Below are 56,294 nucleotides of genomic sequence, written 5' to 3'. Positions count from 1 at the left end.
GGATTTTCCAGGCGCACTTCATCAACCACCACCTGCCCTTGCAGCAGAGGCCAGAACTGGTAGCGCAAAACCGCCTGGTCGGCCCGGATCAGCGGCTCGTCGCCAGCCTTCTCAAAAATCACCAGGTCGTCGAGACGAATGCCGCTGAACAGTCCGATTTTCACATCACCCAGCGTCACCTCGCGAGCGAGCGCCTCTTTCGCCAAGGGCAGCAGATGGGCCTTGATCCTTTCCGGGGTGATCAGGGTTTTGGCCAACAGCGTCAAGCCGACGGCTAGAAGCACCAGAACAATAACGAATATCCCCCACCATTTACCGCGACGAGTCATCCTCTCCTCCAGTAGATATGAGCAATTCATTGATCCGGGCGGGTGAAATTCCACCCAGTTCAAAAAGTACGGGCCAGTGACGGGGGTCGACGGGAAGAACCGAGAGGCGGTTACCCCGCTTGAGGACAGCCATGTCGGATAAGAGCGGGTGCGCCTTCATCGTCTCTCGGGAGACCGGCTGAGGAAAAGCCATAAGGGCCTGCACATCGACCATGTACCAGATGGGATTATCGACGGTGGCGCGAGGGTCGAAATGATCGCTGTCGGGATCGCGGGCGGTATGATCGGGATAGCCCGCGCGAACCACTTTCGCCACTCCGACGATGGCCGGCGCGGGAACATTGCTGTGGTAGAAGAGCACGCCATCGCCGACATGGATCTCGTCGCGCAGAAAATTGCGGGCCTGATAGTTGCGGACGCCATCCCAGGGGCTCGTCCGCTCAGGAGAGCGCAGCAGATCATCGAAAGAAAAGCAGTTGGGTTCCGATTTCATCAACCAGAATTGGGGCATGAAAAATCCTTGAATAAAAAAATGCTTTTTGACTTCAGTCAAGGGGGTTGCGCAAGGTCTTTGTTAATGTACACTTCATCACGGCTAACGCGAAGATTATACACGCAACAACGCCATATTCGCGAATTTTAATCTTATTTTCAACCCTCGACACCAAGGAGCGAACACCATGGGTATTCTCGACTGGCTCGGCTTATCGAACAAGAACACAACCTCAACCACCACCGAAAGGAACATCCCCATGTTTTGTTACCAATGCGAGCAGGCCGCCAACGGCGGCTGCACCAAAATCGGCGTCTGTGGCAAGAAGCCGGATGTCGCGGCCTTGCAGGACCTGCTGATTTTCGGCCTCAAGGGCGTCGCCTTCTGGGCCAATGAAGCGCGCAAGGCCGGCAAGAAAGACGCGGAAGTCGACCGCTTCATGATCGAAGGGCTCTTCACCACCGTCACCAACGTCGATTTCGATCCCGAAGCCATCGCCAAGATTTTGCGCAAGTGTGGCACCATGCTGACCAAGGCCAAGAATCTGGCCGGTTCCGTAACCGGCGCCATCCCCGAGGCGGCGCAGTGGCAGCCTGCTTCCACCACGGATGAACTGATCCAACAGGGCGAAGCGCATGGCGTCAAGAGCGTGGAAATCGATCCCGACGTCAAGTCGATGCAGGAAACCCTCATTTACGGCATGAAGGGCTATGCGGCCTACGCCGACCATGCCCTGATTCTCGGCGCCGAGAACGACGAGATCTACGCCTTCACCCACAAGGCCCTCGCCGCCACCCTCGACAACAATCTCGGGCTGATGGACTTCGTTACTCTCGCCATGGAGTGCGGCCGCATCAACCTGGTCACCATGGAGCTGCTGAACAAGGCTCACACCGACGCCTACGGACATCCGGTTCCGACTCCGGTTCAACTCGGCACCAAAGCCGGAAAGGCGATCCTGGTCACCGGCCACGATCTGAAAATGCTTGAAACACTGCTCAAGCAGACCGAGGGCAAAGGGATCAATATCTACACCCATGGCGAGATGCTCCCCGCCCACGGCTATCCCGGGCTGAAGAAATATCCGCACCTGGTCGGCAACTTCGGCGGCGCCTGGCAGGATCAGGCCAAGGAATTCGTCGACTTCCCCGGCGCGATCATCTTCAATACCAACTGCATCCAGCGTCCGGCGGACAGCTATAAAGACCGCCTCTTCACCTGGGGACTGGTTCAGTGGCCCGACGTCAAGCACGTCGAAGGCTGGGATTTCTCGGCGGTCATCAACAAGGCTCTGGAATGCGACGGCTTCCCCGAGGCTCCGGGTAAGGAGATTCTCACCGGTTTCGGCCATAACGCCGTGCTCGGCGTCGCCGACAAGGTCATCGACGCGGTCAAGGCCGGACAGATCAAACACTTCTTCCTGATCGGCGGCTGCGACGGCGCCAAATCGGGCCGCAACTACTATACCGAGTTCGCCGAAAAAGCGCCCAAGGATACGGTCATCCTGACCCTGGCCTGCGGTAAATACCGCTTCAACAAGCTCGACTTCGGCGATATCGGCGGCATCCCCCGCCTGCTCGATGTCGGTCAGTGCAACGACGCCTACAGCGCCATCCAGATCGCCGTCGCTCTGTCGAAAGCCTTCAACTGCGGGGTCAACGATCTGCCCCTGTCGATGATCCTCTCCTGGTACGAGCAGAAAGCGGTCGCCATCCTCCTGACCCTGCTCCACCTCGGAATCAAGAACATCAAACTGGGACCGTCGCTACCGGCCTTCATTACCCCGAACGTGCTCAACTTCCTGGTCGAAAACTTCAACATCGGCCCCATCACCACGGCCGAGGAAGATCTCAAACAGATTCTTGGCTGATTGAAAAAGTAACAACGCAAAAACGCCCGGTGGAAATCCACCGGGCGTTTTTGCGTTCGAGACCGATTTTCCGACGAATTACTTGAATTCGGCGCGGCGGTTCTGGGACCAGGCGGCTTCGTTCGAGCCAAAGGCCACCGGCTTTTCCTCGCCGTAGCTGACGATACGCAGGCTTTCCGGAGCAACGCCAAGAGAGACCAGGTAGTTGCTGGCGGCACGGGCACGGTTCTCGCCCAGGGCCATATTGTACTCGTCGGAACCACGCTCATCGCAGTGACCTTCGATAACGATGTTGGCGCTGGGGTTGGCCTTCATCCATTGAGCGTTCTGCTGAAGAATGGCCTTGGAACCTTCGGAGAGGACATAGCTGTCAAACTCGAAGTTAATGGTTTTCATCCCCATCTGGTCATTGCCGACACGCAGGTCGCTCGCCGAGGATTGACGGCCCGAATTGTCCACCGGAGCCGAAGCAACGGGAGCAGCGACGGCAGTGGGAGCTTCGAGGTTTTCGGCGACCTGGGTTTTCTTGGCGCAACCGAAGGAGACAGCACAACAAACGATCATCATGGCCCAGCAGAAGACATTCTTTTGCATTGCTTTGTTACCTTTCCAGTGTAGGTTGATTGAACCGCCGCACACGCGGACGGAGTGAAAAAACAAGCGCAATATTAAACAGAAAAGCCCGTGACAAGGGCGTCTGTCATGAAAGAGAGATATTTTGAGGATAGGGGCCCGGAGCCGGACCAAAAGGGCTAGGCAGGAGGTATGAAGATGGTCGTGTGACCTTCAGGCAAGATAAGTTTCGGCATGGAAGGATAAGACAGGCGCGACACCTGAAGTCTTTCCGTCAGGACAAAATTGGCACAAGGAACGGGGAGATCCATCCCCTGCCCCTTGACTTTACAATGGGCGGCTTGCGGCTTGGTGTCGCCATCGAGCATGACCGCAACCTTGGCTATAACATCCTGCACGGGGACGACAAAACCATCGTAGCTCACGCTACTCAGGCGCATGCCAACGATGGTGAATAAGAGTGCTATCGCGAAAAATTTTCGCAGGAGTCCGTTGTTGATCATCGTCCGATAAAAAAGTCAAAAATGGTAGGTAATTTGCGAAAGCGGATGGAAATTACCACTTCTAATGACATTGTCAATAGAATTTTTTTTGACCTTTTCCAGGGGCCGGTCATGCACAAAAAATACACTTAAAAACGAGATGTTGCATAAATCAGAGTGAAATCGCGAACAGCCATTTGCAGCGGCTGTTCGCGACCGTCAGTCGATCAATTCAGCAGTTCGAGGGCGCGGCGCAATCGCACCAGAGTACGTGTCTGACCCAGCACTTCGACGACTTCGTGGATTCCGGGACTGGTTGTGCAGCCGACCAATGCGACGCGCACCGAGGGGCCAAATTTACCGAGCTTGAGCCCGGTTTCGTCCATGACGTTTTGAAAAGCAGCGACAATACCGTCATGGGACCAGTCGGTACAGGCCTCTAAATGGCGAATCAACGCCTCGAACGGTATTCTCTTGTCGGCGGTAAGGAACTTGGCCGCCGCTTCGGCGTCGAACTCCACCTCCGACCGATAATAAAAGGCCGCACCTTCGGCCATCTCCACCAGGGTTCGCGCCCGTTCCTGCAAGGTTTTCACCACCGCCGGCAAATCCGGACCTGCCTCGGTGGAAAGCCCCTGTTTGGCGAGAAATTCGGTGAGCAGTGTCGCCAACCGGACGGGGTCGCCGGTTTTGATGTAGTGGGCGTTGAGCCAAAGCAGCTTTTCGGGATTAAAGACCCCAGCTGCCCGTCCGACCTGTTCGAGGGCGAACTTTTCGATCAATTCATCCATGGAGAAGATCTCCTGATCCCCGTGGGACCAGCCCAGGCGCGCCAGATAGTTGACCAGCGCTTCGGGGAGATAGCCCTGCTCCTGGTAGGCCATCACCGAGGTCGCGCCGTGGCGCTTGGAGAGGCGGCTTTTGTCGGCACCGAGAATCATCGGCACATGGGCAAACTCGGGAATCGGATAGCCAAGGGCAGTATACATGGGAATCTGCCTGGGGGTATTGTTCACATGGTCGTCGCCGCGAATGATCAGGTTGACCCCCATTTCCGCATCATCGACCACCACCACGAAATTGTAGGTCGGGGTGCCGTCGCTGCGCTGGATGATGATGTCGTCGAGCTCTTCGTTGCGGAAGGTGATCGGCCCCTTGATGCGATCGACGAAGGTAATCTCCCCCTCCTGCGGGGATTTGAAACGGACCACAAAGGGGGCATCCGCTGCTGGCGGCTGCTTCCGCTCACGACAGGTCCCGTCATACTTGGGCTTGCCGCCGCTCTTCATGGCCGCTTCGCGCTTGGCATCGAGCTCTTCCTGGGTGCAATAACAGCGGTAGGCCAAGCCTTTATCGAGCAGTTCTTGCACCTTCGCTTTATAAAGATCGAAGCGATCGGACTGGTAATAGGGCCCTTTGTCGTAACTCAAGCCCAGCCAGGTCATGGCCTGAAGGATGGCATCGACCGACTCCTGGGTGGAACGAGCCACGTCCGTATCCTCGATCCTGAGGATGAAGGTGCCCTGCTCTTTTTTCGCCAGCAGGTAATTAAAAAGCGCCGTGCGGGCGCCGCCGATATGCAGATAGCCGGTAGGGCTGGGGGCGAAACGAAGACGTAAATCCGACATCAAACTCTCCTGTGGTTTCGGCGCGTAAAAAGGGTGAAAAATTCGAGCCCGCCGTAAGCGAGCCCGATTTATACTGCATCCCCTGGGGATTGACAAGGGGCATGGGGGATTGCCGGGTCAGGACAGGACCACGCCGGCGTAGCCGACAACCGCGGACTGATCACCGGTAATGTCGCCCGAATTGCCGTAGCGGACCATGTCCGCCCGGCTCGCTCCGGCAAGGCGGGCCGCTTCCAGCATCGCCACCGTCGGCAACACCCCACACATGCTGATGCGCCCATCCCGAACCGTACGATAGAGACCTTCGGGATCGAGAGCGAGAATCCGCTGCAAGGCACGTTCGTCCTTTTCCCGGGCAACGGTCCCCGGTTCGTAATGGGTCATGTCGGAACTGGCGACCATCAGCACCTCGCCGGAATGCGCCGCCATAACCCGGGCCAGGGCGGCGCCGAGTTCAAGCAGTTTTTCAAGGGAAAGGTGCCCCAGACATAAGGGGACGATCCGGCACTCGGGCGCCAGCACCTGCAGAAAGGGAAGTTGTACCTCCAGCGAATGCTCCGCCAGGTGCGCCCGGGGATCCGCCGCCAGGAACGAACAGTCCGCCAAAAGCTCCCTGGCAAGATCCTCGTCGATGGCGACGGAGCCCAAGGGCGTCTGCCAGTTGCCTGCGGGAAACAGGGCCGCGCGCGCTCCCAGGCCATGATGGTTGGGACCGAGGAGGATGACCTTCGAGGGAATCTGTACCCGAGCGAAAGCGGCACCGGCAATCGCCCCCGAATAGACATACCCGGCATGGGGCACCATGACCCCCAGCGCCGCGATTTTCGCATCAACAACGGGGCAGTAGCTTTGAATCAGGTGTCGCAGGGAATGGGCGTCAGCGGGATAAAACTGGCCGGCCACGGCAGGACGTCGATTCATGGATGCACCTCTCCAGGTCAGAAGCCAAGGGTCGCGATGATCATACGCGTGCCGATCACCAGCAGCATCAGCGCGAATATCCTAACGAGTTTAGCGTGGCTGAAACGTCCGGCAAAGCGAACGCCGAGGCGGGCGAAGATCATGGTGAATGGGATAACCAGTCCGGCGGCAAGAAGATTTACATAGCCGAAGGAATGCGGAGGCAACAGCGGGTGGTTCCAGCCGTGATAGATGTAGGAGAGCACCCCGAAAATCGCTGAAATGACGATCAGGGCGCTGGAATTCCCCACCGCCAGATGCATCGGCATGCGCAGCCACATGAGCATTAGCGGCACCACGATAAAGCCGCCGCCAGCCCCGAAAAAGGCGGAAAAGAGCCCGCCGATCAGGCCGATCAGGAGCAGGCGCCCCCAGGGACGGAAGTCCGATTCCTCGGGGGGAAGTCGGGGATCGGAAAAGAACATCTTTCCCGCCGCGAGAATCTGCATCCCCCCAAAGAGTCCCTTCAGCCAGTCCCCGGACAAAGAGGCAGCAAAAGCGGCGCCAAGGAGGGCCCCGCAAATGCCGCCGACGGCCATGCGCATGACCTGCCGCCACTGGACGTTGCCCCGTCGGCGATGGCCCAGGGTGCTGCTGATAGCGGACGGGATGATGACGCAAAGACTGGTGGCGAAAGCGGCATGAACAACAATCTCGGAGGGGAGGTTTACCGCTTCAAAGGCCCAGAGGAACAGGGGAACCAGGATGATGCCGCCGCCGATGCCGAGCAGACCGGCGAGCAGACCGGCCAGCGAACCGGTTAAGGCGAAGAGAAGAAGGACCTGAGGAGCGAGCAGCGACATGGGCACCGTCCGAAACGAAAAAAGCCGACCCATAAGGACCGGCTCTTTTACTGATGATGGAGGCCCCGACCCGATTTGAACGGGTGATGGAGGTTTTGCAGACCTCTGCCTTACCACTTGGCGACGGGGCCGAAATTTTAAACAGGTGCCTGCTTAAGGCCCGGCATTAATATCAAAAACGCCCGCTTGCTGTCAAGGGGAAAAGAGAACTAATTCATCCGACAACGGTGACTTTCCCGGGAAGATGAGTGGCCGGTTAATCCCCCTTCAACTTGCCGGTCACCGATCGCATCTTTTTGGCCATGGAGTGTTCTTCCCGATCCCGGCGATCATCGATTTTGATCAAGGTCGATACCCGGCCGGCACCGGCAGCGAAAGGAGATTCATGCATTTGCCGCAGCAACAAAAAAATCTTGTCCAGATCCCCCTCGATGATCGTTCCCATGGGGGTCAACTGATAATTGAGACCGCTCTTCTCGACCAGACGCAGACAGCCGGCGACAAATTCCGAAACGCCGGCTCCGGCCGTACCCAGGGGCGTGACACTGACTTCGACAACTGCCATGACAATCTCCTTAACGACTGATTTTGATCCACAGATGACGCTGATCGCCGCCTGCCCGCAGGACGTTGTCGCCGTTGTCGCCGACGGAATGCCCTTCAAGATGACCGCCGAGATCGATCCACTCATCGAAGGGGGCTTCCACCCGCGTAGTCAGCTGCGAGAAATCGATGGCGCCGCTGTCGGTCGGCGTCGACTGATAGGGGGAAATATCGAGAACGACCCCCTCCCCTTGCAGATTCGGCCGCACCAGAAAACCCTCGGCCAGATCCTGGAAGTCCGTCACTTCGACCAGCCCGCGCCGGTGCCCGCCGACATAGGCGCGGATACGGGCATAGGGCCGCCGTTGCCCGACCTCGATCAACGCCGTTTCGCCATCCAGCACCTGTACGAACTGCTCCGTACTCTGGTTGCGGTTACCGAGGATCCGACTCCCCACTTCGATCCCGACTCTGCCGGGGGAGGTCGAAAGGAGGGAGCCGCCCCCTCGCCCAATGGCGGCACTCGACTGCTCCTGACGCACGGCGATGCGCAGCATCACGCGGGGGTTATCCAATTGTACGACGAGTTTTTCCACCGCGGTCATATCCTTGGTCGGTGCCCGTACAATCAGCCGGTTATCCAGGGCGCTCACCGCTCCGCCACTCCCCAGCATGGATTCAAGGACAGGCAGCAACTCCTCGGCCTGACGATGCTTGAGTTCAATGACCCGCACCTCGCCAGTCACCGCCCAGACCCCTTGAGCGAGAACAAAAAGCAGAAAAATCGAACCTATAAACCTGAGGAGAGACATGATTACTCCCAAAGATCGACAATTTTTTTGAAAAGTATACCCGAATGTTACCCCAAGCAAAAACAGGCCACGGATTAGAATCCGTAACCTGTTGATTTTATGGCGGCCCCGGCGCGATTCGAACGCACGACCTACCGCTTAGGAGGCGGTTGCTCTATCCAGCTGAGCTACGGGGCCGAAAAGGGGCTTATTTATAACCCAGTGAATAGCGATTTGCAACCCCCAGGCCGCCCATCAGAACTTGAGCAGGCTGAAGACCTTTTCTTGCGGTAGCCGTTTGCGCCCTTCAAGAAATTCCAGTTCGGCCATAAAGGCGCATTCCACCACCTCGGCCCCCAGTTCCTGTATCAGTTCGACAACGGCGGCCATGGTACCGCCCGTCGCCAGCAGATCATCGGCGACCACCACCCGATCACCGGGTTTGAAAGCATCCTGGTGGATTTCCAGGGTGTCGGCGCCGTATTCGAGTTGATAGGTTTTCTGCAGGGTTTTATAGGGGAGTTTGCCCGGCTTGCGCACGAGGGTGATACCGGTGCCGAGCTTGTACGCCAGGGCCGCTCCAAGCAGAAAGCCGCGCGCCTCGACCCCGACGATCTGGTCGATTTTGGCGCCGATGTAGCGATGGGCGATCAGGTCGATCATCCGGTTAAAACTCTTCGGGTCTGCCAGCAGGGTCGTTATATCTTTGAAAATAATCCCCTTTTTAGGAAAGTCAGGGATATCGCGAATGATTTTTTTCAGATCTTCCACGGGGTCGAGTCCTTCGTGCGAGGGTGGGATAATGGTCATGCAACCTCAGGCCTCCGGTGGCGAAAATCGTCCCGCAGCCTGGTGCTCCAGGCGAATTTTCTTGAGCTTTTCGAGACATTTCGCCTCGATCTGACGGATTCGTTCGCGGGTGACGCCAAAGCTGCGACCGATAGTATCGAGTGTTTGCGGATCGCGGTCGTCAAGTCCGAAACGCAGGGTCAGGATTTCCCGCTCATTTTCACTCAAACCTTCGAGCCAGCTGCTGACCAGAGCGTACTTGTTCAAATCTTCGATCAATCCCGAAGGATCGACCGCCGTCGGATCCTCGATGGTATCCATGAGGCTGTAATCGTTGTTCTCGCCCATGGGATGTTCGATGGAATAGGTCTTTTTGACCAGAACCATCAGCCGACGGACATAGGCGTTTTCCACCCCCATCGCTTCGGCGACTTCATTCACGTGGGGTTCGCGATTGTATTTATGAACCAGTTCCCGGCTGATTTTGATGAGCTTGTTGATGTCGTCGGAGACATGCACCGGCAGACGAATGGTGCGGCTTTGATTGACCAGGGCACGCTCGATCGATTGTCGAATCCACCAGGTCGCGTAGGTAGAAAAACGACATTCCTTGCTGAGTTTGAAACGTTCGACCGCTTTGATCAAGCCGAGATTACCCTCTTCGATCAGGTCGAGAAAAGGCAGTCCGCGATTCATGTAGCGCTTGGCGATTTTAACAACCAGGCGCAGGTTGCTTTCGATCATGCGGTTGCGAGCCTGCTCATCCCCCTGACTGATCCGGGCGGCCAGCGCCCTTTCGTCCTCGGCGGTGAGTAGCGTGGTTTTCTGGATTTCCTTCAGATAGAGCTTGATGGCATCGTCCGAATGTTCTTCCTCCGGCTTCTCGGGGATTTCCTCCTCCACCTCTTCATCTTCGTCGACCTCAGCTTCGATCAGATCGCCTTCGGACTCCTCGGACAAGTCAGCTTCCGGTTCCTCCTCGAATTTGTACTGGTCATTCATTTTAGACGTGCCTCCACCAGGAAAAAGCCATTAAATTCATGAAAGTCTATGAAAGAGAGTCTATTAAGGCAAGTAAAAAATAGGGTTTACCGCTTCCTTGCCGATACGGATCTCAAAATGCAGTCGCGCCTGACCGCCGCTGGGCGGCACGCCACTGAGAGCGATGCGCTGGCCCCGAACCACGTCAACACCGTTGGCGACGAGATTTTGTTCGTTATAGCCATAGACGGTGTAATAAGAGTCGCGATGTTTGATGATGATGAGATGGCCATAGCCTTTGATGCCGTTGCCGCTGTAAATTACCCGCCCCTTCGCCGCAGCCATCACGGTCGTCCCGCGCGGGACGGCAAATTCCACCCCACGGTTGATGTTTCCCGCCCGCTCGCCGAAATGCTTGACGATCTTCCCCTTGACGGGATAGGCGAAGAGCCCCTTGGTGGGAGATTTGGGCGGTGGCGCCGGTTTAGATTTAGCCGGGGAGGAGGTTTTGACCGGGGAAACGGATCGTGGCGGGACTTTAGGCTGCAGCTTCGCGACAGCTGATTCCGACTTGGCAGCCTTGATCGTCTTCGGGACGGTCTGCACACGGGAAGCTTGAGGAATGTAGAGACGCTGTCCCACCCGCAATCGGGTCGGGTCGGAAACGCCGTTGACCCGTGCCAGTTGGGTAGGATCGACGCCGTAGGTCTGACTGATGCGATAGAGGGTCTGCCCCTGTTTGACCGTGTGATAAACCCCCTTGCGGGAAGCACAGCCGGCCAAAAGAGAAAAAATCAGAACGAGAATGAACGCGCGAATCGGCATGATGCTCCAGAAAAACAGGGACTACCGTCAAGGTAGCGGAATCTGGTGCCGATCGTCAACCTGAGGCGGGAGAAAGAGAAGCACGGCGGATCTCAGAAAACGTATTTGATGACGAGAAAACCACCGATGAGCAGGACCATGAAGATCAGGGTGAGCAGGTTGAAATATTTTTCGATGAAATTACGCACCGCCGGACCAAAACGGTAAATCAGAGCGGCGACGAGAAAAAAACGCAAGCTGCGGCCGATGACCGACGCTAACACAAAGACAGGGAAGTTGATTTCAAAAACCCCGGCGCCGATGGTGAAGACCTTGTAGGGGATAGGGGTAAAGCCCGCGGTAAAGATCGCCCAAAAATCGTAGGAAACGAAGAGCTCTTGGACTGTGGCAAAAATCGCCTCGGTAAATCCCGGAACATAGCGAAAGAAATAATCGGAGACCGCCCCCCAAAGGCTGTGACCGATGCCGTAGCCAAGCATTCCCCCCAAGACCGAGCCGACGGCGGTGAGCAAGGCATAGCGGAAGGAGTGGCGCGGCGTGGCGATACACAGGGCGAGAAGGAGCACGTCGGGAGGGATGGGGAAAAAGGAACTTTCGGCAAAGGCCAGGCAGAAGAGGGCCAGGGTTCCATAGGGGGTTGCCGCCCAATGCAGAACCCAGTCGTAAAGACGACGAATCATTTTCATGAAATTCAGGCTTCCTCGCGCCAGCCGAGTTTCCCCAGAAGCGGAACAAAACGGCAGTCGACCAGTTGTTCTTCGGAAAAGTTGTTTTCGCCGACACGGGTGATGCGTTTGAGCACCTGCACCCCCATGTCTCCGACGGGAATGACCAGTCGCCCGCCGATGGCCAACTGACGCAGATAACAGTCGGGAACACTCGGGGCGCCGGCGGTTACGACAATGGCGTCGAAAGGCGCTTCTTCCTCCCAACCCAAGGTACCGTCGGTCACCTTGATGTTCACCGAACCGCAGCCGATACCGTCAAGAATCCGCCGGGCACGGCGGGCCAGGGCCGGAATCCGTTCGACGGAAAAAACCCGGCCCGCGAGTTTCGCCAATACCGCCGCCTGATAACCCGAGCCGGTGCCGATTTCCAGCACCTTCTCTTTTCCAGTCAAGAGCAGGGCCTCACTCATCAGACCGACCATGTAGGGCTGGGAAATGGTCTGTTTCTCGCCGATGGGCAGGGGAAAATCACCGTAGGCCTGACTCGCGAAGGCATCCTCGACAAAAAGGTGGCGGGGAATCTGGCCAACGGCGGCAAGAACCCGGGGATCCTTGATCCCTCGCGCCTTGAGTTGCCGGTCGACCATATTGCGCCGGGCGATGGAATAATCGCTCATGCCTCCCCTTCTCCTGACTCGCCCAAGGACATCATCGTTTCGAGATTCCAGGAAGCAAGAGTCTGAAACGAGCGATAGTTGGTCAGGTCGAGATGCAAGGGGGTGATGGAAACGTACCCGGCGCCGATGGCATGGAAATCCGTCCCTTCGATATTGTGAAACCCCAGTTCGCCGCCACCGATCCAGTAATATTTTCGGCCGCGGGGATCCAGCTTCTCGACAATCACATCCTCGTAGATGCGTTTTCCCTGGCGGGTGACCCAGACTCCCCGATAATCGGGAACGGGCACGTTGATGTTCAAAAAGGTATCTGCGGGGAGGGTTTGCTTTTGCATAATCTCGGCCAGACGGGCGGAAAAGGCGGCAGCCCCCTGAAAATCCTCGTAGCGGAAGGAATCCCCGGCAAGAGAGACGGCGAAGGCGGGCACACCCATCAACGTGGCTTCCATGGCAGCGGAGACCGTCCCGGAATAGGTGATATCATCCCCCAGATTACCCCCTTTGTTGATACCGGAAACGACCAGATCCGGACGTTTTTCCAGAAGACCGTGAATTCCCAGGTGAATACAGTCCGTCGGGGTTCCGTCCACGGCGAAAAAACCGGGCCGGACCTCCTCGGCGCGCAGGGGTGAATGCAGGGTCAGGGAATGTCCGACCGCACTCCGCTCCCGGTCGGGAGCGACGACGGTAATCTCGCCGATCGTGGAGAGTTGTTCGGCGAGGGCAAGAATCCCGGGGGATTGAATCCCATCGTCGTTCGTCACAAGAATCCGCAAGCATACCTCGCAGAGGGGGAAACTAATGAGAGTCGGGAGTACTGGAAAGCGAATCGCGCAGACGTTCCAGATCACGGCGAATTTCGTCGATAATCCGGCGGTTTTTTGCGGACTGGACCGGAGGAGGGGCGTCCCCTCCCCCGGCGGTCTTTCTGTTCAGAATTTTCTTGGCACCGGCAATAGTCAGACGTTGGCGGTGGAGAAGATCTTTGATCAGCAGCGCCGTCTCAATATCCCGGCGCCGGTAAAGACGCTGGTTGGATCGGCTTTTCTGGGGGGAGAATACCGGAAATTCCGCTTCCCAATAACGTAGGACATGGGCCTTGATCCCCGTGATTTCGGCAACTTCACCGATTTTGAAGTACAGCTTGTCGGGAATTTCGGCGGTCATGGCATCACGTGGTGATGTTACCCCTCGTTGTTGATGGAAGCCTTCAGAACCTGGCTGGGTTTAAAGGTGAGAATGCGCCGAGAGGTAATTTCAATTTCATCCCCCGTCTGCGGATTACGCCCACGACGGGTGGCCTTTTCTTTAACAACAAAGTTGCCAAAACCGGCGATTTTGATCTTTTCACCCTCTTCAAGATTGGATTTCATGATGTCGAACACCATTTCGACAATGTCAGCGGATTCCTTCTTGGAGAAGCCGGTTTTGAGGTACACGTTTTCTATCAGATCCGCCTTGGTCATAACTCCTCCGCGTAAAAATTTACACAGGTCCTTGAATTTACGGACTTTTATAACACAGCCTCAGGGGCTAAGCAACCGCTTTTTTCAGCGGATCTCGGCGCCGAGGTTTTTCTCCAGAGTACGAATAAGCTTGCCGTGGATACCCTGTATTTCCTCGTCGGTCAAGGTTTTTTCGAGGGACCGATACCGCACGCGAATGGCCAGGCTCTTCTTCCCCGCCGGGACCCCCGCACCACGGTAGACGTCGAAGAGGGTAATCTCCTCGATACTCTTGTTCTTGATTTCTCCCAGGGTCGACAAAACCCGTGCGGCCGGAATCTCCTCATCAACCAAGAGGGCACTGTCACGGCAGACATCGGGGTAGCGGGAGAGCGGACGGAAGCCAGGATGCCCCAGGGTCTGCTGAAAGAGCGTGGTCAGGTCGAGATCAAGCAGATAGACCATTTCGTCGATATCGAACTCCCGCAGGATCCGGGGATGAACCTCCCCCAGGGTGCCGAGCAGTTCTTTGCCGCAGCGCAGGGCGCAGGATTTTCCCGGATGCAGGAAAGGCTCACGGGAATCAGTTTCCCAAGCCAAGGCGGGGAGCGTGAAAAGCCCCAGAATTCCTTCAGCGAGGCCCTTGATGTCGTAAAAATCGACGTCGGCCCGCTCCTGCGCCCAACCTTCCGGCGCACGACGGCCACAGAGAGCGACGGTCAGGCGCAGAGACTCGTAGGGAAGTTCCTGCCCCTCTACTACTTGAAAAACCGGCCGCAGTTCGAAAACCCGGGGATCGCTGTTGCGATAGGCAAGATTACCGGCGACGCTCGTCAATACGCTGGGAACGAGCGACGTGCGCATGACCGCCTGCTCCTCGGTGAGCGGGTTGAGGACTTTTACCGTTTTACGTCGGACATCGTCGCCGGCAAGACCGATACGATCCCAGGCACTTTCGGCGATGAAGGAGTAATTGATCATCTCGGAAAAACCGGCCCCCACCAGATAGTCCCGCACCCGGCGCACGAGCCCGACATGGGGGGAATCCTGGTGACTGACCAGTGCGCCGCTCGGCATGGTCACCGGAATCCGGTCGTAACCGTTGAGTCGGGCGATCTCTTCGATCAGGTCGATTTCCCGTTCCACGTCCGGACGGAAGGAGGGAACCTCGACGGTCAAGGCGCCATCATTCTCAACCCGGGTGACAAAGCTGATGGAATCGAGAAGTTCTTTGACCGTCTTTGCCGAAAGCTCCAGGCCAAGAACGGCGTTGACGCGGGCAACGGTCAAGGGCAGGGAAATCTTCGGTAAAACTTGCGGATAGACATCGATCCGGCCGCGAGCGACGGTGCCGCCGGCCAACTCTTGGATCAGCGCCGCTGCCCGATCGAGAGCCAGGGGAACCATGTCGATATCGGCGCCGCGTTCGAAGCGATGGGAGGATTCCGTGTGAATCCCCAGACGTTTGCTGGTCCGGCGAATGGTGGTCGGATCGAAATAGGCGCTTTCCAGAAGCACATCGGTCGTTTCGGGCTTGATCTCGGAATTCTCCCCCCCCATGATGCCGGCCAGAGCCACAGCCCCCTCACCGTCGCAGATGGTCAGGTCGGAACTTTTGAGTTCCCTGGGCTGGCTGTCGAGGGTGGTGAAAAGCTCCCCCTCCCCCGCCGGTTTTACGACAATGCGCCCTTCGCGGAGCAGATTGAAATCGAAGGCATGCAGCGGATGCCCCAGTTCGAGTAGAACGAAATTGGTGACGTCGACCACGTTGTTGATGGAACGCATACCGACGGATTCCAGACGTCGTACCATCCACTCCGGCGAGGGGCCGATCTTGACCCCCTTGATCAAGCGCGCAGCATAACGCGGGCAGCGCTGAGGGTCGTCGATGGTCACCGAGGTTTCCGCTTCGATGGGAGCGCCTTTCTCGTTCACTTCCGGGATCGGACGCTTGAGGGGACGGCCGGCCATGGCCGCAACTTCCCGGGCAACGCCAACGACGCTCAGGCAGTCGGGACGATTGGGGGTCAGACCCAACTCAAAACGCACATCCTTGAGACCCAAAGCCTCGAAGACCGGCTGGCCCAAGGGCAGGCCCGCAGGCAGGATCATGATTCCTTCCGCTTCCTCGGCCAGAGCCAGTTCTTTTTCCGAACAGAGCATCCCCATCGATTCGACGCCGCGAATTTTCGATTTCTTGATGGCGAAATCCCCGGGCAAAATCGAACCAACCTGGGCCAAGGCCACCAGATCGCCGGCACGATGGTTTTTTGCGCCGCAGACCACCTGCAGGGTTTCCTTGCCGGTTTCCACCTGACAGAGGGTCAGGCGATCCGCCTCGGGGTGGGCCTCGACGGCAGCCAGACGGGCAACGATGACCGTGTCGAGATCGGCCCCGATCTTTTCCATGGCATCGACTTCCAGTCCGGCCATGGTCAGGCGATGGGAGAGCTCCTCTGAGGTGAAATCGAAATCGACATATTCTTTGAGCCAGTTATAGGTAACGATCATTTGTTCAAGTCCTTTATCAACCAGTCCTTACCAACTTAGCGATTAACGGCAAATTTTTTAGAACTGACGCAAAAAACGAATATCGTTCTCGAAAAAGAGCCGCAGATCGTTCACCCCGTATTTAAGCATAGCGACCCGCTCCAGACCCATGCCGAAGGCAAAACCGCTGTAGGCCTCGGGGTCGTAATGGACGGATTTGAAGACTTCGGGATCGATCATCCCGCTGCCGAGAATCTCCAGCCAGCCCGATTGCTTGCAGACCCGGCAGCCCTTGCCGCCGCAGATGACGCATTGAATGTCGACCTCGGCGCTCGGTTCGGTAAAGGGGAAAAAGGAGGGACGGAAACGCACCCCGACCCCGGCCCCGAAAAAACGGTTGATGAAGGTGGTGAGAATCCCTTTGAGGTCGCCGAACGAAACCTGGCGGTCAACGAGAAAGCCTTCAATCTGATGGAACATCGGCGAATGGGTGATATCGGAATCGCGGCGATAGACGGTGCCCGGAGCAATGACTCGCACCGGCGGCGGCTGCTTGAGCATGGTTCGGATCTGAACGGGCGAGGTATGGGTGCGCAGCACCACGTCTTCGGAGATGTAGAAGGTATCCTGCATGTCCCGAGCGGGATGATCCTTGGGAATATTCAGCGCCTCGAAGTTGTAGAAATCCTTCTCCACCTCGGGCCCCTCAGCGACGCCGAAGCCCAGGGCCGAGAAGATCTCGACGATTTCCTCGGTGACCAGGGTGATCGGATGCTTGGAACCGGCGAAGCAAGTCCGGCCCGGCAAGGTGACATCGATCGTCTCTTCCTTGAGGCGTCGCTCGATATCCTGCGCCCGCACTAGCTCGAGACGCGATTCGATCAGCGCTTCCAACTGTTCCTTGACATCGTTGGCCAAGGCGCCAATCACCGGCCGTTCGGCTGCGGGAAGAGCCCCCATGCTTTTCATAATGGAGGTCAGCTCGCCCTTCTTGCCCAGGTAGGCAACCCGAACATCCTGCAAGAGCTTTTCGCTCTCGGCCTCTTCCACGGCGCGTCCCGCCGCATCCAACATCGCCTGCAACTTTTCCTTCATAGCCGTCCCGATCCGGTTATAAAAAACGATGGAAGCCGCGCAGGGCCTCCATCGCCAGTTTCTCAGAAAAAAAGAGAGATGGAGCCAACCCCATCTCTCTTTTCGCTTCCGCTCGATTTAAAGCTGGGCTTTGGCTTGGGCGACGACCGCGCTGAAACCTGCGGGATCGGTAACCGCCAACTGGGCGAGCACCTTGCGATCAAGGCCAATCTCCGCCTTTTTCAGGCCAAAGACCAGACGGCTGTAAGATACGCCGTTTTCGCGGGACGCCGCATTGATGCGGGCGATCCAGAGTGCGCGGAAATCGCGCTTCTTGACCCGACGATCACGAAAGGCATAGTTCAGAGCCCGGTCAACGGCCTCCGTCGCGCTACGAAACAATTTGCTCCTGGCGCCACGATACCCTTTGGCCAGCTTGAGAACCTTGTTTCTTCTGCGTCTCGCTTTGAATCCACGTTTTACTCTCGGCATGTTTTACTCCTTGCAGTGTTGTGATGAAGCGGCAATGCCGCCGCCGGATCTGAAGGGGGAGACTATTTCCCCTCAGTTCACGGACTTGAGCCGATCCTGGTTGGTCTTTTTACAGGTACGGAATCAGGCGGCTGATATTGCTGGCATCAGCCTTGTGCACCAGAGTCGCCTGACGAAGTTCGCGTTTACGCTTGGTAGACTTCTTGGTCAGGATATGGCTGGTGAACGCCTTGTTACGCCGAATGTTGCCGGCGCCGGTCTTGCGGAAGCGCTTGGCGGCTCCCCGATTGGTCTTGATTTTGGGCATGACCCCATCTCCTTTTATGGTTTAGAATCCGCGCGACCCGATGTCGCGGGATCCGGACTGCTACTTTTTGGGAGCGACGACCATAGACATAAAGCGTCCCATCAGCCGTGAGGTGCTTTCTACCACACCGAGATCCTGAATTTCCTGCGCCACCTTTGCCAAGAGCCGCTGGCCGAATTCGGGATGGGTCACTTCGCGACCACGGAACATGATCGTCACCTTGACTTTGTTGCCTTCCTCAAGGAAACGGCGCGCATGCTTGACCTTGAACTGAAAGTCGTGCTCATCGGTCTTGGGACGCATCTTGACTTCCTTGAGCTCGACCTTGGCCGTCTTTTTCTTGGCTTCCGCTGCCTTCTTGCTCGCCTCGTACTTGTATTTGCCGTAATCCATGATGCGGCAAACGGGAGGCACGGCATTGGGGGAGACCTCAACCAGGTCAAGGCCACGCTGCTGGGCGGCTGCCAGGGCATCTTCCAGGCTCAGAATTCCGAGCTGTTCCCCCTCGTCGTCGACCACCCGAAGTTCCCGGGCGCGAATGGCCCGGTTGATGTTGGTTTCTTGCTTAGCTATGGGAACACCTCCTAGTGATATTGACGACACTCATCCTGGACGAAACGGATAAATTCATCGGGGGTCATGGAATCGAGGGTTTTCCCGGTACGATCCCGGGGGGCAAGGCGCCCTTCCTGCATCTCCCGGTCCCCAACGACCAGCATGTAGGGAATCTTGTCCAACTGCGCTTCACGAATCTTGAATCCAAGTTTTTCGTTGCGCAGATCAGCCTTCACCCGAATTCCAGCCGCAGCCAGTTGTTCTTGCACCTGGGCGACATAGTCGGCCTGATTATCGGTGACATTAACGATGACAGCCTGTACCGGGGATATCCAGAGAGGGAAGTTGCCGGCGAAATGTTCGATCAGAACACCGATAAACCGCTCAATAGCTCCCAGAATGACCCGGTGCACCATGACCGGCCGATGTTTTTCGCCGTCGCTGCCGATATAGGTAAGATCGAAGCGCTCTGGCAGGGTAAAATCGCATTGGATTGTAGCACACTGCCATCTCCTGTCAAGGGCATCCTTGAGCTTGATATCGATCTTTGGGCCATAAAAGGCGCCGTCCCCTTCGTTGATTTCAAAGGGCAATCCGGAATCCTCCAGGGCCGCCATCAGTGCCCGAGTTGCCCGCTCCCAATCGGCGTCGCTGCCAATCGATTTTTCCGGACGGGTGGAAATTTCCATCTCGTACTCAAAACCGAAGATGCCCATGACATCCTGGACAAACTTGATCACCCCCTTGATCTCGGCATCGAGTTGTTCGGGGGTACAGAGGATATGGGCATCGTCCTGGGTGAAGCCGCGCACCCGCAAAAGGCCGTGCAACACCCCGGACTTTTCGTGACGATGCACCGTGCCCAGTTCGAAATAGCGTAAGGGCAGATCGCGGTAGGAGCGCATCTTCGACTTGTAGATGAGCATGTGCGCTAGGCAGTTCATCGGCTTGATGCCATAGCTCTGCTCGTCGATCTCGGTGAAATACATGTTTTCCCGGTAGTTTTCGTAATGACCGGAAGTTTTCCAAAGCTCGGTGCGCAGGATCTGCGGGCCCATGACGATATCGTAACCCCGACGCAGGTGCTCGCGCCGCTCGAAATCCTCGAGCAGGGTCCGCAGCAGAGCTCCTTTGGGATGCCAGATTACCAGCCCGGCGCCAGCCTCTTCACTGAAAGAAAAGAGATCGAGTTCCTTACCGAGCTTGCGGTGATCGCGCTTGCGAGCTTCCTCAAGGCGAGCCAAATAAGTTTTCAGCTCTTTCTTGTCAGGAAAGGCAGTGGCATAAATGCGCTGCAACATGGCGTTCTTCTCACTGCCACGCCAGTAAGCCCCGGCCACGCCGGTCAATTTGAAGGCCTTGATAAATTTGGTGGAGGGCAAATGCGGCCCGCGGCAGAGATCGACAAAATCCCCCTGCCGATAGAGAGAGACGACGCCGTCCGGAAGATCCTCGATCAGCTCGACCTTGTAGTTTTCGCCCATGCCCCGAAAGAGGACGATGGCCTCATCCCGAGGAAGTTCTTCACGGATGATGGGGAGGTCGGCAGCCGCCAGTTCTTCCATCTTCTTTTCAATGGCTTCGAACATTTCCGGCACAAAAGTCAGCTTGGTGCTGTAGAAGTCGTAGTAAAAACCATTTTCGATGGACGGCCCGATGGTGACCTGGACATCGTCGCCATAGAGGGCTTTCACCGCATGCGCCATCAGGTGCGCGGTGGTGTGACGATAGACATCCAACCCTTCCGGAGAGTTGAGGGTGACCAACTCGACCCGGGCATCCTGATCGAGAGGACTATTCAAATCCACCAGCTTACCATCGATACGAGCAGCCACCGCCTGACGAGCCAGGCCCTCGCCGATCGACCGGGCCACATCTAACGGGGTACTTCCGGCGGAGAATTCTTTTTTGGAACCGTCGGGCAGCTCGATTTGCACCTGACTCATCGGTTACTCCAGGAATGAAAAGAGGCATCCGGGGATGCCTCGTCCATGATTCAATTCGGTTGCCGGTCTTGGTAGGCACGGGCGGGATTGAACCGCCGACCCCTACCGTGTCAAGGTAGTGCTCTCCCACTGAGCTACGTGCCTACAACCGAAACGACGTATATCTAGCAAAGGCGCCTTGCCCGTGTCAAGGGATTTTCCTTAACAAATGCGGATTTTTAACGACGGAGGCCTCGAAATCGAGGAGCCGCGACTTGGTCGTTATCCCTTCCCCGCCAGAGTAGCCGGTCAAGCGTCCGTCACGCCCGACAACCCGATGACAGGGAAGAAGGATGGGATAAGGGTTGCCGGCCATAACCCGCCCTACCGCGCGGGCGCGGCCAGGATAGCCGGCGCGCTGGGCCAAGTCACCGTAGGTCAGGGTCGCCCCCAAAGGAACCCTGGCCAACTCCCGCAGGATGGCAGTGGCAAAGGGGGTGAAACGGGTCCAATCGAGAGGGAGATCGAAGGCACTGCGCTCGCCCTGAAAAAATTCCCGCAACTGGACGCAGGCGGCAAGCGCCGGTCCCGCTTCCGTCCAGGCATGGCGCGGATATTTTTGCCGCAACGCGTCTCGGGCCTGGGTTTCGTCTGCCATCAACAGCACTTCCCGAATCAAGCCTTCGCCGACGACGACCGTGATAAAGCCGACAGGAGTCGACAAGCCCTGAACTTCGTAGGATGGAATTTTCATCGTTTCAGCACCTTTCGTTTGATCAGGCTCAGGGCTTGCTCGGTGTAAGGCACCCGTAAAAGCATACAGCCCAAGGCGAAGATCAGACAACCGACCCCAATCGTGCCGCCCAGTACGCTCCCCTTGAGCCAGATCCGCCCAGGTTCGAGCCAAGGCACGAGGCGCAGCAGCACCCAGACGGCGGCACCCATGACGGCAGCGGCCGGCAGAATGCGCGCCAGAGCGGAAGTGACGGAAGCAAGCCCCAGCCGTCCCATCTTGCCATGCAAGGCCCAGAGCAGGGCGCAACTGTTGAAGACCGAGGAGAGCGTCAGCGCCGCAGCCAGACCGACATGGCCGAAGGGACGCATGAGCAGTAGTCCCAGGGCCACATTCATCAGTAGCGTCCAAAAAGAAATCCACACCGGCGTTCGCGTATCCTGACGGGCATAGAACGCCGGGACGATGACGCGGCTGACCCCGACAAAAAAGAGTCCTGGTGCATAAGCGGCCAGAGCCAGAGCGGTCTGGCGTACATCCTCTGCGAGAAATGCCCCCTTCATAAAGAAAAGACTGAAAATCGGCTCGGCACAAAGATACAGACCGACCGAGGCGGGAATGGTAATCAGAGCGATCAGAATCAGAGCGTAGTGCAGGGACTCGCGAAAACCCTGATCGTCACGGTTTCCCATTTGCCGACTCATGGCGGGAAGCACCGCCTGAGCCAGGGAAACGATAAAAATCCCCTGGGGAAATTCGAAAAGCCGCTGACTGTAATAAAGAAAAGAAACGCTCCCTTCCGGCAGAAACGATGCCAGCAGACGGGAAACCACGACATTGATCTGATAGATGGCAACGCCGATCAATCCGGGGAGCATCAACCAGGCAATTCGTCGAACCCGAGGATGACTGAAACGAAAATCGGGCCGCAACCGAATGCCGAGACGGCGCGTTACCGGTATCTGGATGAGCAGCTGCAGAACGCCGCCGACCAACACCCCTACCGCCAGGGCGGTGATTCCCACTTCGAAACGGGAGTGAAGCCATACGGCACAAAGAATCATGCTGAGATTGAGCAACAGTGGCGACACGGCGGGAACAAAATAGTGCCCCATGACATTAAGGATGCCCGTCAGCAACGCCAGCAGGCTGACAAAAAAGATATAGGGAAACATGATCCGATTGAGAAAATCGGTCAGTTCGAGCTTGCCCTCGACGGCGCCGAAGCCGTGACCGACGAATTCAACCAGCCAGGGAGAGCCCCAGATCCCCGTCAGGGTGACGCCGGTCATGATCAGAACCAGCAGAGTCATGCAGATATTCGCCACCTCCTGAGCCTGCTGCCTCCCCTCTTGATGATAGACCTCCGAAAAGGTGGGTACAAAGGCGGCGGTCAGTGAGCCTTCGGCGAAAAACCGGCGGAGCAGGTTGGGGATGGTAAAGGCGACGAAAAAGGCATCCGTCCCGAATCCGGCCCCGAAAAGCGCCGCGACTACCATATCCCGCACCAGGCCGGCGATACGGCTCAAACCGGTAGCCAGCCCTAAAACCCCTGCGGCACGGGTGATGTTTTTTCTTTCCGACATGCGGCCTCCGAAGTCAAGTCAACCAACTCCAAGGGGGAAACCCACGGGGAAAATATCCCCGCTATCCGCCAAAGAGATTTATAACTAAGTAAAATTTGTATTATTTTATCTTAATTCAGTTGATTAACATGTTAAGGTGCTGATGTTAAAGAACTATTCTTTACATATTGGAGAGTTTTTAACTTGACGGCGGACTAATGTGATGTTATAAAGCTGCCGTCATGTAAAAATTAATCACACCCACCGGAGGATAAAACCTTGGCCAACCACAAATCCGCACTGAAGAGAAATAAGCAGAACACAGTTCGTAATGCGCGCAACACCCACATCCGTTCGACTATGCGCACCTACGTCAAGCAGGTTCGCGAAGCCGTCGCCGCCGGCGATGCCGAAGCCGCCAAGCTCGCCATGGAAAAAGCCATGCCCTATATCGACAAGGCCGCCGGCAAAGGGATCATCCACAAAGCGACCGCCAGCCGCAAGATTTCCCGCCTGGCCAAACTTGTCAATGCCCTCTAGGGTCATTCACCATTCGCTGTTAAAAAAAGGAGGCTTTCAAGCCTCCTTTTTTATTGTCCGCCGTTCCGGGTGATTTCTGTCACCAAGGTGCCCAAGAGCGCGTTTGGATGGGCGCCGCTGGATTTTAGCGCGAGATCCGTTTCCAGGAAAAAATCGAACAGCTCCCGATAGCGGGATGACGAAAAGCTCCGGGATTGCTCAATCAATCCCTTTATGAAAAATGGTGCAATCCCCAGCACCTTGGGCAAGTCTCGCTCCCCGATCCCCTGCTCTTGCGACTCACGACATTTCCATAATTGGCGAAAGTGCCGGACGATCATAGTCAGCACCATGAGCGGGGGCGAACCATCGTCGAGAATCCGCCCCAACAGATGCTGCGCCTCTCCGTGGCGCCGACCGCCCAAGGCATCGTTCAGAGCAAAGACGCTGTCGATACGGGTATCGGAAACAATCGCCCGAACATCATCGACATCGGCCAGCTTGCGTTCCCCCAGGTAGGAAAAAAGCTTGGTCAACTCCCCCTGGATTTCCTGCAGATCGTTTCCCACCCGGCGGCAGAAGAGCGCCAAGGCTTCCTCGGTCAGAGAATACCTGGCCGAACGCGCCTGTTCGCGGATAAAGCCGGGGATCTGGTTGTCGTAGAGCTTCTTGAACTCCACCAACTCCCCGAATTTTTTGAAGTCCTGGAAAAATTTACGACGACCGTCGATTTTATCGGCGACCAGTACCAGTACGGTTTCCGGAACGGGCTCCCGCAGGTACGGAAGAAAGGCTTCGAGTGCTTCAGCGGAAAAATGCTGGGCATCCTTGACCAGGATCAGACGATGTGCGGCGAAAATCGGAAAGGTTCGGGCTTGATCAAGGATATCTGCAGCCCGGGCCTCCCGGGCCGAGAACAGATCAAAGTTGAAATCCCGATCCGCCGGCGGCAAGAGGATGTCGAGAATGGCGCGCCAGCATTTCTCGATGAGAAACCCTTCCTCGCCGTAGAGAAAAAGCAGGTTGGGGACTTCCCTTTTTTCCAGTGCCCGAAAAAGCTCAGCGGAATTCATACCCTTTAGAAATTTTCCTGGATCCGCTGATAGATCTGCTCGGCCAGCCGCTGGCTGATTTTCTGCATGGCCTCGGTTTCAAAGTCGTCCTGGCGGGCGCGGTCGGCGCTGTTGAGCGACTCCTCGGTCCAGAAGACACTGTCCTTCCACAGAATCTTGCCGTCGGTAACCCGGCGCAGGTTGGCGTTGACGAGCATTTCGGAGCGGTATTCCTGAATTTTGTCCCGCCGGTTGTAGGCTACCGAGGTCCGGCTGTAAGAAGCGACATCGCCACTGAGCACGGCTTCTGCCTCCTTGGCGCTGGCGACCAAGCGTAATTGCTGATCACGACTGAACCACATAATCAGGTCGTTGGTCAGCATGCTATCGAGAAAAGGCTCCGCCGTACGATTCCCCAGCGGCTGGATATAGAGCGTACTCACACCGATCCCCGGGCTGAGGCCCCGCGGGGTGTAGCCGCAGCCCGCCAGCAGGATCAACAGCAACAGAAAGGCACCAAGACGTTTCATCAGGACACCACGATATTGACCAAACGGCCGGGAACGAGAATGACCTTGCGTACCGTCAGTTCGGCGATGAAGCGAGCAACATTCGCCTCGCTCAGGGCGGCCTGACGGATCGTGTCCTCGGCGGCATCGGCCGGGACAGTGACCTTACCGCGGACCTTGCCGTTGACCTGCACCACAATCGAAATCTCATCTTCGATCAGGGCGTTTTCATCCCACTTTGGCCAGCCTTGGCTTTCGATCCCCTCACCATGGCCGAGACAGCTCCACAGCTCCTCGGCGACATGGGGAACAAAGGGGGTGAGGAGTCGGACTGTTGTTTCCAGGGCTTCACGCAGCACCGCCGGCGCCTCGGCCTTGCCCTCAAAGGCGGAAATGGCGTTGACCAGCTCCATGACGGCGGCGATGGCGGTATTGAAATGGAAACGCCCGTCGATATCCTCGGTGACCTTTTTGATCGTTCGATGGGTGACCCGGCGCAGGTCGCGGGCCGGGCCTTCGGCCGTGGTCGGCAGGTCGACCCCTTGAATCAATCCCAGATTTTCGTAGATCAGGCGCCAGACCCGGCCGATAAAGCGGAAGCAGCCTTCGACCCCCTGCTCATTCCATTCCAGATCCTTTTCCGGCGGGGCGGCGAACAGGGAAAAGAGCCGGGCGGTGTCGGCACCGTAGCGGGTGATGAGATGATCGGGGTCGATAACGTTTTTCTTCGATTTGCTCATCTTCTCGTTGCGACCCAGCACCGTTTCGGCCTGACAGCGGGAGCAGCGTCCGTCGACCACTTCCTCGGGATAGAGCCAGCCGTGCTCGGGACAGGAGCGGGTCTCCATACAGACCATCCCCTGGGTCAGCAGATTGGTGAAAGGCTCGCCGACTTTCATCAAGCCGAGGTCGCGCAGCACTTTCGTGAAGAAGCGAGCATAGAGCAGATGCATGACCGCATGCTCGACACCGCCGATATATTGGTCGACGGGCAACCAATAGTTGACGGCATTGGCGTCGAGCGGCCCCCCGTCGTGCTTCGGGCAGGCATAGCGGGCAAAATACCAGGAACTTTCCACAAAGGTGTCGAAGGTGTCCGTTTCCCGCCGGGCCACTTTGCCGCAAACAGGGCAAGGGGTTTTGACGAAGGCTTCGGATTGAGCCAAGGGGCTGCCCCCTTCACCAGTGAAAGCAACGTCGGTCGGCAGCACCACGGGCAGATCCTTTTCCGGGACCGGGACCATGCCGCAGTGATCGCAGTAGATCACCGGGATCGGTGTCCCCCAATATCTCTGCCGGGAAACCCCCCAGTCGCGCAGGCGGTAATTGACCGTCTTTTGACCGATCCCCCGCTGCGTCAGAGACTCGGCGATCTTCTCCTTGGCCTCCTCGTTGGCGAGACCATTGGATTCCGCCGAGTTGACCATGATCCCCGGTCCGGTCCAGGCGGCCTCCATCGTTTCGGGATCGAGGGTCTCGCCTTCCGGTTGGATGACAACTACCTGCGGCAACCGGTATTTGCGCGCGAATTCGAAATCCCGCTGATCGTGGGTCGGCACCGCCATAACGGCGCCAGTGCCGTATTCCATCAGAACAAAATTGGCCAAAAAGATCGGCATCTTGCTCCCTGTTACCGGGTTCAGGCAGTAGCTGCCGGTAAAGACCCCTTCTTTTTCCTGATCGTCGCTGGTGCGCTTGAGTTTGTCCTGTTTTTTGACTTTGGCGATGAAAGCCTCGACGAGTGGACGCTGATCGGCGGTGGTCAGTTCCAGCGCCAGGGGATGTTCCGGCGCCAGGCTCATGAAGGTGGCGCCGAAAAGGGTGTCCTGACGGGTAGTGAAGACACGAATCGACTGCTCGCGCCCGTCGATGGGGAAATCGATCTCGCAACCGATACTGCGGCCGATCCAGTTACGTTGCATGATCAGCACCGGCTCGGGCCAGCCGGGAAGATTGTAGGTTTCGTCAAGCAGCTCCTGGGCGTAATTGGTGATACGGAAGAACCACTGTTCCAGTTCCTTGGCGACCACCTCGCTGTCGCAACGCCAGCAGCAGCCATCCTCCACCTGCTCGTTGGCCAGTACCGTCTGGCAGGAGGGGCACCAGTTCACTGAAGAACTCTTCTTATAGGCCAGCCCCTTCTCCAGCATCCGCAAAAAGACCAATTGTTCCCAGCGGTAATAGGCAGGATCGCAGGTCGCCAGCTCCCGGTCCCAGTCATAGGAGAGCCCCATCTTTTTCAGTTGGATCTTCATACTGGCGATATTCTCGAAGGTCCATTTAGCAGGATGAATGCCATGATTAATCGCGGCATTTTCCGCCGGCATGCCGAAGGCGTCCCAGCCCATGGGATGCAGAACGTTAAAGCCCTGAAGCCGTTTGAAGCGGGCGACCACGTCACCGATGGAGTAGTTGCGCACATGTCCCATATGGATACGACCCGAGGGATAGGGGAACATTTCCAGCAGATAGAACTTTTCCCGGGCGGGGTCCTCGGTAACCTTAAAGGTCTCATCGGCATCCCAGCGGTTCTGCCATTTCTCTTCGATGGTGGCGGCATTGTAACGTTCTTGCATATATCCTCCACGGCCCGCATGGGCCATCGGTTTCTTAAACATGAATACCGGCAAACGCCGGTATTCTGTCATAAGGCCAGAAAAAACATCACAAGGATGTCGGCCCTTTACATGGATTGTGTGACAACGGCTTGCGCTCGTTGCCGAATCTCTATTTTTCCCGATAGGTGATACGACCGCGGGTCAGGTCATAGGGGGAAAGTTCGATCGTTACCCGGTCGCCGGGCAAGATGCGGATATAAAATTTGCGCATCTTGCCGGAAATGTGCGCGAGCACAACATGCCCGTTATCCAGTTTGACCCGGAACATGGCATTGGGAAGGGGCTCGATGACCTCCCCTTCAACTTCAATCGCTTCTTCTTTAGCCAAAACTGCCTCCTGAAATTTAGGAACAATGAAATCATCGTGGTTTACGGAATGGACTATTTAACATAAACCATATAGGAATTGTCAACCCCGCGCTGCAAGGAATCGCAGGTTGTCCACGGAAGACCTACTTGAGTACCAGCAGCCGACGGGCCACTTCCTGGACCTGGGGGGACTGGACCGGCTTGGTAATATAATCGTTGGCGCCCAAGGCGAAGGCCCGATTACGGTCCTCCTCAGCCCCTTCGGTAGAGATCACCACGATCGGAATGTTGTTCAGTGCCGCGTCTTTACGTACCAGGCTGACCAGTTTGAGTCCATCCATGACCGGCATGTTGATGTCGGTAAAAATCAAATCGAACCGTTCGCCGGTGATTTTCTTGAGGCCGTCGACCCCATTCGCTGCTTCGGAAATCACCACCCCCGGCAGACGCTTGAGGGCAAAGGCCAGCAACTGTCGCATGGTGGGTGAATCATCCACGATAAGAACACGCTTGGTTTCCACAGAATCTTCCCTCCCCTACCCTATTTCGTCAGCAGGTTGATAAAACCTTGGATCGTCGAAAGTTTCCTTTCCGACTCAGAATAGAGCCGGGAGGAAAAAATAGCGGTCGCCGCATGACCGGCCAGCAGGGTAAAAAGCTCATAATCGACATCAGCGAACCGACGCTTCTGTTCGAGCAGACGGTAGATGACAATGACCCCGATGACATGCTCCTTGATTTTCAAGGGGATGCAGGCCATGGGCTGGGAATAATCAAGCTCATACGCCTCGATATCCTCGACAAAATGATTTTCGCCGGTTTGCCCCGCCCGGCCAATCACGCCCGCGCCCAGGTCGATGGGGGGTAGAGCCGAAACATCAATCCCTTCGTGACCAGCGAGTTCGAGTTTGCCGGTTTTCTCATCCAACAACAGCACGGCGAAGACTTCGGCACCGATCAGGTTGATGACGATCTCGGAGATGATCTGCAAAACTTCCTTGAAGTCGAGGGTCGAATGCAGCTGGTAGGAGGCGATGTAAAGATTCGCCAGCATGTTGTTTTCCGATTCGACCACGACATAGCGATTGGCGAAGTCGTGATTCTCCTCCTCAACGGCCTTAATCCGGTCGAGAATCTCCTGCTTCTCCCGTTCCAGTTCAGCAACCTGTTGCCGCAGCCGTTGGAGTTCCTCCAACTGGGCCGGAGAAGGCATATCCTGCGCCGCCGGTTCCTTGAGTTTGAGAATCTGATAACGCAGACGCTCGTTTTCTTTCAAAAGGGACTGGGTAAATTCGGCGCCCTTCTTAAAAACCTGAAGAAATTCCTCAGCCCGCTTGGCCGAACTGCTTTCCTCGCTGAATTCCGACATATAAACCGCTCCTGGGAGGATATGGTCGATGGGGTTAAAATCCACAACGGCGCAAAACTTCACCGGCCATCAGGGAAAGGGGGAGAACCTTGTCTACCTTGCCGGTCGCGATCGCTTCTTTGGGCATGCCGAAGACAATGCTGCTCTCTTCGCTTTCGGCCAGCACCTGGCCGCCGTGCTCCTTGATCCGCTCCACCCCACGGGCACCGTCATTACCCATCCCCGTGAGAACAACACCCAACAGGTTCGCACCGAAAACATCGCTGGCGGATTTGAACATGACATCGACCGAAGGGGTGTAGCGCTGATTCGGGGGCGGATCCTCGACTAAGGCGACGACGTTGCCGGCGCGAACCTGAAAAGTGAGATTCTTCCCCCCAGGCGCGATCAGAACTCGCCCGGGAAGCATCAGATCTCCGGTTTGCGCCTCCTTGACCTCCAGAGCGCAGAATTTGTTTAAACGCTCGGCGAAGGCGCGGGTAAAGACCGGCGGCATATGCTGGGAAATGGCGATGCCCAAAGGCAAAGGGTCGGTGATGGAAGAGAGCAGCGACTGGAGCGCGGGGGGACCGCCCGTGGAAGCACCGATAACGATCTGGCCAAGGCCGTTGCTCCGCGGGATGAATGTAGACATCGGCCCGGTCGCGGCCTCGCGGACCCGGTCCCGGGCCGATGGCCGGCGCAATACCTTGTTCATGTCGGTGCGGGCCGTTTCCATGACCTTGGCCAGCAGGTCGTCGCGGATATTCACCAATTCGGGAGAAATCCGGCTGGTCGGCTTGGCGACGAAATCGACCGCCCCCAGCTCCATCGCTTTGAAGACATTTTCATCATCGGCGAGGGAGGAGATGACGATCACCGGTGTCGGACGGTTCTGCATGACGATGCGCAAAAAGCCGAAACCGTCGATGCGCGGCATCTCCAGGTCGAGGGTCACCAGATCCGGTTGCAAATCAAAAAATTTGCGCAAGCCCTCTTCACCGTTACAGGCATAGCCGACAACGGTCACCCCGGGGATTTCCTCCAGAAGTTTGATGATCGTGCGACGATTGTAGGCGGAATCGTCGATCACCAGAACGCGGACCGTCTGGTTCATGGCCGCTCTCCCGGAGTAAAACTCAGGGCTGGGCGCTGATAAACCATGTCATGCTGAAAGTGGCGCAAGGCGAAGGAGGTGGTGATGTTCATCAGCGACTCGGAATGTCCGAGCAGCAGGAACCCTTCCGGTTTGAGGCGGGAGTAAAAGCTGTCGATGACCTTCTTTTTGGCCGGGAGGTCGAAGTAAATGATGACGTTACGGCAAAAGATGATATCGACCTTGCCGAGCAGGGCAACCCGGGGAAAGTCGAAAAGATTCAGATGGCTGATGGAGACGAGGTTCTTGATCTGATCGTTGATGCGATATTTGCCGTCGACCTCGGTGAAATACTTTCTCAGGTAGCGAGCATCAGTGGAACGGAAGGAGGACTGGCCGTAAATCCCCTTGCGGGCGATTTGCAGCACCCGCTGGCTGATGTCCGTGCCGACGATGTCGATCTGCCACCCATCGAACAGCCCCTGATCGAGAATCAGCATGGCGAGGGTGTAAGGCTCCTCGCCGCTGGAACAGCCGGCGCTCCAAATGCGGATCTTTTTATCGCCGATCAGTTCTTTCTTTGCCCGAATCTCCGGCAGGATCTCCTTGACGAAGGTCTTCAGCTGAAAGTCTTCCCGAAAAAAATAGGTTTCGTTGGTAGTTAAGGTGTTGATGACCTCGGTAAATTCGTCATCCTTGTTCTTGTGGTACCGCAGGTAATAGTAATAATCCTTGAAGCTCTTGAGCTGCAGGGCCTGCAGGCGCTTACCCAGGCGGCGTTCGAGCAGATATTTGGAATCCGGGCCGAAATGAAGGCCGCTGTGGGCATAGACGAGATCTTTGAGCTGGCGGAACTCCTCGTCGCTCATGGAAATTTCCGGGGTGAGAAAGAGCATGCCCTAGCCCTCCCCCCCAAGAGATTCCAGGGTCTCTTCCAGCTGGGCGCGAACCAGATCTTCCCCTTCGACCAGCAAGCGATTTTCGACCAGTTCGCGGCAAGTCGTGCCATTGAGTTGTTCCAAGGCCTGCGCGAAACGCAGCCGGACCTCCCAATGAGCATGGTTGATCAGGACATCGGCCATGGCCGGAAGCCAATCCTGGCGCCCGGTCGTTACCAACAGGGCAAGGGCGGCGCCAATAACTTCCTCGTCGTCATGATAGAGAGAAGCGATCAGCTGCGGGAAGACACCGTCGGGATCGAAAGAGAACCAGGCTTCGAGAGCAGCGATACAGACCAGCCCCACCGGGTCCCCCCAAGCTTCGCGAATCAGCGTTCCGGCCCGCTCCGTTCCGATGTGACCGATGGCGCGGACAACCGTCGACCGCACCCAGGGATCTTCGTCGTGCAAGGCCAGAGCCAGGGCATCAACAGCGCGGCGATCCTGCAGGCGCCCGAGCACCTCGGCGGCAACCCGTCGAACATCGGCATCCTCGTCGGTCAAGGCCAGGACCAGGGCGTCAAGCTGCTCGATATCGGGATTGCTCCCCAGGGCGGCCACGGCCGATTGGCGAACCTCGGGAGAGTCGTCCTTCAGGGCCATAAAGATCATGGGCCGGATAATCCGGAAATTCCCTTTGCCCAAAACCGCGATGGCCGCCATGCGTGTCTCGGCGGCGGGATCCTCCATCAGCGGGGAGAAGACAGCCAGAAGCTCTTCCGGATAGACTTCGGCGAGGGCGCCAAGGGCTTCCTGGGCGACACGCCGGGGGTCATCATCCCCCTCACGAAGAATCCGCGTCAAAGGGGGCAAGGCTGCGACGACCTTGAGACGGCCGAGCGCATGGGCCGCGGCCAGAACCAGTTCCTGATTATCCGACTCCAGGGCGCCGAGCAGGGGTTCGATCGCTTCTTCGGTGTGCGTTTCCGCTGCCAGATAGCAGAGATAGGCCTGCATCCGTTCAGGCTGCTTTGACCAATCCCGCATCAGGGAGACGACCGCCGGCTGTCCCAGGGCCAGAATCGCGCCGACGGCTTCCCGCCCAAGCTCCTCATCCGCCAGCCAGGGCAGAATTCGTTCGAGACAGTGTCGGGCAGCAACGAGAGGGACAAGTCGCAGGGCGGCACGAACCACTTGCAGGCGAGGCGAATCCAGGCAATCGGCCAGAGCCTGATCCGCAGCCTCGGGCTCACGGGCCAGGGCCTGCGCCACGGCTTGAGGATGATTGCGATGGAGAGCCCCCAGGGAAAGGACCGCCGCCTCACGCACATTGCGCATGCGGTCATTCAGGCCTGCAGCCAGCAAGGGCGCGCCGGCGGCCATATCGATCTGTCCGAGGCAGTCAAAAAGGGCTTTGCGTAACAAGGGATCTTCCGCGTAGCGGCTGATGCGTTCCAAAGGAATCGGCTGCCCGATGCGCCCCAGGGCTTCAAGGATGGTGAAACGCATGAGCAGATCCGAGTCTTCCATCGCTTCGAGGAGAGGGGCGATCGCCTCGCCATGCCGCAACTTACCGAGATTCTCCGCCGCTGCAGCACGCACGTTGCGGTCGTCGTCAACAAGAGCGCCGGTCATGACTGCCAGGCTCGCCGGTTCACCGATCTCCCCCAGGATATCGAGGACGAACTTGCGCACATCGGGATCGGAGCAGGCAAGTTCCTCATGGAGAACCGGCAACGCCCGGACGCCGAGGCGCACCAGGATATCGACGCCGACGTTACGCAACCCGGCGTTATCTTGGGCATGGAGCAGTTCAACGACATCTCCGGCCAGTTCTCCGGCTCGGGGCAGACCGAGAAAGGTCTCCGCTGCCTCCTTGCGCACCCGCCAACTGACATCCCCCATGGCCCGATAAAGAAGCTCCATAGGCAAGTGCATGCCGAGTCCGGCCAGATCCCGAACGGTCTGAATCCGTGCCTCCTCATCGCCGGATTCGAGTTTTTTCCCCAGAAGTTCCGCTATATCCACGCAAAAATCCTTGCCTTAAAAACACGACGGGCCAACGGCCGATTTCCGGCCAAGCGCATCAAATTCTATTGAAGCTGTGACAGATGAAGAATTTCGTCCGTTGAAAAGAGTTTTTCCAGATCGATGATCATTACCAGATCGTCCTCACGCTGACAGACCGCGAGAAAAAAATCCGACTCGCGTCCCTTGACGAATTCCGGAGGAGATTTGATCTCCTGCCGCGTATAACGTCGCACTTCCGATACCTCTTCGACAAGAATTCCGACAAAACGATCGAAAACGGCGCAGATAATAACCCGCGAGCGGCGATCGACCGGAATTGCCGGCAAGCCGAAACGCTTACCCAGGTCGATTACAGGCAAAACCGAGCCGCGAAGATTGATCATGCCCTCGACAAAGACCGGCGCCCTGGGAACCGCCGTCAGCTTCTGGGGACGGATGATCTCCTTGATGCGCATGATGTCGATGGCGTACATCTCCGCCCCCAGCCGGAAGCAGGCCAGCTGGATCTCCTGGCGCAGACGCTGTTCCTCAGGATCGTGACGGGTCAGGGCGGAAAGGCTCATTTGGCCAGGAACCTCTGGATGGTTTCGATGACCATGGCCGACTTGAAAGGCTTGGTGATATACCAGTCGGCGCCGACCTTTTCGCCGCGAACCATATCCTCGCGGCTCTTCTTGGCGGTGAGCATGATCACCGGAATGTGGCGCGTGGCCGGATCGCTCTTCAGTTGCCGGCAAACCTCGAACCCGTCGATTTCCGGGAGCATGATATCGAGCAGAACCAGATCCGGCTTGTCCTCGGCGACCGCTTCCAACGCGGCCCGTCCGTTGGCCACCCCTTTCACCTCGAAACCCTTGGAAATCAACAAGATGCTCTCCAGTTTCAAGAGGCTTTCCTCGTCTTCGACGATCAGGATCTTTTTCTTATTCACCGGCAACTCCTTTCCCCATAATCAAACCAATTCTGGATTCAACACATTGTGTAATTGCAAAAGAATGAGCATGCGCCCCTGAAAGCGGCCGATGCCGGCGATGAATTCCCGGTCGAGTCCGGAAAGCATGGCCGGAGGCGCTTCAATCTTGCGTTCGTTGAGGCGCACCACCTGGGCGATACTGTCGACCAGCAGGCCGATCAGTCCGTCGCCGTGATGACAGACAATGATCCGGGACTGGGGGCCGACTTCCACCTCTCCGAGGTTGAGGCGCCGCGCCAGATCGTAAACCGGCACGACGATGCCGCGTAACGAAACGATTCCCAGGATAAAATCGGGGACGCGCGGAATATCGGTAATTTCCCGGGGCTTGATGATTTCGTTAACCGTTTCGATATCCATGGCATATTCCTCTCCCTGCAGGAAGAAGGTCAGCCATTGGCGGTCCTGCTCGGAGAGGACAAGCTCATCCGAACGCTCCTCGATGTTGCTGAGGTTACGAATCAGGTCGATACGGAAAGGGGAGACAAACAACGCCTCGATGGCCGCATCCGATCCCCTGCCGCCGATATCAGAGCCCCCCTCGAAAACGGTAGGGAGATGATCCTTGGCCTCCGGACCGGCCGTTTCCGTGGAGGCTCTTTCGTCTTTTTTGTTGCTCACGCCACCCTCCCCGTCACTCAGGCAAAGAAAGCCGAATCTCCCCGCAGGGTTTCGCTCATCAGCCCACCGACATCCAAAACCAGAATGGTTTTTTGGTTACCGAGATCGGCGGCGCCGGCGATGCCACGGACAAAAGCCAGAGACTCGCCGAGGGACTTGATGACCACATCCTGCTGTCCGAGCAGTTCATCGACAACGATCCCGATTTTCTTCTCGGCGAAACCGACCACCGCCACGAAAAAACGCTGGCGACGGTCACCACGGGAGTTCAGTTGAAACACATCGCCCAGCCACAACAGCGGCAGAGTACTATCCCGCAATTCGATCACTTCCTTGCGCTCGATGGTACGGACCGCCGAAGCCTCGACCATCATCGTCTCCATCACGGAATTGATGGGAATCGCATAGGTTTTGTCACAGACCCGGATAATCAGCGCCTTGATGATGGCCAGGGTGATCGGCAGGGTAATCGCGATCGAGGTGCCGACGCCGACTTCGCTCTCCATCTCGATCATGCCGGAAAGTAGAGCGATATTGTTCTTCACCACATCCATGCCGACCCCACGCCCAGAAAGGTCGCTGACCGTCTCCGCTGTGGAAAAGCCGGGCATGAAGAGCAGATCGTAGACCTGTTCCCGAGAAAGCTTGGCCGTTTCCGGGATCAGCCCCCGCTCTACGGCCTTGCGGCGAACCTTTTCCGGATCGATGCCACGGCCATCGTCGCGCACTTCGATGACGACATGGTTCCCCTTTTGCGCGGCACTCAGACAGATCACGCCCTTTTCGAGCTTGCCCTGAGCACGGCGATCGTCCGGGGATTCGATACCGTGATCGATGGAGTTGCGGATGATATGCATGAGCGGATCGGAGAGATCCTCGACGATCAACTTGTCCAATTCGGTGTCGGCCCCCTCGATTTCAAGGGCAATGCGCTTGCCGCACTCATTGGCGACCTTACGCACGATTCGGTTCATTTTGTCGAAAAGCTGGGCCACCGGGACCATGCGGACATCCATGACCCCCTTCTGTAACTCTTCCAGCCGTCGCTCGAGCACGCGGGTCGCCTTCTGCAATTCGCTCCCGAGTTCATTCCCCCCCTCGCCTTTGAGCTTTTCGCAGACCTGACCGATGGCGGCCTTGGCCAGCACCAACTCGCCGACCACGTTCATCAGCAAGTCGAGCTTGTCGATATCGACCCGCACCGTCCGGCTGATAGAGCGGGCAGAGGTCTCCGCCGCCGGAGCGTTTTCCTGATCGGAAGCGGGGGCGGGCTCGCTATCGACGACCAACTCGCGGGAAGGGGAAGGAGGCTCGGGTGACGGCAGAAGATTCTCCACCACCACCTCCGAGCCGACTAGAGTACTGAGTTCCCTTTCGGGGAAGTCGGTGCCGAAAAGGAGCTGGAAGGCGATGCGGTCAGTGAGATCCGCAGAGAGCGGCAGGGTGCTGATGACTTCCCCCTGTTTCTTGAGGAGGTCGGTCAGGGCGGCCAATTCCTGATCAAAGGTGGCCAGGTCGAAATCCACCTTGATCTTGAAGAGATATTGACGTTGCTTGAGGTTTTCGCGCAGCCGGTGCTCTTCGAACTCGGTGAGCACGGCGAGAATCTCCGGATCGATCCGATCCATCGTCGGCTCGTCTGCCGCTGCCGGGCCACCGGCAAGAAACTGCTCGACCCGTTGCCGCATGGCGCTGACGTCAAAGGTGAAATCAGGGTCTTCGCCCTTCCCTTCGATCAGCCGCGACAAGGTTTCGAATCCCTCGGTCAAGAGTTGAACCAACCCGGTGTTCAGGGGAACTTTGCCCAAACGAAGATGATCGAGCAGGTTTTCCAGGTGATGAGCCAGCGAGGCAATGTCGTCGAATCCGAACATTCCGGCCAAGCCCTTGAGGGAATGGGCACCACGAAAAATCCGGTTGAGCAGGTCGGGGTCGCAACTCCCCTGCGCCGCGCAATCGTCAAGCACGATCAGATCGTTGTTCAGATTTTCAATGATTTCCTCGGCTTCACCGAGAAAATCACCGATCGCCCGAGACGATAAGGAACCCACCCTGCCCTCCTAGCCGAGAAATTTTAGAATCAATTGCTGCAGTTCTTCCGGAGCGAAAGGCTTGACCAGATAGGCGTCGGCGCCAAGGTCGAGCCCTTTGAGACGATCCCTTTCGCTCCCTTCGGTGCTGATGATCACCAACGGTAGATCCTTATAATTGGCGTTGCCGCGGATGAAACTGACCAGTTCCAGTCCGTTGATATCGGGCATATTGATGTCGGTGAGGACCATATCCACCTTTTCCCGGGGGAGAATGCGCAACGCCTCGAAACCATTGGCAGCTTCGACGATTTCATAGTCACCAATAGCAGCGATGGTCGAGCCGATCAGCGCCCGCATAGTGGAAGAGTCTTCAGTTACCAGAATTTTTTTCGCCACAACAGCCTCGTCGTTATATCGAAAAACTATGGAGTTTGGTCGCGAAGGCGGCGCTCTAAAAGATTTTTTTCCATGGTCAGCCCAGCATGCATGAGAAAAATTTCCAGGGCTTCGGTCTCCCCCACGGAGAGGGCTTGCGGCAGGTTGTCACCATAAAGGATGGCCACCACCCGCCCCTCACTGAGCAGCGGACCGACAAAGACCTCTTCAGGTTCAGCGCCTCCTAAGGCATCTTTCAGGTAATTATCCCAGAGGCAATCTTCCAAGGCGAGTTTGCGAGAAACCTTTTCGAAGAGAACTTCAGTGAAAATCGACGGTTCATCCACGGGAATCTTGATTTTCCGGATCCGCGCGTCGGCCAATTCATCCTCGAACTCTATACCAAACTGTCCGAGACCGACAATCTCTTTCTCCTTGACCATGAAGATCACGGCACGATTCATGAATTCGCTGGCAAAGCGTAAAACCAGCAGGAGGATTCCCCCGCCCAAGGCGGCGTTGTTCAATTCCTGAACCATGCCCTGCAGCTGTTTCAACGCTCCGGAACGGAGGCTCTTCGACGAAGCGGCAACGGCGTCCCCTTCACCGATTTCCTTGAGCAGGTCTGAGGCGAAATCGTAAACCGAAGCCTCCCGCTGTTCCGGACCAAAAACCGACGGCGACTCCCCGGGTGGACGTAACGGGACCGGCGATGGTTCATGGAGGTCGCGGTGCCGGCGTTCGTCGATCATGCGACTGCCTTCGATCGCCAGAAACTGGGTGTTGAGTCCTTGCTGGAGGATCTGCCGCTCTCCCTCAGCGCCCGACTCTGCCCATTCTTCGACTTCGCCCAGCTCGAAGGCAAAGGTACCGTCCGACCAGCCGAAGAAACTGTAGACGATCGCTTCGATTCGTGCCCGCAGCGCCTCTTGCAGGGCATTGGGAGAAATACCGAAATTCTGAAAAAGAACCGTTTCCAAAGGGATTTGCGGGTTCAGGCTCTTGCGCAGCGCCAACGCCCCCTTGAAGGTTTCAAAATCAATAACTCCCCGACGCATGAGAAAATCGCCGAAGGATTCGGGAAAGACACTGGAACTCGCCTGCACTACTTTACCGTTGAGGAAAATGACCTTTCCTTCCCGATTGCGGCTGCGCAGGGTCAGCACCCCGGATTTTTGACTGAGACTGACGATCTGGAGAATGTCTCCCAACCCCAGATCTTCGAGATTTCCAACAAGGCTCATGAGTTTGATATCCGACCGTGCGGAGGCTCCGAGAGTCCCATCCTCATCGGCGTAACAGGTAGAAATTAAATGATTTTTACTATATAGCAAGGAGCTCTTCCCTGTAAAGGCTTTTCCCGGATTTTTTAATCCTTACGGTCTCGTTCCCGGTCACGGTAATGAATGCGGATGGGAACCCCGGAAAAGCCGAAGGCCTCCCGCAACTGGTTGGCGAGGTAGCGCTGATAGGAAAAATGCACCCCTTCGGCCTTGTTGACGAAGACGACGAAGGTTGGAGGGCGGGTTTCGACCTGGGTCATATAGAAAAACTTGAGGCGCTTGCCGTGAAAGACGGGGGGCTGATGACTGCGTTCCGCCTCGGCCAGAACCTTATTGAGCATGGCCGTGGGAATGCGCCGATCAAACTCGGCCGCGACTTTTTCCACCTCTGACATGATCTTCGCCACTCGCTGTCCGGTCAAGGCTGAGACAAAAATGACCGGGGCGAAACTCAAAAACTTGAAGGTCCGCTCCAACTCCTCCTGATAGCGTTTCATGGTGGACTGGTCCTTGGCGACCGCATCCCACTTGTTCACCACCAGGATGATGCCACGTCCCTTCTCGTAGGCATAGCCGGCGACCGTAAGATCCTGCTCGGTTACCCCCTCGACAGCATCGATCACCATGAGCACGACGTGCGCCCGTTCCATGCTTTTCAAGGCCTGGATCACACTGAATTTTTCCAGCTTTTGACTGACCTTGCCCTTGCGTCGAATGCCCGCCGTGTCGATCAGCACATAGCGTTGCCGGTTATAGGTGAAGGGGGTATCGACACTGTCCCGAGTCGTTCCGGCCTGGGGATTGGCCACCACCCGCTCATAGCCGAGCAGTCGGTTGACCATGGATGACTTCCCGACATTGGGACGACCGATCACCGCCAGGCGGATTTCCCTCTCGGCTTCGGCATCGCTTGGAGCCGCGGGGAGATGGTCCAACAGGGCGTCAACCAAATCCGGAACGCCCCGCCCATGCTCGGCGGAAATCGTGTGCAGCTCGCCCACACCCAGGGCGTAAAATTCGCCGGCGAGATCCTCAAGTTTGTCGCTATCGACCTTATTGACCACGTAGAGGACCGGTTTCTCCACACGGCGCAACATGCCGCAAACTTCGTGATCGGCGGGGGTCAACCCCTCGCGCCCATCCATGACAAAGAGGATGATATCGGCTTCTTCTACCGCCAGCTGAGACTGCTCGCGCATCTGTACCAGCAGACGGTCCTCACTGACTGGCTCGAAACCGCCGGTATCGATGAGGGTAAAGGGTTTGTCGTAGCGGGTCACGTCAGCGTAATGACGATCTCGCGTAACGCCTGGAAAATCCTCTACCAACGCCTTGCGCTGACCGAGAATGCGGTTGAAAAGGGTCGACTTGCCGACATTCGGGCGACCCACAATAGCGACCAGGGACATACGTAAAAGACTCTCTTTTTCGAATATTTAAAAATACTTTGTTAAGAAACGGGATCAAGGCTTGACCGGAACGTACGTCAATAACCGAATTCTTTGAGCATACGCTCCGATTCAGTCCAGTTTTTCTGGACTTTAACGAAGAGCTCCAAAAAGACGCGGGCATCGAGCAGACGCTCGATATCGATCCGGGCCGCTTTGCCAATGGCGCGGATCGTCGCCCCCTGCTTGCCGACCAGAATGCCCTTGTGGGTATCGCGATCGACAATAATGACCGCTTGAATCACCACCAAATTTTTTTCCGGCTTCTCTTCGAACCGCTCCACCAGAGTCGCGACCCGGTAAGGGATTTCGTCGTGGGTCTGCTTCAGCACCTGCTCGCGGATCATCTCGGCGACGATGAAGCGCTCGGGCAGGTCGGTGATCATATCTTCGGCGTAGTAGGGCGGCCCCTCCTTCAGATAGCGCGGGAGCAGGTTCAACAGATAGTCGACATTCTCCCCGCTCTGGCCGGAAACGGGGACGATCTCCCGGAAAGGGAACCGCTCGGCAAAGGCGGACATCAGCTCCAGCTGCCGCTCCTTGGGCAACTGGTCGATCTTGTTGATGAGCAGGATCACCGGCAACTGTGACTGGCGCAGGACATCGAGAATGAAATCGTCACCGGGGCCGGGGCGATCCTTGACTTCAACAACATAAAGAATCAGATCGACGCCGGAGCAGGCGCTCAGGGCCTGATCGACCATGAACCGGTTAAGTTTACCGGTGGCGCGATGGATGCCCGGGGTGTCGATAAAGAGCAACTGCGCACCGGGCATGTTGTGAATGCCGAGGATACGGTTACGGGTAGTCTGGGGCTTGTTGGCGGTTATAGCGATTTTCGTGCCGAGAATGCGGTTGAGCAGCGTCGACTTGCCGACGTTGGGTCGACCGATGATGGAAATGAATCCAGATCGAAAAGGGGTGTTTGATTCAGTCAAATGACCAGCTCCTCTGGGAATAGGCGGAAAGGGACCACAACGAAACCTGGCCGGCGGCGCAGCGCAGGGTGTGGGGTGCAAGATCGGGGTCGGCACGAAGGGCAAAGTCGGGATAGCGCTCTCGCAAGGAACAAAGATTGTCTCGCCGGTGCCCCTGGGCGTCGCTGAACTCGGCAACGGGCACCGAAACCTCGCGATCGCCCTTGGCGGCGAGGGCAATCAGCGCCCGCAGCCAGAGATGGGCGCGTACCAGTTGCCCGAAGGCCGGATGCCAGGGGCCGGAGAGCATGGCTCCGTCGGCCGTCAACTCCGGCTGGTTATGCAGCCCCCAGCGGATGACCGGCACCTTACGCGCCCGGCAGCGCCAGGCCATTTCGGCGCAAAGCTCCACCGCAGTGGCAAGACTCAGAGGCTGGTAGCGCCCGGCGAGATACTCTTCAGCCAGGGTCGTGCCACGCAACACCACCGTCGGATAGACTCGCAAAAAATCCGGCTTCAGGGCCAAGGCGGCATCCAGGGAACGCAAGGCCTCGGCGCGATCGCCGCCAGGCAGACCCGGCATCAGTTGCAGGCCAATTTTCAAACCGGCGCGGCGCAGAACGAAGACGGCCTGGGAAACCGCCTCGGAATCATGCCCCCGTTCGGCGCGACGCAGGACTTCCGGCGAAAAGGACTGAACGCCCACCTCGACGGTGGTCACGCCTCGCTCTTGCAAAAAAGAAACCTCTTTTTCGCCGAGGGCATCCGGGCGAGCCGAAACGCGAATGCCGTCTATCCGACCGGCGGCAAGGCTCGGCGCCGCGCCATTGAGGTAGGCGTCCTGAACTTCTACCGGCAGCGAGGTAAAGGATCCTCCATAAAAAGCGACCTCTCCCCCGCCCTGACCGGTGAGCATCTCTTCCAGTTGCGTGGCGATGGTTGAAGGATCCGGGGGGGAGAGCCGACCGCTGACCTGGCTCTGGCGGCAGAAGCTGCAACGATGGGGGCACCCGGCATGGGGGATGAAGAAAGGATAGATGCGCAACCTATTCACCCAGAGCTGCAAGGGCCTGACGGGCGGCCTGTTGGGAAGCAGCCTTCTTCGTCACCCCGCTTCCTGCGCCAATACTGCGCCCCCCATGCAGCACCTCGATGGTGTAGGTTCGGTCGTGATCGGGCCCCTCGGCACGGACCAATCGGTAGGCAGGAGGGGAACCCTGACGGGCTTGCAGCACTTCCTGCAGGCGGGTTTTGTAATCGATCCCGGACTTACGGCAGAAAGCCTTTTCAATAGCCGCAGCGAAAAACCGGTCCACCACCAGACGCACCGACTCTAGTCCGCCGTCGAGATAAATGGCACCGAGCAAGGCCTCCACTGCGTTGGCGATCAGACTTTCCTTCTGTCGACCGCCGCTTCGCTCCTCCCCGCGCCCGAGCCACAGATAGTCGCCGATGGCCATCTGCCGAGCCACCGCTGCCAGGGCCGGTTCGCTGACCACTTCGGCGCGGATGCGAGTCAGCTCCCCTTCGGGCAGGCGCGGATAGTCGAGAAAGATGAGCTGACTGACGACCATGTCCAAAACGGCGTCGCCAAGAAATTCAAGTCGTTCATTATGAACAGAGGCGGTTTCCGGATGTTCATTGCTGTAGGATTTATGGGTGAGGGCTTCGCGCAAAAGCCGCTCCTCCCTGAAAGCATATCCGATCTCCGCCAACAGCGTTTTTGATCGGGTTGAAATCGCGGCACTATTTTCCATGGGCACAAGGGCATCCGGGTAAATGATTAAAAACTCGTCGCAAGTATACAGAAACATTCCCCCAGTGGCAACGATTCACCTCGGTTCAGTCAGGAATACTTTTGAAAAAACCGTTGACAAAAGGGCCACAGGCGATTATAAGTTTCATTTATCCCGCTAAAAACGCATACAGCAAGGAGACCTAACCCATGCAGTGTCAGACCGTTCTTCCCGGTGCCGAGTGCACCTTCTGGTCCAAAAAAGGTTGTATTTTTGAAGGCAACAGCTGCCAGTTGGTGATCGACAAATGCCAAGGCTGCGAACGCATCGTCGAGGGCACGATCGGCCAGGTTTGTTCGGTTGCCCCTTCCCCCGAACAGAAGTGGAGAAGCGGCCTGTGCAACTTCGCCACTCACCAGAAGATCGACCTCAAGACCGTCGAAGCCAAGGTCAACCCGCTCAAGGCCTCCAAGAAAGCGGCTGGCGGCAAGAAGAAGTAAGCCGCTCGCCTTTACGCCCAGCACAAAAAACCGCCTCACCGGCCAGTTCCGGGAGGCGGTTTTGCATTTGCGGCAGCTTCAGAAAAAAAGAAAGAGGACCGGCAAGAGAAAGGCCGTGACCAGACCATTGAGGCCGATGGCCAGTCCGGAAATCGCTCCGCCCAGGCGATCGACCTCCAGCATCCGGGCGGTGCCAACGCCGTGCGTCGCCGTACCGACCGCCAACCCCATGGCCGCTCCGTCGCGGATGCCGACCAAGCGACAGAACTCGGGACCACACATGGCACCCAGACAGCCGGTTACCACCACCAACGCCGCCGTCAAGGGAGGAACGCCGCCGATCTTCTCGACAATACTGATGGCGATGGGGGTCGTCACCGACTTGGGAGCAAGGGAGAGGACCACCTCGCGGCTTCCGCCCAAAAGCCAAGCCAGGCCCGAGGCGGAAATGATCGAGGTCAGCGAGCCTGCGAGCACGCCAACCAGAATGGGCAGCTTGCGCGCCAGGATCTCCTTGCGCCGGGTATAGAGGGGAAAACCGAGGGCGACCACGGAGGGTCCGAGCAGAAAGAGAATATAACGTCCCCCCTCGGCATAATGGGGATAAGGGATATCGGCGAGGAGCAGCAGCGCGATGATGGCCAGCACCGTCACCGCCACCGGATTGAGCAGCACATGCCGGGTGCGGGCATAGAGCTTCTGCGCCAGGGCGTAGACCACCAGGGTCAGGCCGATGCCGAAGAGCGGTGAAGCCAGGATCTCAGCCATGTTCCACCTTTCCGCCGCGCCGTTCGAGCCAGGTGGCGACCCAGCCGGTGACGGCCATGACGACAAAGGTGCTCAACACCGTCGCCACCACAATCGGCAACCACTCGGCGGCGATCAGGTCAAAATAGACCATCACCCCAACCCCCGCCGGCACGAAAAAGAGCGCCAGGTTGGAAAGAAGCAGATTGACCGCCTCCTCTACCCATTCGGGGCGCACCAGTTTAAAGTTGAGCGCGAGAAGCAGCAGCCCCATGCCGAGTACGTTGCCGGGAACAGGCAGCGCTAAAAGAGTCGAGAGCGACTCCCCGAGAAACTGCAGCAGCAGCAGGATGGCGAAACCCCGGACCATGCTTCCCCCTAGCCTTCGTCCTTGAGTCCATCGATCACCGCCGCGACCTCGTTACGCAGATCGGCCGAGTCGGGGGATTTTTCCAGACGCAGAAACTCGCGAAAATGGGCGATAGCCTCCTTCGGCTCCTCATCGTCGAGACAGATGTTGCCCAACGTCAGATGGGCGAAAGCGAAATCGGGATCGAGGCGCAAAGCCTCGCGGCAAGCCTTCTCCGCTTGCGCCAACTCCCCCTGGTCGAAGAGCAGCTCTCCCAGGTTGTAATGCCCTTGGGGATCTTCAGGATCGAGCTGAATCACCTGACGATAGCAGGCGATCGCTTCGTCAAACCGCCCGGCGGCGGAGGCCGCATCCCCCAGGGAGTTGAGGGCGAAGACCGACTCGGGATCGATCGCCAGAGCCCGGCGGTAACAGTCCTCGGCCTCACTCAAATGATCCTGGCTGAAAAAAACCAGCCCCAAGCTGACGAGCGCGTCCGTTTCGGCCGGATCCAGATCGAGAATGCGTTGGTATGCGCTCCGGGCCCGTTCCGGTTGCCGCGCCTCGAAACAGGCATCTCCCAGCAGATAGAGGCTGACGATATCGTCCGGCGCTAGAGCCAGGGCCTTATCCAGGGCGGCGATAGCTTCGGCGGCAGTCCCCTCTTCGCTCAAAGCCTCACCGAGCAGGCACCAACCTTCCGGCACTTCCGGCGCCGCCTCCGTCGCCGATCTAAACGCCCGCACCGCTTGGGTGAAAGCCCCGTTTTCCATCGCTCGCCGGCCCTTGTCCAAGAGCAGTTCGTAATCCTGCATGATGTTGTCCTTTAGGTAAAAATGAGCAAAAGCCGCTTACGGCTGCCCTTCCAATGCCTCGATCAGCCCCCAGGGACTGCTGTCGAACTTCGCCGTCGGCAGATTCAGTTCCCGAGCCAGCTCCTCCAGACGCAGATCGTCGAGAAAAACATCCTCCCCATCCCGCAGCATGACCTCGGGCACCAACAGTCGCTGCCCCAACTCCACTCCACGCAACTGTTGGAGAATGTCGCGACCGGTCACCAGACCCGCCACGGTCACGCCGCCACCGAAAAATTCGTTACGAATGGCATGGACGAAGATCTTCGTTCCGGTGGTGGCTTCCAGCGCTGAGGCGAAACGGCGAACCTCGGCAGCGGCCGATTCGCCAGTCAGAACGGAAAAGGGACCGGGGGGCAGCCTATCCACACCCTCAAGAACTTGTTCTGCCTCTTCGCGGAACAGGGGGATGAGCCCCACCCCGTTTTCCAGCTGACCCAGCTCTTCGTAATCATCGATAGGCGGAAAGGGCCACTCGGCCCGCAGATAGAGCTCATCGGCGGCAAAGACAAACCGGGAGCCGCCCTGATACAGGCACTGCTGCTGAAAATCGTGGATCATCGCCAGCGTTCGGCGGGCCTCATCGACCGTCGGCAGGCGTAAGGCCGGGAGATTGCGGCGATGGCCGGTCAGTCCCACCGGCACGACCGCCAGGGAGAGGATATTCGGGCCGAGAGCGTAGAGATCGGTCAGCGTTTGCAGCAACGCCGGCCCGTCGTTGAGGCCAGGGCAGAGGACGATCTGGGTGTGCAGTTTGATCCCCGCTTCGACCAGTCGTCGCAACAGAGGAAGGATCGCCGGGCCCTGACGACCGAGGAGTTTTCGGCGCAACTCTTCGTCACTGGCATGGACGGAGACATAGAGGGGGGACAAGCGCTGCTCGATGATGCGCAAGATATCCTTCTCATCGACGTTGGTCAGGGTCACGTAGGCGCCGTAGAGAAAGGAAAAGCGATAATCCTCGTCCTTGACGTAGAGGGATTTACGCATGCCCCGGGGCAATTGGTGCACAAAACAGAAGAGACACTGATTGCCGCATTCCTCCGGTTCCGGATGGGAAACATTCAAGCCTAAGGGCTCGTCGGCGTCCTTGTCGAATTCGAGGAGCCAGGTCTCGCCATTGACCTTGAGCAATTCGATGTGCAGATCCTCGGCTTGGTCGGCCAGGGCCACATCGAGGAGATCGACCACAGGCCGCTCCGCGATGGAAACCAGGCGGTCCCCCGCTTCCATGTCGAGTTCCGCCGCGATGCTGCCCGGTTCGACCGAAAGAATCTCAAGCATGGATCACTTCCTCAATCAGAACGGGAAAAAGACAAAACAGGACGACCCGCTTCGCCGGAGGCGATACTCAGAGTTTATCGCCAAAAAAAGATAGGTACAAAAAACCCGCTCCCGGACCCCGAGCTGACTAGATCGGAAATCCGGGACCGGGCGTAGCTTACCGGGTTCTAGTAAGCGGAAAGGGTCAATCCTTGCCGCCGTGCAGACGGAAGGATCCGTCGGACGAAGTGATGGAAGAGATGGCGTGCTTGTAAATCAGAATGTCGCCGCCGCTTTCGATCAGTAGGCAGAAACTGTCGAAAGACTTGATGTAGCCTTCGAGTTTTTCTCCCGACATCATGACGACGGTCACCCGCACCCGTTCTTTGCGCGCCTGGTTGAGGTATTGATCCTGGATGTTAAAAGGGGTCTTGGCCATATCCGCTCCTTGTACGTAGCAAAAAAAGTTCAATTAACTTTTGGAGTTTAGCAGACTCGCTACAGGAATCAACCCAAATTATCGCTTCATCTCCACGAAACCAGGTCAGCTGCCGTTTGGCGTAATGTCGACTATTCCGCTTGATCAATGACACCGCCTCCGCCAAGGGGATTTCCCCCCGCAAATGGTGGATCAGTTCCCGATAACCGATGGTGCGCAGGGCCTTGCACTCCGGATCGTACCCACGCGCGAGCAGTCCGCGCACTTCCGCCAGTAAGCCTTGCTCCATCATCCCATCCACCCGCTGATCGATGCGCTGGTAGAGCTCCTCCCGGGGCGGGGCGAGGCCAAGCTTCAGGGTAGTATAGGGGCGCTCGGCGAAGGCGTGCTCTTTCTGGAAATCGGAGAGGCGCCGTCCCGAAAGCCGGTAAACTTCCAGGGCACGCACGGTGCGCGTCACATCCCCCGGCGGAATCCGCTGCGCCAAGGGGGGATCGACTTCCTGCAGCAACCGAAAGAGGGTTCCCGGCCCTTCCCGCCCTTCCCGCTCCAAGAGTTCGGCGCGCACAGTTGGGTCGCCGGTGGGCGCATCGACCAGCCCTTCGGTGACGGCACGCAGATAAAGACCGGTGCCGCCGAGCAAAACCGGCAGCCGACCGCGCGCAAGAATATCAGCGATTGCCCCATGGGCCTGGGAAGCAAAGTCAGCGACGGAAAATTCCTCGTCCGGTGCCACCACATCGAGCAGATGATGGGGCACCTGCCGACGTTCCGCCGCCGTCGCCTTGGCGGTGCCGATATCGAGCCCCCGGTACACCTGGCGGGAGTCAGCGGAAACCACCTCGATGGGAAAATGGCGGGACAACTCCACAGCCAAGGCGGTCTTTCCCGAAGCGGTCGGACCGCAGATGACCAGCAGGGGGGATGCTTCCCGGACAGTCATCATCAGCTTCTCTTGAACAGCTTTTCGATCTCGGCCAAGCGCTGCCGCACCATCACCGGCCGGCCATGGGGGCATTGCGCACCAAAGTCGACCCGGTCGAGATCGCGCAGCAACGCCGTCATCTGCGGCGGCGATAGGGCTTGGTTGGCACGGATCACCCCATGGCAGGCCATCAGGATCAGAACCTGTTCCAGGGCGTCTTCCGCCAGGGTGCTTTGACCGATTTGCCGCAATTCAGCGGCCAGATCGCGCAGCAACTGTTCGGCCTGATCGGTGTCGAGCAGTTGCGGAATCTCCTTGAGCACGTAACTTTTTCCACCGAAGGGCTCGACGATCAGGCCAAGGCGCTCGAGATGGGGAAGAGTTTCCCGCAGGGCCTCGGCCTCGGCGAAATCGACTTCGATGACGACCGGAAAGAGAAGCGCCTGACTGGGGATGTGCCCCTGACGGTATTGTTGTCGCAGTCGTTCGAAACCGATGCGCTCATGGGCCGCATGCTGATCGATGAGGATCAGATCCTGTCCGTCCTGACAGACAAGGTAGCTGTTGCGATACTGGCCGATCAGGCGCAGGGAGGAAAAAAAGCCCGCTTCCGCCGCCGGCGTCAGCGGGGGAGACGCCACCGACGCGGTCAAAGTTCCGGCGGTAGAGGCCGGGGTGCTGACCGCAGGCTGTGGCGAGGGGAAATGGGTGCGAGCGTAAGTGTCCAGAGACTCCTGAATCTCCTGACGCAGGTCGCGGGGCGAGGCCAAGGGCCGGGGCACATCGTTAACCTCAGGACCGTAAATGGCAGGAGCCTCTTCGACGGAAGCATGCAGAGACGATGACTCCGGCAGCCAGGAGGAGGATTTCAGCGTCCGGCGCACGGCCTCGGCGATGAAATCGTGAACCTGGCGCTGGTCGCGAAAACGGACTTCATCCTTGGTCGGATGAACGTTGACATCGACCCGCCCGGGATCGAGTTCCAGAAAAAGGACGACCACGGGATACCGTCCCCGGGGGAGAACATGCCGGTAGCCTTCAAGCAGAGCGTGACGCACGACCCGATCCCGGACGTAACGGTGATTGATATAGAGGTGGAGAGCGCCGGTCGTTGCCCGCTGCACCGCCGGTTGGCTGATAAAACCGGACAGCCGCATACCCTCGCCATCATCGACGTCCAGCTCCAGCAGATCGGCGAGGAGCGGCCGTCCGAGAAGAGCGCCGACGCGTTCGGCAAGGCGGCTCTGCCGATAGGCATCGACCAGTGTCCGCCCATCGTGAACCAGCCGAAAGTGGACCTGAGGTACCGCGAGCGCCAGCCGCGTCACCAGATCGGCAATATGGCCCAGCTCCGTCTCGACCTTGCGCAGGAATTTTCGCCGCGCCGGGGTGTTGAAAAAGAGATCGCGTATCTCCACCGTCGTTCCCGGCGGCATGCCGAAGGCATTGGCCCGGCGAATAACGCCGCCTTCAGCGTAAATCTCCCAGCCGCTTTCCTCGCCTGCCGCATGGGTGCGCAACAACATCCGGCTGACCGAAGCGATGGAGGGCAAAGCTTCCCCGCGAAAGCCCAGGGTCCGCAAAGCGAAGAGATCGTCGGCGCCGCGAATCTTACTTGTCGCGTGGCGCTCCAGGCAGAGGAATGCGTCGTCCTTGCCCATACCGTGGCCGTTATCAACCACTCGGATCAGCCGCCGGCCGCCCTTTTCCACCTCCACGGTGATTTCCGTGGCGCCGGCATCGAGGGCATTTTCCAGCAGTTCCTTGACCACCGAAGCGGGTCGTTCCACCACTTCGCCGGCGGCGATCTGGTTACACAGCTGTTCGGGAAGAATCTGGATCGTTCCGGACATGCACCACTCGTTAAAAAGAAAGAGGCCGGAACAACCGGCCTCGCATGGGAACTAAAGCCAAGCCGGGAATCGCCCCGGTGGTCTGCTAGATCTGCTGTTCGAGCCGGTCGAGCATGGACTCGATTTCATCGAGGTCGTCTTGCTCCGGTTCCGGGTTTTCGGCAAAGCGTGGCCGGTTGAAGAGCCCGAGATCGCCGGCGACGTTGTGCACTGTCTTCAGATCGACATCCGCCTGCTTGAGCATGAAAGCCTCGAAGAGACAGTTGTCGCACAGGGTGTTGATGAGCCGCGGCACCCCGCCCGAATAGCGGTGAATCATCGGGATCGCTTCGCTCTGAAAAAGCATGTGCGAGGCACCGGCCACCTGCAGACGATGCTGGATATAAGAGCGGGTGGTGCTCAGAGAGAGTGATTTGAGGTGATACTTGATTGCGACCCGCTGCGACAGAGGTTCGTCCAGACGCAGGCATTCTTCCACCTCAGGTAGTCCAAAAAAGACGATATTGAGCAGTTTTTTCCCGGGGATTTCGAGATTCAGCAGCCCCCGGAATTCCTCCATCAACTCCTGAGTCTGGAGCATCTGCGCTTCGTCAATAAGGACCACGGCCCTCTTGCCGGCAGCATCGATAGCCAGCAGTCGTTCATAGAGTTGACTGAGAAGCGGCAAACGGTCCTGGGCCGGGTCTTCCACCCCGAGTTGCATGGCGATGCGGGTCAGAATCCAGTCGGCGGTGATCCCGGAATGGACCATGACCAGGAGGGACGATTCGTAGTGCTGCTCGTCGAGACCATCCAGCATCTTGCGCGCCAGGGTCGTCTTGCCGGTGCCGACACCACCGATGCAGACCGCCAGCCCCTTGTTGGAATCGACGGCGTACATCAGACGCAACAGCGCCTGGCTGTGCTGTTCGCTGTTGAAGTAGAAACGGGCATCCGGGGCGTTGGAAAAGGCCTCACGGTTCAGCCCGAAATATTCCGTGTAGGACACGCGTCCTCCCTTTTATCGGATTGGGGATCAGATATAGGAAACCCGGTTTTTACTGCCGCCGGAACCGGCAGGCCCTTCATGGTCGTCACTGCCGAGACCGAGTTGTTGCCGCAAGGAAAGAATCTTGGCCTGCACATCCCGATAGAACATGTCGACATCGTGGACGCTCTGGAAACACTCCAGAGCTTCCAGGGGGCGTTGGACCAGTTCGTAAACCTGCCCCAGGTCATAGTAGATGCTCATGCGCTGGGTCGCCGTCAATCCAGGCAGGGCCAGGCCGAGTTTGAGGGTGGTTTCGGCCCCTTTGAAATCGCCCTTTTCCACCTGACACAGGGCGATCAGGGTGACGCAGTCCAGGCAGCGAGACGCATCATTCATCGCCTGCTCGAATTCGCCGATGGCATCGTCGAGCAGTCCCATTTCCTTATAAGCGATCCCGAGATTGAAATGGGATTCGGCATCGTCCGAGTCGATCTGGGCGCGGACGCCTTTTTTGAATGCGGAAAAGACCCCTTCCATGCCGTACCGGTCCTGATGGGAACGGACGGCTTCAGGAGTAGGCAGGTTTTCTTCCCCCAATTCATCGAGAATTTCGGCGCCGAAATCAAAGAAATCTTCTTGAGCCGACGGCTCAGTCGTTGGGGCTTGCTGGCGGGAACGGATATCTGTCAGCAGCTCCTCGGCAACACGGCAACCGGGTTCAACGGCAAGCAGCTCACGACACAGGCTTTCCGCCTCGGCGAAACGCCCCTGGGTCGCCAGGAACCCCGCCTCTTCGAGTTTTTCCGCAAGACCGGTGCCTTCGCTGAAGAGCGGTTCAGCGCTAGCGTTCGGCGCCAAATCGAAATCGGGGAGAGACGCAGGCTCTTCAGTTGTGGAAATTTCTGCGGGCTCATCGTCAAAGTTGAAGGAGAGTTCTTCGCTGTCAAGATCGAAAGGAACCAGGTCCGATTCCTCGTCCGTAGCCGGGGCACCGACGGCTGCCTCCGACGATTCGTCACCGAGATCGGCGAACACGTCATCCCCGGGGAGATCGAGAACCAGAGGGGAATCACCGAGCGAATCCTCGGTTTTTTCGGCGACAGGCGTGGTTTCGAGGGATTCCAGGAACTCCAGCGCCATCTCCTCCGACTCTTCGACAAGTGCCGGTTCGATGTGGGGGGTTACCGAACCGTCCTCATCGGAAAAAAGCGGGGGCAGTCCCTCTTCGGAAATCGCTTCGGTCGCGGTCGAAGATTCGGGCTGCTCATCAGCCATGGCGTCGAAGAGCTTGGCGCCTTCGCCGCTGAGTTCATAAATGGTCTGCAAGGTCACGCCGACCCGGGGTTCGTCGGGGAGGTGTTTGCGCAGGGTTTCGTAAAGCTCCCGCAGGGACACCAGTCGGTCGGCCTCGAGAAAGTCTGCTTTGGTCGTTTCGAGTTGATCGAGCGCCTCGCTCCAGGCTTCCCCAGCAAGGCAGGCCCGCACCAGACGCTCCCGCACATCGAGGTCGCCGGGGAGCAGTTCGGCCAGCCCTTCAAGGAACGTTCGTTCCCGATCATGGGCACCGAGCAGATGGTGGCCACTCGCCAACGCATCGAGTATGGCCGGATCCTCGGGAGCGGTACCCTGCAGGGATTCCAGCAGGGCAATGCCCCGTTCCGCCTTTCCCTGGTGAATCAGACACATCCCCAAGCCGATCTGGATCAGCGGTTCATCGGGAAAGAAGCGAGCAAAAATCTCGTGGAGCTTGAGCAGCTTGACCTGATCGCCCTTGGCTTGAAGAACCTTGAGAACATCCTGAAAATCTTCCAGAGCGTCGTTCTTCATCCCGGCAGCGGCCAGGGTTTCTCCGAGCTTGACCCGGATGTTGAGATTCTCCGGATCGATAGCCTTCATCCGGCGCAGAACATCGATAACCGCGTCCGTATCCCCCGCCTGTTCATGACGAGCGATCAGTTGGCGATATTCGGCCATGGCATTACCGACCAGACCTTGCTTGACGTTAAGCTCAGCCAGCCGAATGTAGATTTTGAGGTCTTCGGGGGAGATGCGCTGAATCTGCTTGAAGACGGCAATAGCTTTCAGATAGAAGCCGTTGTCCGCGTAATGATTACCGACCTTGTGGTACTCTTCGAGGGCTTGGGCGGTCTGTTTGGCGCGATTGTAAAGCTCGGCGAGCTTCTGCCGGTGACGGATGTCCTTCGGTTCAAGCTCAACCAGTTGCAGGTAGTCCTTGATGGCCTTGGCGATCTGTCCCTTTTGAATGTTCTTTTGCGCAGAATCGATGAGCTTTTCTTTTTTTGTCAAAACCGCCATCCCTCTGAAAAATAAAGAGCAATTCGAATTTAAACTAACCGCCTCCAAGGTGTCAAGCCAAAGCCGGAAGAATCAAGGCGGCGGGTAAAAGAGTTCGGCCTGTCAGGTGAGTTCCTTGAGCCGACGGATTTCATCGGCGGTCAGCCGCCGATACTGCCCCGGCTTAAGTTCCCCCAGATCGAGAAAGGCCAGACGGATACGTTGCAAGCGGCTCACCGGATGCCCGACCGCTTCAAACATGCGCCGCACCTGGCGATTGCGTCCTTCGCGGATACTGATCTCTATCCAGCCGTGGGAGCCCTGCGACCTCAGCACCCGGACCTTGGCCGGGGCGGTCGGGCCGTCTTCGAGCAGGATACCGCTTTCCAGCCGACGGGCCTGATCGGCGGCGAGGTGTCCACGAATGCGGGCAAGATAGGTTTTTTCCACCTCGTGCCGGGGGTGGGTCAGGCGCTGGGCGAGTTCGCCGTCGTTGGTCAACAAAAGCAGCCCGCTGGTGGTGAGATCGAGGCGACCGACGGGGTAAAGGCGTTCCCGAAACTCCTTGACCAACTCGACCACCACCGGTCGCCCCTGGGGATCGCGGGCGCTGGTGACGTAACCTGACGGCTTGTGCAGCAACAGGCAAATGACCTCCCCTCCCCTCGGCAAGGGGCGGCCGTCGACCTCGATCCGGTCCACAGCCGGATCGGCGCTCTCGCCGAGGGTCGCGGGGCGACCGTTGACCCGGACCCTGCCGGCTTCGATCCAGCTCTCGGCCTGACGGCGGGAGGTCAGCCCGGCATTGGCGATAAGTTTCTGCAGGCGTTCTTTCATGGGGTTTGATTTCCGTCCGCAGCGCCTTCAGGCAGGGGCAAATCGAGGCTGAGCTGGTCGAACTCCTTGAGCGTCGGCAGACCGGAAAGATCATTCAAGCCAAAGAGTTCGAGAAAATCCCGGGAGGTGCCATAAATCATCGGCCGCCCGGGAATATCCTTCTTTCCGAGAATGCGCACCAACCGCTTGTCGAGCAGGGTCTTCAGCACCCCGCCGGAATCGACGCCGCGCAGATATTCGATATCGGCCCGGGTCACCGGCTGCCGATAGGCGATGATCGCCAACGTTTCCATGGCCGCGCGGGAAAAACGGAAAGGCTTGGCGCGACTCAGCCGCCGCACCCATTCGGCATAGCGGGCGCGGGTGCGAAACTGGTAGCCGCCGGCCACTCGCTGCAACTCAAAACCCCGGTCGTTTTCCTCATATTCCCGACAGAGTTCGAACAACACCGCACCGACCTTGGGTTTCTCCAGATCGAGAGCTTCGGCGATCTGTTCAATCTTCACCGGCGATTCGGAGACGAAGACCAGCGCTTCGACGATGGCCTTGAGATCATCCATAGCCCAGGGCCTCTTCATCCACATCGAAATCGGCGGGGTTCTCGGCGACGGCGGGATAAAGCCAGATGGTGCCGAAACGGGCCTCCTGCAGCAGCCGCGCCATGCGCAGCTTGACCAGTTCAAGCATGGCCAGAAAGGAGACAACCACTTCGTGTCGGCTGGGGGACTCGCCGAAGAGCTCGCCGAAAGTGAGCCGTTCCCGGTCGGCCAACCGGGTAAGAATCTGGTTGATGCGCTCACTCACCGACAGTTGCTCGAAGGTAACCTCGTGGTAGGCCGCCTGGGGGCGTTGGCGCAGCAGGGCGCGCATCGCCTCGACCAGATCGTAGAGCCCGACGGCGACGAATTCGTCCTCCTCCTGCTCCCCCAGTTCCGGTGAGGGGAAGTTCCGCGCGAAGAGCTCGCGACCGAGCAACTCCTTTTCATCCAGCTCCCGCGCCGCCGCCTGATACTTCTGATATTCGAGCAGGCGGCGCACCAACTCGGCGCGGGGGTCCTCCTCGTCTTCTTCGACGAGGTCCTCTTCCGGTTTGGGCAGCAGCAGCCGCGACTTGATATGGAGCAGGGTCGCCGCCATGAGCAGAAATTCGCCGGCGACATCCAGGTTGAGGCTCTGCATGGTGTCGATGGTGGCGAGATACTGGGCGGTGATTTCGGCGATGGGGATGTTGTAGATGTCCATCTCGTTCTTGCGAATGAGATGCAGCAGCAAATCGAGAGGACCTTCGAAATTATCGATCTTGATGTCGTAAGACATGCGGGTCGCGACTCTAGTGACTGAAAAGGAAGTCGATGACCCGCGCTACCACCAGGGTATCGGCACCGGCCAGGGTCGCAACGATGAAGTGGATAATCGGTTGCAGCACCAGCGACCAGACCGGTGTGGCGAAAATGACCAGCAGCAATATGACGAAGCCGAAGGCCTCGAAGCGGGCGATAAAATCCCCCTGCTTTTCCGGCAGCAGGCCGATCAGCACCCGCCCGCCGTCCAGGGGCGGAATCGGCAGAAGATTAAAGACCGCCAGAATCACGTTGATATAGAGACTGAAGGCGGCCATCAGGGAAAGGGGTTGAAAAACCTGGGCCAGGCTCCCGTCGGGAAAGGCCTTGCCGAGGTAGACCAACACCTTGAGCAGCAACACCGAAAGCAGGGCCAGGCCGAAGTTGGTGAGCGGACCGGCCAGGGCCACCCAGATCATGTCCTTTTTGGGGCGCGCCAGATTGTTGAAATTGACCGGCACCGGCCGCGCCCAGCCGAAGCCAACAAAAAGGAGCGCCACCGTCCCGATGGGGTCGAGATGTTTGAAAGGATTCAGGGTCAGGCGTCCGAGCAACCGGGCGGTGGGGTCGCCGAGCTTATCGGCGATAAAACCGTGGGCCACCTCGTGAGCGGTGATGGCCAGCAGTGCCGGCACCAGCATGATGGAGATTTTTGCCAGGATATGTTCCATGTTCGTTCGTTAGCACCAAGATCGCAGCAAGGGCCGGTAAGGGCGTGAAAGTCCGCAAAACAAAAGCCTTTGTAACAGAAGCCCAAGGGGAAGTCAACGCGCGCCGGGTCGCCCGAAACGGCGCTGGACGAGAGCGATTTCATCTTCGAGGCTGTGGATTCTGCCGTCGAGACGTTCGGCCAGAAGCAGCGAGAGAATCTTCTTGTACAGGGGGCCGGGGGGAAAGCCCATTTCTTTCAGAGCGTGGCCGTCGAGATGGATGGAGGTGTGGCGCAGATGGGTGATGTAGTGGGCGACCCATTGCCGCGCCCGTTCATCGCTCAGCCGCGCCAGAATATAAAGAAGCACCTCATCGGAAAAACCGGAGAGCATCCGATGCAGCTCACTGGGACGCGGCTCCTGGTCTCGCCCGAGCCGGCGCGCCAGCTGACGGATGACGCGATGGGCCTGGCCGCGCTGGGCGCGCAGCAATTCGCGAAAACGGGCGGGGACATCCAGCCGGCGGGC

61 protein-coding genes and 3 tRNA genes (2 of these 64 running past the window's edge) are annotated in these 56,294 nt (G+C 57.9%); 3 read left to right on the top strand and 61 right to left on the bottom strand.

Annotated elements, in window-relative coordinates:
- Window positions 1–329, bottom strand: partial view of an AsmA family protein gene (locus BQ4888_RS01370; RefSeq protein ID WP_170232760.1) — the start only. 2,062 nt of this gene lie to the left of the window's left edge; the window shows 329 of its 2,391 coding nt (coding positions 1–329); its start codon is at window positions 327–329; its stop codon lies off the left edge, out of view.
- A complete protein-coding gene (locus tag BQ4888_RS01365; RefSeq protein WP_092052667.1) occupies window positions 313–840 on the bottom strand; it encodes an EVE domain-containing protein in 528 nt (175 codons plus the stop codon). The genes BQ4888_RS01370 and BQ4888_RS01365 overlap by 17 nt, the downstream gene beginning before the upstream one ends.
- A 241-nt stretch (window positions 841–1,081) precedes the next feature.
- Here BQ4888_RS01365 and hcp point away from each other — a divergent pair, with 241 nt between their 5' ends.
- Complete coding sequence (gene hcp / locus BQ4888_RS01360; RefSeq protein WP_092052664.1) at window positions 1,082–2,692, top strand: hydroxylamine reductase; 1,611 nt, start codon at window positions 1,082–1,084, stop codon at window positions 2,690–2,692.
- A 78-nt stretch (window positions 2,693–2,770) separates the two neighbouring features.
- Here hcp and pal read toward each other — a convergent pair whose 3' ends face one another.
- The 26 genes from pal to murJ all read right to left on the bottom strand — a co-directional run bounded on the left by pal (window position 2,771) and on the right by murJ (window position 23,019).
- Complete coding sequence (gene pal / locus BQ4888_RS01355) at window positions 2,771–3,286, bottom strand: peptidoglycan-associated lipoprotein Pal (RefSeq protein ID WP_092052662.1); 516 nt, start codon at window positions 3,284–3,286, stop codon at window positions 2,771–2,773.
- A gap of 158 nt (window positions 3,287–3,444) precedes the next feature.
- Entirely contained in the window at window positions 3,445–3,768 is a 324-nt protein-coding gene (locus BQ4888_RS17255; protein ID WP_140396575.1) for a hypothetical protein, read from the bottom strand.
- A 206-nt stretch (window positions 3,769–3,974) separates the two neighbouring features.
- Window positions 3,975–5,375, bottom strand: a complete 1,401-nt coding sequence (gene gltX / locus BQ4888_RS01345; protein ID WP_092052657.1) for a glutamate--tRNA ligase — start codon at window positions 5,373–5,375, stop codon at window positions 3,975–3,977.
- Window positions 5,376–5,492: 117 nt separating this feature from the next.
- Entirely contained in the window at window positions 5,493–6,296 is an 804-nt protein-coding gene (gene amrB / locus BQ4888_RS01340; protein ID WP_092052655.1) for an AmmeMemoRadiSam system protein B, read from the bottom strand.
- Window positions 6,297–6,313: 17 nt separating this feature from the next.
- Entirely contained in the window at window positions 6,314–7,138 is an 825-nt protein-coding gene (locus BQ4888_RS01335; protein WP_170232759.1) for a sulfite exporter TauE/SafE family protein, read from the bottom strand.
- Between the two features lie 57 nt (window positions 7,139–7,195).
- Window positions 7,196–7,269: transfer RNA gene (locus BQ4888_RS01330), tRNA-Cys, on the bottom strand.
- 125 nt (window positions 7,270–7,394) lie between these two features.
- Window positions 7,395–7,703 (bottom strand): MTH1187 family thiamine-binding protein, encoded by a 309-nt coding sequence (locus tag BQ4888_RS01325; RefSeq protein WP_092052650.1) that lies wholly within the window; start codon window positions 7,701–7,703, stop codon window positions 7,395–7,397.
- A 10-nt stretch (window positions 7,704–7,713) separates the two neighbouring features.
- Window positions 7,714–8,493 carry a secretin N-terminal domain-containing protein gene (locus BQ4888_RS01320; RefSeq protein ID WP_092052649.1) on the bottom strand — a complete coding sequence of 260 codons (780 nt, stop codon included), beginning with the start codon at window positions 8,491–8,493 and terminating at the stop codon, window positions 7,714–7,716.
- 100 nt (window positions 8,494–8,593) lie between these two features.
- Window positions 8,594–8,670 (bottom strand) — tRNA-Arg (locus BQ4888_RS01315).
- Window positions 8,671–8,727: 57 nt separating this feature from the next.
- The gene (locus tag BQ4888_RS01310; protein ID WP_092052646.1) at window positions 8,728–9,243 is read right to left on the bottom strand and encodes an adenine phosphoribosyltransferase; all 516 of its coding nucleotides are present in this window, start codon (window positions 9,241–9,243) and stop codon (window positions 8,728–8,730) included.
- Between the two features lie 45 nt (window positions 9,244–9,288).
- Window positions 9,289–10,263, bottom strand: a complete 975-nt coding sequence (locus tag BQ4888_RS01305; protein ID WP_092052644.1) for a sigma-70 family RNA polymerase sigma factor — start codon at window positions 10,261–10,263, stop codon at window positions 9,289–9,291.
- 63 nt (window positions 10,264–10,326) lie between these two features.
- On the bottom strand, window positions 10,327–11,067 hold the full coding sequence (locus BQ4888_RS01300) for a peptidoglycan DD-metalloendopeptidase family protein (RefSeq protein WP_092052642.1): 741 nt from the start codon (window positions 11,065–11,067) through the stop codon (window positions 10,327–10,329).
- Between the two features lie 92 nt (window positions 11,068–11,159).
- Window positions 11,160–11,753, bottom strand: a complete 594-nt coding sequence (locus tag BQ4888_RS01295) for a YqaA family protein (protein ID WP_092052640.1) — start codon at window positions 11,751–11,753, stop codon at window positions 11,160–11,162.
- Between the two features lie 5 nt (window positions 11,754–11,758).
- Window positions 11,759–12,412: a protein-L-isoaspartate(D-aspartate) O-methyltransferase gene (locus BQ4888_RS01290; RefSeq protein WP_092052638.1), complete on the bottom strand. Its 654-nt coding sequence runs from the start codon at window positions 12,410–12,412 to the stop codon at window positions 11,759–11,761.
- On the bottom strand, window positions 12,409–13,188 hold the full coding sequence (surE, locus tag BQ4888_RS01285) for a 5'/3'-nucleotidase SurE (protein WP_092052636.1): 780 nt from the start codon (window positions 13,186–13,188) through the stop codon (window positions 12,409–12,411). The genes BQ4888_RS01290 and surE overlap by 4 nt, the downstream gene beginning before the upstream one ends.
- A 22-nt stretch (window positions 13,189–13,210) precedes the next feature.
- The gene (locus BQ4888_RS01280; protein ID WP_092052634.1) at window positions 13,211–13,579 is read right to left on the bottom strand and encodes a MerR family transcriptional regulator; all 369 of its coding nucleotides are present in this window, start codon (window positions 13,577–13,579) and stop codon (window positions 13,211–13,213) included.
- 17 nt (window positions 13,580–13,596) lie between these two features.
- Window positions 13,597–13,878, bottom strand: coding sequence for an integration host factor subunit alpha (locus BQ4888_RS01275; protein WP_092052632.1), 282 nt, complete (start codon window positions 13,876–13,878; stop codon window positions 13,597–13,599).
- A gap of 84 nt (window positions 13,879–13,962) precedes the next feature.
- On the bottom strand, window positions 13,963–16,368 hold the full coding sequence (pheT, locus tag BQ4888_RS01270; protein WP_092052629.1) for a phenylalanine--tRNA ligase subunit beta: 2,406 nt from the start codon (window positions 16,366–16,368) through the stop codon (window positions 13,963–13,965).
- 57 nt (window positions 16,369–16,425) lie between these two features.
- A complete protein-coding gene (gene pheS / locus BQ4888_RS01265) occupies window positions 16,426–17,442 on the bottom strand; it encodes a phenylalanine--tRNA ligase subunit alpha (protein WP_092052627.1) in 1,017 nt (338 codons plus the stop codon).
- 117 nt (window positions 17,443–17,559) lie between these two features.
- Window positions 17,560–17,913, bottom strand: a complete 354-nt coding sequence (rplT, locus tag BQ4888_RS01260; protein WP_092052625.1) for a 50S ribosomal protein L20 — start codon at window positions 17,911–17,913, stop codon at window positions 17,560–17,562.
- Window positions 17,914–18,022: 109 nt separating this feature from the next.
- Entirely contained in the window at window positions 18,023–18,220 is a 198-nt protein-coding gene (gene rpmI, locus BQ4888_RS01255; protein ID WP_092052623.1) for a 50S ribosomal protein L35, read from the bottom strand.
- Window positions 18,221–18,280: 60 nt separating this feature from the next.
- Window positions 18,281–18,793, bottom strand: coding sequence for a translation initiation factor IF-3 (gene infC / locus BQ4888_RS01250; protein ID WP_092053436.1), 513 nt, complete (start codon window positions 18,791–18,793; stop codon window positions 18,281–18,283).
- Window positions 18,794–18,804: 11 nt separating this feature from the next.
- Entirely contained in the window at window positions 18,805–20,721 is a 1,917-nt protein-coding gene (thrS, locus tag BQ4888_RS01245; RefSeq protein WP_092052621.1) for a threonine--tRNA ligase, read from the bottom strand.
- Between the two features lie 69 nt (window positions 20,722–20,790).
- Window positions 20,791–20,865 (bottom strand) — tRNA-Val (locus tag BQ4888_RS01240).
- Window positions 20,866–20,908: 43 nt separating this feature from the next.
- Entirely contained in the window at window positions 20,909–21,454 is a 546-nt protein-coding gene (locus BQ4888_RS01235; RefSeq protein ID WP_092052618.1) for a methylated-DNA--[protein]-cysteine S-methyltransferase, read from the bottom strand.
- Window positions 21,451–23,019, bottom strand: a complete 1,569-nt coding sequence (murJ, locus tag BQ4888_RS01230; protein WP_092052616.1) for a murein biosynthesis integral membrane protein MurJ — start codon at window positions 23,017–23,019, stop codon at window positions 21,451–21,453. The genes BQ4888_RS01235 and murJ overlap by 4 nt, the downstream gene beginning before the upstream one ends.
- A 258-nt stretch (window positions 23,020–23,277) precedes the next feature.
- Between murJ and rpsT the strand changes: the two genes are divergently transcribed.
- Window positions 23,278–23,538: a 30S ribosomal protein S20 gene (rpsT, locus tag BQ4888_RS01225; protein ID WP_092052613.1), complete on the top strand. Its 261-nt coding sequence runs from the start codon at window positions 23,278–23,280 to the stop codon at window positions 23,536–23,538.
- A gap of 50 nt (window positions 23,539–23,588) precedes the next feature.
- On the opposite strand, the gene holA is transcribed toward rpsT, so the two are convergent.
- The 19 genes from holA to rnc all read right to left on the bottom strand — a co-directional run bounded on the left by holA (window position 23,589) and on the right by rnc (window position 42,765).
- Window positions 23,589–24,590 carry a DNA polymerase III subunit delta gene (gene holA, locus BQ4888_RS01220; protein ID WP_092052610.1) on the bottom strand — a complete coding sequence of 334 codons (1,002 nt, stop codon included), beginning with the start codon at window positions 24,588–24,590 and terminating at the stop codon, window positions 23,589–23,591.
- A 5-nt stretch (window positions 24,591–24,595) separates the two neighbouring features.
- Window positions 24,596–25,099: an LPS assembly lipoprotein LptE gene (gene lptE / locus BQ4888_RS01215; RefSeq protein ID WP_092052607.1), complete on the bottom strand. Its 504-nt coding sequence runs from the start codon at window positions 25,097–25,099 to the stop codon at window positions 24,596–24,598.
- Window positions 25,099–27,654 carry a leucine--tRNA ligase gene (leuS, locus tag BQ4888_RS01210; protein ID WP_092052605.1) on the bottom strand — a complete coding sequence of 852 codons (2,556 nt, stop codon included), beginning with the start codon at window positions 27,652–27,654 and terminating at the stop codon, window positions 25,099–25,101. The genes lptE and leuS overlap by 1 nt, the downstream gene beginning before the upstream one ends.
- Before the next feature lie 151 nt (window positions 27,655–27,805).
- Window positions 27,806–28,024 carry a translation initiation factor IF-1 gene (gene infA, locus BQ4888_RS01205; protein ID WP_092052603.1) on the bottom strand — a complete coding sequence of 73 codons (219 nt, stop codon included), beginning with the start codon at window positions 28,022–28,024 and terminating at the stop codon, window positions 27,806–27,808.
- A 124-nt stretch (window positions 28,025–28,148) separates the two neighbouring features.
- Window positions 28,149–28,526, bottom strand: a complete 378-nt coding sequence (locus tag BQ4888_RS01200) for a response regulator (RefSeq protein ID WP_092052601.1) — start codon at window positions 28,524–28,526, stop codon at window positions 28,149–28,151.
- A gap of 20 nt (window positions 28,527–28,546) precedes the next feature.
- Window positions 28,547–29,374, bottom strand: coding sequence for a GAF domain-containing protein (locus BQ4888_RS01195; RefSeq protein WP_092052598.1), 828 nt, complete (start codon window positions 29,372–29,374; stop codon window positions 28,547–28,549).
- Between the two features lie 34 nt (window positions 29,375–29,408).
- Window positions 29,409–30,470 (bottom strand): protein-glutamate methylesterase/protein-glutamine glutaminase, encoded by a 1,062-nt coding sequence (locus tag BQ4888_RS01190; protein WP_092052596.1) that lies wholly within the window; start codon window positions 30,468–30,470, stop codon window positions 29,409–29,411.
- The gene (locus tag BQ4888_RS01185; protein WP_092052593.1) at window positions 30,467–31,345 is read right to left on the bottom strand and encodes a CheR family methyltransferase; all 879 of its coding nucleotides are present in this window, start codon (window positions 31,343–31,345) and stop codon (window positions 30,467–30,469) included. Before BQ4888_RS01185 ends, BQ4888_RS01190 begins: the two co-directional genes overlap by 4 nt.
- A 3-nt stretch (window positions 31,346–31,348) precedes the next feature.
- Window positions 31,349–33,355, bottom strand: a complete 2,007-nt coding sequence (locus tag BQ4888_RS01180; protein WP_092052591.1) for a HEAT repeat domain-containing protein — start codon at window positions 33,353–33,355, stop codon at window positions 31,349–31,351.
- A gap of 65 nt (window positions 33,356–33,420) precedes the next feature.
- Window positions 33,421–33,921, bottom strand: coding sequence for a chemotaxis protein CheW (locus BQ4888_RS01175; RefSeq protein WP_092052588.1), 501 nt, complete (start codon window positions 33,919–33,921; stop codon window positions 33,421–33,423).
- A complete protein-coding gene (locus BQ4888_RS01170) occupies window positions 33,918–34,289 on the bottom strand; it encodes a response regulator (protein ID WP_092052585.1) in 372 nt (123 codons plus the stop codon). The genes BQ4888_RS01175 and BQ4888_RS01170 overlap by 4 nt, the downstream gene beginning before the upstream one ends.
- A 21-nt stretch (window positions 34,290–34,310) precedes the next feature.
- The gene (locus tag BQ4888_RS01165; RefSeq protein WP_092052583.1) at window positions 34,311–34,952 is read right to left on the bottom strand and encodes a chemotaxis protein CheW; all 642 of its coding nucleotides are present in this window, start codon (window positions 34,950–34,952) and stop codon (window positions 34,311–34,313) included.
- A 17-nt stretch (window positions 34,953–34,969) separates the two neighbouring features.
- On the bottom strand, window positions 34,970–37,003 hold the full coding sequence (locus tag BQ4888_RS01160; RefSeq protein ID WP_092052582.1) for a chemotaxis protein CheA: 2,034 nt from the start codon (window positions 37,001–37,003) through the stop codon (window positions 34,970–34,972).
- 9 nt (window positions 37,004–37,012) lie between these two features.
- A complete protein-coding gene (locus tag BQ4888_RS01155; RefSeq protein ID WP_092052579.1) occupies window positions 37,013–37,381 on the bottom strand; it encodes a response regulator in 369 nt (122 codons plus the stop codon).
- A gap of 26 nt (window positions 37,382–37,407) precedes the next feature.
- Window positions 37,408–38,604 (bottom strand): DUF4388 domain-containing protein, encoded by a 1,197-nt coding sequence (locus BQ4888_RS01150; RefSeq protein WP_092052578.1) that lies wholly within the window; start codon window positions 38,602–38,604, stop codon window positions 37,408–37,410.
- Window positions 38,605–38,729: 125 nt separating this feature from the next.
- Entirely contained in the window at window positions 38,730–40,052 is a 1,323-nt protein-coding gene (gene der, locus BQ4888_RS01145; protein WP_092052575.1) for a ribosome biogenesis GTPase Der, read from the bottom strand.
- 77 nt (window positions 40,053–40,129) lie between these two features.
- Window positions 40,130–41,029, bottom strand: coding sequence for a GTPase Era (gene era, locus BQ4888_RS01140; RefSeq protein ID WP_092052574.1), 900 nt, complete (start codon window positions 41,027–41,029; stop codon window positions 40,130–40,132).
- Window positions 41,022–42,053 (bottom strand): elongator complex protein 3, encoded by a 1,032-nt coding sequence (locus tag BQ4888_RS01135; RefSeq protein WP_140396574.1) that lies wholly within the window; start codon window positions 42,051–42,053, stop codon window positions 41,022–41,024. The genes era and BQ4888_RS01135 overlap by 8 nt, the downstream gene beginning before the upstream one ends.
- A 1-nt stretch (window position 42,054) precedes the next feature.
- The gene (gene rnc, locus BQ4888_RS01130; protein WP_092053433.1) at window positions 42,055–42,765 is read right to left on the bottom strand and encodes a ribonuclease III; all 711 of its coding nucleotides are present in this window, start codon (window positions 42,763–42,765) and stop codon (window positions 42,055–42,057) included.
- A 188-nt stretch (window positions 42,766–42,953) separates the two neighbouring features.
- On the opposite strand from rnc, the gene BQ4888_RS01125 reads away from it, so the two are divergent.
- A complete protein-coding gene (locus BQ4888_RS01125; protein WP_092052567.1) occupies window positions 42,954–43,244 on the top strand; it encodes a PxxKW family cysteine-rich protein in 291 nt (96 codons plus the stop codon).
- Window positions 43,245–43,322: 78 nt separating this feature from the next.
- Here BQ4888_RS01125 and BQ4888_RS01120 read toward each other — a convergent pair whose 3' ends face one another.
- The 14 genes from BQ4888_RS01120 to BQ4888_RS01055 form a co-directional block, all read right to left on the bottom strand.
- The gene (locus BQ4888_RS01120) at window positions 43,323–44,012 is read right to left on the bottom strand and encodes an LrgB family protein (RefSeq protein WP_092052564.1); all 690 of its coding nucleotides are present in this window, start codon (window positions 44,010–44,012) and stop codon (window positions 43,323–43,325) included.
- Entirely contained in the window at window positions 44,005–44,361 is a 357-nt protein-coding gene (locus tag BQ4888_RS01115) for a CidA/LrgA family protein (protein WP_092052562.1), read from the bottom strand. Before BQ4888_RS01115 ends, BQ4888_RS01120 begins: the two co-directional genes overlap by 8 nt.
- Before the next feature lie 8 nt (window positions 44,362–44,369).
- Window positions 44,370–45,155, bottom strand: coding sequence for a tetratricopeptide repeat protein (locus BQ4888_RS01110; protein WP_092052560.1), 786 nt, complete (start codon window positions 45,153–45,155; stop codon window positions 44,370–44,372).
- A gap of 36 nt (window positions 45,156–45,191) precedes the next feature.
- Window positions 45,192–46,478, bottom strand: a complete 1,287-nt coding sequence (locus BQ4888_RS01105) for a DUF512 domain-containing protein (protein ID WP_092052558.1) — start codon at window positions 46,476–46,478, stop codon at window positions 45,192–45,194.
- Between the two features lie 184 nt (window positions 46,479–46,662).
- Complete coding sequence (hfq, locus tag BQ4888_RS01100) at window positions 46,663–46,896, bottom strand: RNA chaperone Hfq (protein WP_092052556.1); 234 nt, start codon at window positions 46,894–46,896, stop codon at window positions 46,663–46,665.
- On the bottom strand, window positions 46,877–47,839 hold the full coding sequence (gene miaA, locus BQ4888_RS01095) for a tRNA (adenosine(37)-N6)-dimethylallyltransferase MiaA (RefSeq protein ID WP_092053431.1): 963 nt from the start codon (window positions 47,837–47,839) through the stop codon (window positions 46,877–46,879). The genes hfq and miaA overlap by 20 nt, the downstream gene beginning before the upstream one ends.
- A 2-nt stretch (window positions 47,840–47,841) precedes the next feature.
- Complete coding sequence (gene mutL, locus BQ4888_RS01090) at window positions 47,842–49,674, bottom strand: DNA mismatch repair endonuclease MutL (RefSeq protein WP_092052554.1); 1,833 nt, start codon at window positions 49,672–49,674, stop codon at window positions 47,842–47,844.
- A gap of 85 nt (window positions 49,675–49,759) precedes the next feature.
- Window positions 49,760–50,662 (bottom strand): ExeA family protein, encoded by a 903-nt coding sequence (locus BQ4888_RS01085; protein ID WP_092052552.1) that lies wholly within the window; start codon window positions 50,660–50,662, stop codon window positions 49,760–49,762.
- 27 nt (window positions 50,663–50,689) lie between these two features.
- Complete coding sequence (locus tag BQ4888_RS01080; RefSeq protein WP_092052550.1) at window positions 50,690–52,951, bottom strand: tetratricopeptide repeat protein; 2,262 nt, start codon at window positions 52,949–52,951, stop codon at window positions 50,690–50,692.
- A 111-nt stretch (window positions 52,952–53,062) separates the two neighbouring features.
- The gene (locus tag BQ4888_RS01075; protein WP_092052548.1) at window positions 53,063–53,776 is read right to left on the bottom strand and encodes a pseudouridine synthase; all 714 of its coding nucleotides are present in this window, start codon (window positions 53,774–53,776) and stop codon (window positions 53,063–53,065) included.
- Window positions 53,773–54,336 carry an SMC-Scp complex subunit ScpB gene (scpB, locus tag BQ4888_RS01070; protein WP_092052545.1) on the bottom strand — a complete coding sequence of 188 codons (564 nt, stop codon included), beginning with the start codon at window positions 54,334–54,336 and terminating at the stop codon, window positions 53,773–53,775. The genes BQ4888_RS01075 and scpB overlap by 4 nt, the downstream gene beginning before the upstream one ends.
- Window positions 54,329–55,093 (bottom strand): segregation and condensation protein A, encoded by a 765-nt coding sequence (locus BQ4888_RS01065; protein ID WP_092052543.1) that lies wholly within the window; start codon window positions 55,091–55,093, stop codon window positions 54,329–54,331. The genes scpB and BQ4888_RS01065 overlap by 8 nt, the downstream gene beginning before the upstream one ends.
- 13 nt (window positions 55,094–55,106) lie before the next feature.
- Window positions 55,107–55,787 carry a site-2 protease family protein gene (locus tag BQ4888_RS01060; RefSeq protein WP_092052540.1) on the bottom strand — a complete coding sequence of 227 codons (681 nt, stop codon included), beginning with the start codon at window positions 55,785–55,787 and terminating at the stop codon, window positions 55,107–55,109.
- Between the two features lie 93 nt (window positions 55,788–55,880).
- Window positions 55,881–56,294, bottom strand: the 3' portion of a protein-coding gene (locus BQ4888_RS01055) for a CBS domain-containing protein (RefSeq protein ID WP_092052537.1). The gene runs 2,247 nt beyond the window's last position; the window shows 414 of its 2,661 coding nt (coding positions 2,248–2,661); the start codon falls outside the window, past its right edge; the stop codon is at window positions 55,881–55,883.

Origin of the sequence: Desulfuromonas acetexigens (assembly GCF_900111775.1) — a bacterium.
GTDB lineage: Bacteria > Desulfobacterota > Desulfuromonadia > Desulfuromonadales > Trichloromonadaceae > Trichloromonas > Trichloromonas acetexigens.
This window is presented reverse-complemented; position numbering and strand designations above follow the sequence as displayed.

Excerpts from the sequence above, each read along its gene's own strand:
- BQ4888_RS01365 (WP_092052667.1), bottom strand. The coding sequence starts at position 840 with ATGCCCCAATTCTGGTTGATGAAATCGGAACCCAACTGCTTTTCTTTC.
- hcp (WP_092052664.1), top strand. The coding sequence starts at position 1,082 with ATGTTTTGTTACCAATGCGAGCAGGCCGCCAACGGCGGCTGCACCAAA.
- pal (WP_092052662.1), bottom strand. The coding sequence starts at position 3,286 with ATGCAAAAGAATGTCTTCTGCTGGGCCATGATGATCGTTTGTTGTGCT.
- BQ4888_RS17255 (WP_140396575.1), bottom strand. The coding sequence starts at position 3,768 with ATGATCAACAACGGACTCCTGCGAAAATTTTTCGCGATAGCACTCTTA.
- gltX (WP_092052657.1), bottom strand. The coding sequence starts at position 5,375 with ATGTCGGATTTACGTCTTCGTTTCGCCCCCAGCCCTACCGGCTATCTG.
- amrB (WP_092052655.1), bottom strand. The coding sequence starts at position 6,296 with ATGAATCGACGTCCTGCCGTGGCCGGCCAGTTTTATCCCGCTGACGCC.
- BQ4888_RS01335 (WP_170232759.1), bottom strand. The coding sequence starts at position 7,138 with ATGTCGCTGCTCGCTCCTCAGGTCCTTCTTCTCTTCGCCTTAACCGGT.
- BQ4888_RS01325 (WP_092052650.1), bottom strand. The coding sequence starts at position 7,703 with ATGGCAGTTGTCGAAGTCAGTGTCACGCCCCTGGGTACGGCCGGAGCC.
- BQ4888_RS01320 (WP_092052649.1), bottom strand. The coding sequence starts at position 8,493 with ATGTCTCTCCTCAGGTTTATAGGTTCGATTTTTCTGCTTTTTGTTCTC.
- BQ4888_RS01305 (WP_092052644.1), bottom strand. The coding sequence starts at position 10,263 with ATGAATGACCAGTACAAATTCGAGGAGGAACCGGAAGCTGACTTGTCC.
- BQ4888_RS01300 (WP_092052642.1), bottom strand. The coding sequence starts at position 11,067 with ATGCCGATTCGCGCGTTCATTCTCGTTCTGATTTTTTCTCTTTTGGCC.
- BQ4888_RS01295 (WP_092052640.1), bottom strand. The coding sequence starts at position 11,753 with ATGAAAATGATTCGTCGTCTTTACGACTGGGTTCTGCATTGGGCGGCA.
- BQ4888_RS01290 (WP_092052638.1), bottom strand. The coding sequence starts at position 12,412 with ATGAGCGATTATTCCATCGCCCGGCGCAATATGGTCGACCGGCAACTC.
- BQ4888_RS01280 (WP_092052634.1), bottom strand. The coding sequence starts at position 13,579 with ATGACCGCCGAAATTCCCGACAAGCTGTACTTCAAAATCGGTGAAGTT.
- BQ4888_RS01275 (WP_092052632.1), bottom strand. The coding sequence starts at position 13,878 with ATGACCAAGGCGGATCTGATAGAAAACGTGTACCTCAAAACCGGCTTC.
- pheT (WP_092052629.1), bottom strand. The coding sequence starts at position 16,368 with ATGATCGTTACCTATAACTGGCTCAAAGAATATGTCGATTTCGATTTC.
- pheS (WP_092052627.1), bottom strand. The coding sequence starts at position 17,442 with ATGAAGGAAAAGTTGCAGGCGATGTTGGATGCGGCGGGACGCGCCGTG.
- rplT (WP_092052625.1), bottom strand. The coding sequence starts at position 17,913 with ATGCCGAGAGTAAAACGTGGATTCAAAGCGAGACGCAGAAGAAACAAG.
- rpmI (WP_092052623.1), bottom strand. The coding sequence starts at position 18,220 with ATGCCCAAAATCAAGACCAATCGGGGAGCCGCCAAGCGCTTCCGCAAG.
- thrS (WP_092052621.1), bottom strand. The coding sequence starts at position 20,721 with ATGAGTCAGGTGCAAATCGAGCTGCCCGACGGTTCCAAAAAAGAATTC.
- BQ4888_RS01235 (WP_092052618.1), bottom strand. The coding sequence starts at position 21,454 with ATGAAAATTCCATCCTACGAAGTTCAGGGCTTGTCGACTCCTGTCGGC.
- murJ (WP_092052616.1), bottom strand. The coding sequence starts at position 23,019 with ATGTCGGAAAGAAAAAACATCACCCGTGCCGCAGGGGTTTTAGGGCTG.
- holA (WP_092052610.1), bottom strand. The coding sequence starts at position 24,590 with ATGAATTCCGCTGAGCTTTTTCGGGCACTGGAAAAAAGGGAAGTCCCC.
- lptE (WP_092052607.1), bottom strand. The coding sequence starts at position 25,099 with ATGAAACGTCTTGGTGCCTTTCTGTTGCTGTTGATCCTGCTGGCGGGC.
- leuS (WP_092052605.1), bottom strand. The coding sequence starts at position 27,654 with ATGCAAGAACGTTACAATGCCGCCACCATCGAAGAGAAATGGCAGAAC.
- BQ4888_RS01195 (WP_092052598.1), bottom strand. The coding sequence starts at position 29,374 with ATGTCGGAATTCAGCGAGGAAAGCAGTTCGGCCAAGCGGGCTGAGGAA.
- BQ4888_RS01190 (WP_092052596.1), bottom strand. The coding sequence starts at position 30,470 with ATGAACCAGACGGTCCGCGTTCTGGTGATCGACGATTCCGCCTACAAT.
- BQ4888_RS01185 (WP_092052593.1), bottom strand. The coding sequence starts at position 31,345 with ATGCTCTTTCTCACCCCGGAAATTTCCATGAGCGACGAGGAGTTCCGC.
- BQ4888_RS01175 (WP_092052588.1), bottom strand. The coding sequence starts at position 33,921 with ATGAGCCTTTCCGCCCTGACCCGTCACGATCCTGAGGAACAGCGTCTG.
- BQ4888_RS01150 (WP_092052578.1), bottom strand. The coding sequence starts at position 38,604 with ATGAGCCTTGTTGGAAATCTCGAAGATCTGGGGTTGGGAGACATTCTC.
- der (WP_092052575.1), bottom strand. The coding sequence starts at position 40,052 with ATGTCCCTGGTCGCTATTGTGGGTCGCCCGAATGTCGGCAAGTCGACC.
- rnc (WP_092053433.1), bottom strand. The coding sequence starts at position 42,765 with ATGGAAAATAGTGCCGCGATTTCAACCCGATCAAAAACGCTGTTGGCG.
- BQ4888_RS01125 (WP_092052567.1), top strand. The coding sequence starts at position 42,954 with ATGCAGTGTCAGACCGTTCTTCCCGGTGCCGAGTGCACCTTCTGGTCC.
- BQ4888_RS01120 (WP_092052564.1), bottom strand. The coding sequence starts at position 44,012 with ATGGCTGAGATCCTGGCTTCACCGCTCTTCGGCATCGGCCTGACCCTG.
- BQ4888_RS01115 (WP_092052562.1), bottom strand. The coding sequence starts at position 44,361 with ATGGTCCGGGGTTTCGCCATCCTGCTGCTGCTGCAGTTTCTCGGGGAG.
- BQ4888_RS01110 (WP_092052560.1), bottom strand. The coding sequence starts at position 45,155 with ATGCAGGATTACGAACTGCTCTTGGACAAGGGCCGGCGAGCGATGGAA.
- BQ4888_RS01105 (WP_092052558.1), bottom strand. The coding sequence starts at position 46,478 with ATGCTTGAGATTCTTTCGGTCGAACCGGGCAGCATCGCGGCGGAACTC.
- hfq (WP_092052556.1), bottom strand. The coding sequence starts at position 46,896 with ATGGCCAAGACCCCTTTTAACATCCAGGATCAATACCTCAACCAGGCG.
- miaA (WP_092053431.1), bottom strand. The coding sequence starts at position 47,839 with ATGACTGTCCGGGAAGCATCCCCCCTGCTGGTCATCTGCGGTCCGACC.
- mutL (WP_092052554.1), bottom strand. The coding sequence starts at position 49,674 with ATGTCCGGAACGATCCAGATTCTTCCCGAACAGCTGTGTAACCAGATC.
- BQ4888_RS01075 (WP_092052548.1), bottom strand. The coding sequence starts at position 53,776 with ATGAAAGAACGCCTGCAGAAACTTATCGCCAATGCCGGGCTGACCTCC.
- scpB (WP_092052545.1), bottom strand. The coding sequence starts at position 54,336 with ATGGATGATCTCAAGGCCATCGTCGAAGCGCTGGTCTTCGTCTCCGAA.
- BQ4888_RS01065 (WP_092052543.1), bottom strand. The coding sequence starts at position 55,093 with ATGTCTTACGACATCAAGATCGATAATTTCGAAGGTCCTCTCGATTTG.
- BQ4888_RS01060 (WP_092052540.1), bottom strand. The coding sequence starts at position 55,787 with ATGGAACATATCCTGGCAAAAATCTCCATCATGCTGGTGCCGGCACTG.